The 57671-nt window shown below is 45.5% G+C and carries 56 protein-coding genes, 4 tRNA genes and 6 rRNA genes (2 of these 66 cut by a window edge); 12 read left to right on the top strand and 54 right to left on the bottom strand.

What is annotated here, in order from left to right; genetic code table 11:
• A protein-coding gene (locus AAFX28_RS10375; RefSeq protein WP_408687468.1) for a cation:proton antiporter crosses the window boundary here: on the top strand, window positions 1-1245 show its 3' portion. The gene continues 66 nt to the left of window position 1, outside the view; the window shows 1245 of its 1311 coding nt (coding positions 67-1311); the start codon falls outside the window, past its left edge; its stop codon occupies window positions 1243-1245.
• An 88-nt stretch (window positions 1246-1333) separates the two neighbouring features.
• On the opposite strand, the gene AAFX28_RS10370 is transcribed toward AAFX28_RS10375, so the two are convergent.
• The 18 genes from AAFX28_RS10370 to dusA all read right to left on the bottom strand — a co-directional run bounded on the left by AAFX28_RS10370 (window position 1334) and on the right by dusA (window position 20618).
• Window positions 1334-2017 carry a DedA family protein gene (locus AAFX28_RS10370; RefSeq protein WP_408687466.1) on the bottom strand — a complete coding sequence of 228 codons (684 nt, stop codon included), beginning with the start codon at window positions 2015-2017 and terminating at the stop codon, window positions 1334-1336.
• A gap of 337 nt (window positions 2018-2354) precedes the next feature.
• Window positions 2355-2431: transfer RNA gene (locus tag AAFX28_RS10365), tRNA-Asp, on the bottom strand.
• Window positions 2432-2462: 31 nt separating this feature from the next.
• Window positions 2463-2578: ribosomal RNA gene (gene rrf / locus AAFX28_RS10360) — 5S ribosomal RNA — on the bottom strand.
• A gap of 82 nt (window positions 2579-2660) precedes the next feature.
• Window positions 2661-5550 (bottom strand): 23S ribosomal RNA (locus tag AAFX28_RS10355).
• A 277-nt stretch (window positions 5551-5827) separates the two neighbouring features.
• Window positions 5828-5903: transfer RNA gene (locus tag AAFX28_RS10350), tRNA-Ala, on the bottom strand.
• Between the two features lie 39 nt (window positions 5904-5942).
• Window positions 5943-6019: transfer RNA gene (locus AAFX28_RS10345), tRNA-Ile, on the bottom strand.
• A 65-nt stretch (window positions 6020-6084) separates the two neighbouring features.
• A 16S ribosomal RNA gene (locus tag AAFX28_RS10340) occupies window positions 6085-7637 on the bottom strand.
• Between the two features lie 316 nt (window positions 7638-7953).
• A 5S ribosomal RNA gene (gene rrf / locus AAFX28_RS10335) occupies window positions 7954-8069 on the bottom strand.
• An 81-nt stretch (window positions 8070-8150) separates the two neighbouring features.
• Window positions 8151-11040, bottom strand: a 23S ribosomal RNA gene (locus tag AAFX28_RS10330).
• A gap of 279 nt (window positions 11041-11319) precedes the next feature.
• Window positions 11320-11395 (bottom strand) — tRNA-Glu (locus tag AAFX28_RS10325).
• 66 nt (window positions 11396-11461) lie between these two features.
• A 16S ribosomal RNA gene (locus AAFX28_RS10320) occupies window positions 11462-13014 on the bottom strand.
• Together the 16S, 23S and 5S rRNA genes with 4 tRNA genes alongside form the textbook arrangement of a ribosomal RNA operon.
• Window positions 13015-13579: 565 nt before the next feature.
• Window positions 13580-14356, bottom strand: a complete 777-nt coding sequence (locus tag AAFX28_RS10315; protein ID WP_408687465.1) for a phosphoadenylyl-sulfate reductase — start codon at window positions 14354-14356, stop codon at window positions 13580-13582.
• Window positions 14349-16085 (bottom strand): assimilatory sulfite reductase (NADPH) hemoprotein subunit, encoded by a 1737-nt coding sequence (gene cysI, locus AAFX28_RS10310; protein WP_408687463.1) that lies wholly within the window; start codon window positions 16083-16085, stop codon window positions 14349-14351. The genes AAFX28_RS10315 and cysI overlap by 8 nt, the downstream gene beginning before the upstream one ends.
• On the bottom strand, window positions 16085-17938 hold the full coding sequence (locus AAFX28_RS10305; RefSeq protein WP_408687462.1) for an assimilatory sulfite reductase (NADPH) flavoprotein subunit: 1854 nt from the start codon (window positions 17936-17938) through the stop codon (window positions 16085-16087). Before AAFX28_RS10305 ends, cysI begins: the two co-directional genes overlap by 1 nt.
• A 126-nt stretch (window positions 17939-18064) precedes the next feature.
• Window positions 18065-18295 carry a hypothetical protein gene (locus tag AAFX28_RS10300; RefSeq protein ID WP_408687460.1) on the bottom strand — a complete coding sequence of 77 codons (231 nt, stop codon included), beginning with the start codon at window positions 18293-18295 and terminating at the stop codon, window positions 18065-18067.
• A gap of 150 nt (window positions 18296-18445) precedes the next feature.
• Window positions 18446-19108 (bottom strand): TIGR04219 family outer membrane beta-barrel protein, encoded by a 663-nt coding sequence (locus tag AAFX28_RS10295; RefSeq protein ID WP_408687459.1) that lies wholly within the window; start codon window positions 19106-19108, stop codon window positions 18446-18448.
• A gap of 134 nt (window positions 19109-19242) precedes the next feature.
• Complete coding sequence (gene pspG / locus AAFX28_RS10290) at window positions 19243-19452, bottom strand: envelope stress response protein PspG (protein ID WP_408687457.1); 210 nt, start codon at window positions 19450-19452, stop codon at window positions 19243-19245.
• A gap of 161 nt (window positions 19453-19613) precedes the next feature.
• The gene (dusA, locus tag AAFX28_RS10285; RefSeq protein WP_408687456.1) at window positions 19614-20618 is read right to left on the bottom strand and encodes a tRNA dihydrouridine(20/20a) synthase DusA; all 1005 of its coding nucleotides are present in this window, start codon (window positions 20616-20618) and stop codon (window positions 19614-19616) included.
• 267 nt (window positions 20619-20885) lie between these two features.
• Between dusA and AAFX28_RS10280 the strand changes: the two genes are divergently transcribed.
• The 4 genes from AAFX28_RS10280 (at window position 20886) to AAFX28_RS10265 (ending at window position 26667) form a co-directional block, all read left to right on the top strand.
• Window positions 20886-21923, top strand: coding sequence for an HD domain-containing phosphohydrolase (locus tag AAFX28_RS10280; protein ID WP_408687455.1), 1038 nt, complete (start codon window positions 20886-20888; stop codon window positions 21921-21923).
• A gap of 20 nt (window positions 21924-21943) precedes the next feature.
• Window positions 21944-25543 (top strand): response regulator, encoded by a 3600-nt coding sequence (locus AAFX28_RS10275; RefSeq protein WP_408687453.1) that lies wholly within the window; start codon window positions 21944-21946, stop codon window positions 25541-25543.
• Window positions 25544-25723: 180 nt separating this feature from the next.
• Window positions 25724-26188, top strand: coding sequence for a zinc uptake transcriptional repressor Zur (gene zur, locus AAFX28_RS10270; protein ID WP_408687452.1), 465 nt, complete (start codon window positions 25724-25726; stop codon window positions 26186-26188).
• Between the two features lie 17 nt (window positions 26189-26205).
• Window positions 26206-26667 (top strand): chemotaxis protein CheX, encoded by a 462-nt coding sequence (locus AAFX28_RS10265; protein ID WP_008072490.1) that lies wholly within the window; start codon window positions 26206-26208, stop codon window positions 26665-26667.
• Between the two features lie 59 nt (window positions 26668-26726).
• Here AAFX28_RS10265 and cysC read toward each other — a convergent pair whose 3' ends face one another.
• The 5 genes from cysC to cobA are packed head-to-tail and all read right to left on the bottom strand — an operon-like array spanning window position 26727 to window position 32391.
• Window positions 26727-27344 carry an adenylyl-sulfate kinase gene (cysC, locus tag AAFX28_RS10260; protein WP_408687450.1) on the bottom strand — a complete coding sequence of 206 codons (618 nt, stop codon included), beginning with the start codon at window positions 27342-27344 and terminating at the stop codon, window positions 26727-26729.
• Between the two features lie 12 nt (window positions 27345-27356).
• The gene (locus tag AAFX28_RS10255; protein ID WP_408687449.1) at window positions 27357-29081 is read right to left on the bottom strand and encodes an SLC13 family permease; all 1725 of its coding nucleotides are present in this window, start codon (window positions 29079-29081) and stop codon (window positions 27357-27359) included.
• A 27-nt stretch (window positions 29082-29108) separates the two neighbouring features.
• Window positions 29109-30536 (bottom strand): sulfate adenylyltransferase subunit CysN, encoded by a 1428-nt coding sequence (cysN, locus tag AAFX28_RS10250; protein ID WP_408687448.1) that lies wholly within the window; start codon window positions 30534-30536, stop codon window positions 29109-29111.
• A 20-nt stretch (window positions 30537-30556) separates the two neighbouring features.
• Window positions 30557-31507: a sulfate adenylyltransferase subunit CysD gene (gene cysD, locus AAFX28_RS10245; RefSeq protein WP_408690855.1), complete on the bottom strand. Its 951-nt coding sequence runs from the start codon at window positions 31505-31507 to the stop codon at window positions 30557-30559.
• A gap of 14 nt (window positions 31508-31521) precedes the next feature.
• Window positions 31522-32391, bottom strand: coding sequence for a uroporphyrinogen-III C-methyltransferase (gene cobA / locus AAFX28_RS10240; protein ID WP_408687447.1), 870 nt, complete (start codon window positions 32389-32391; stop codon window positions 31522-31524).
• 272 nt (window positions 32392-32663) lie between these two features.
• Here cobA and cpdB point away from each other — a divergent pair, with 272 nt between their 5' ends.
• The 4 genes from cpdB to AAFX28_RS10220 all read left to right on the top strand — a co-directional run bounded on the left by cpdB (window position 32664) and on the right by AAFX28_RS10220 (window position 36773).
• Window positions 32664-34643: a 2',3'-cyclic-nucleotide 2'-phosphodiesterase gene (gene cpdB / locus AAFX28_RS10235; RefSeq protein WP_408687445.1), complete on the top strand. Its 1980-nt coding sequence runs from the start codon at window positions 32664-32666 to the stop codon at window positions 34641-34643.
• Between the two features lie 129 nt (window positions 34644-34772).
• On the top strand, window positions 34773-35336 hold the full coding sequence (locus tag AAFX28_RS10230; RefSeq protein WP_408687443.1) for a Crp/Fnr family transcriptional regulator: 564 nt from the start codon (window positions 34773-34775) through the stop codon (window positions 35334-35336).
• Window positions 35337-35404: 68 nt separating this feature from the next.
• A complete protein-coding gene (locus tag AAFX28_RS10225) occupies window positions 35405-35857 on the top strand; it encodes a GNAT family N-acetyltransferase (RefSeq protein WP_408687441.1) in 453 nt (150 codons plus the stop codon).
• Between the two features lies 1 nt (window position 35858).
• On the top strand, window positions 35859-36773 hold the full coding sequence (locus tag AAFX28_RS10220) for a DMT family transporter (protein ID WP_408687440.1): 915 nt from the start codon (window positions 35859-35861) through the stop codon (window positions 36771-36773).
• Here the strand turns inward: AAFX28_RS10220 and AAFX28_RS10215 are convergent.
• The gene (locus AAFX28_RS10215; RefSeq protein WP_408687438.1) at window positions 36719-37282 is read right to left on the bottom strand and encodes a LysM-like peptidoglycan-binding domain-containing protein; all 564 of its coding nucleotides are present in this window, start codon (window positions 37280-37282) and stop codon (window positions 36719-36721) included. The genes AAFX28_RS10220 and AAFX28_RS10215 overlap by 55 nt on opposite strands.
• Before the next feature lie 233 nt (window positions 37283-37515).
• Here AAFX28_RS10215 and AAFX28_RS10210 point away from each other — a divergent pair, with 233 nt between their 5' ends.
• Together AAFX28_RS10210 and AAFX28_RS10205 are read left to right on the top strand one after the other, a co-directional pair.
• The gene (locus AAFX28_RS10210) at window positions 37516-38136 is read left to right on the top strand and encodes an FKBP-type peptidyl-prolyl cis-trans isomerase (RefSeq protein ID WP_408687436.1); all 621 of its coding nucleotides are present in this window, start codon (window positions 37516-37518) and stop codon (window positions 38134-38136) included.
• Between the two features lie 140 nt (window positions 38137-38276).
• A complete protein-coding gene (locus AAFX28_RS10205; protein WP_408687435.1) occupies window positions 38277-38780 on the top strand; it encodes a DUF2780 domain-containing protein in 504 nt (167 codons plus the stop codon).
• A gap of 129 nt (window positions 38781-38909) precedes the next feature.
• Here the strand turns inward: AAFX28_RS10205 and rplQ are convergent, their stop codons facing one another.
• The 30 genes from rplQ to rnr form a co-directional block, all read right to left on the bottom strand.
• A complete protein-coding gene (rplQ, locus tag AAFX28_RS10200; RefSeq protein WP_408687433.1) occupies window positions 38910-39290 on the bottom strand; it encodes a 50S ribosomal protein L17 in 381 nt (126 codons plus the stop codon).
• A 25-nt stretch (window positions 39291-39315) separates the two neighbouring features.
• Window positions 39316-40308 carry a DNA-directed RNA polymerase subunit alpha gene (locus AAFX28_RS10195; RefSeq protein ID WP_004410407.1) on the bottom strand — a complete coding sequence of 331 codons (993 nt, stop codon included), beginning with the start codon at window positions 40306-40308 and terminating at the stop codon, window positions 39316-39318.
• A gap of 24 nt (window positions 40309-40332) precedes the next feature.
• Window positions 40333-40953 (bottom strand): 30S ribosomal protein S4, encoded by a 621-nt coding sequence (rpsD, locus tag AAFX28_RS10190; RefSeq protein ID WP_004410410.1) that lies wholly within the window; start codon window positions 40951-40953, stop codon window positions 40333-40335.
• A gap of 27 nt (window positions 40954-40980) precedes the next feature.
• Window positions 40981-41370 (bottom strand): 30S ribosomal protein S11, encoded by a 390-nt coding sequence (gene rpsK / locus AAFX28_RS10185; protein WP_126575281.1) that lies wholly within the window; start codon window positions 41368-41370, stop codon window positions 40981-40983.
• 18 nt (window positions 41371-41388) lie between these two features.
• Window positions 41389-41745 (bottom strand): 30S ribosomal protein S13, encoded by a 357-nt coding sequence (gene rpsM / locus AAFX28_RS10180; protein WP_004410414.1) that lies wholly within the window; start codon window positions 41743-41745, stop codon window positions 41389-41391.
• Window positions 41746-41892: 147 nt separating this feature from the next.
• Window positions 41893-42006, bottom strand: coding sequence for a 50S ribosomal protein L36 (gene rpmJ, locus AAFX28_RS10175; protein WP_000868186.1), 114 nt, complete (start codon window positions 42004-42006; stop codon window positions 41893-41895).
• A gap of 39 nt (window positions 42007-42045) precedes the next feature.
• Window positions 42046-43380 (bottom strand): preprotein translocase subunit SecY, encoded by a 1335-nt coding sequence (gene secY / locus AAFX28_RS10170; protein ID WP_004410423.1) that lies wholly within the window; start codon window positions 43378-43380, stop codon window positions 42046-42048.
• 20 nt (window positions 43381-43400) lie between these two features.
• Window positions 43401-43835, bottom strand: coding sequence for a 50S ribosomal protein L15 (gene rplO, locus AAFX28_RS10165; protein ID WP_004410426.1), 435 nt, complete (start codon window positions 43833-43835; stop codon window positions 43401-43403).
• Between the two features lie 5 nt (window positions 43836-43840).
• A complete protein-coding gene (rpmD, locus tag AAFX28_RS10160) occupies window positions 43841-44017 on the bottom strand; it encodes a 50S ribosomal protein L30 (RefSeq protein WP_004410429.1) in 177 nt (58 codons plus the stop codon).
• A gap of 7 nt (window positions 44018-44024) precedes the next feature.
• Window positions 44025-44528 carry a 30S ribosomal protein S5 gene (gene rpsE, locus AAFX28_RS10155; RefSeq protein ID WP_004745894.1) on the bottom strand — a complete coding sequence of 168 codons (504 nt, stop codon included), beginning with the start codon at window positions 44526-44528 and terminating at the stop codon, window positions 44025-44027.
• A gap of 14 nt (window positions 44529-44542) precedes the next feature.
• On the bottom strand, window positions 44543-44896 hold the full coding sequence (rplR, locus tag AAFX28_RS10150) for a 50S ribosomal protein L18 (RefSeq protein ID WP_408687429.1): 354 nt from the start codon (window positions 44894-44896) through the stop codon (window positions 44543-44545).
• Between the two features lie 9 nt (window positions 44897-44905).
• Window positions 44906-45439 carry a 50S ribosomal protein L6 gene (rplF, locus tag AAFX28_RS10145; protein WP_138972782.1) on the bottom strand — a complete coding sequence of 178 codons (534 nt, stop codon included), beginning with the start codon at window positions 45437-45439 and terminating at the stop codon, window positions 44906-44908.
• Between the two features lie 13 nt (window positions 45440-45452).
• The gene (gene rpsH, locus AAFX28_RS10140; RefSeq protein WP_053438824.1) at window positions 45453-45845 is read right to left on the bottom strand and encodes a 30S ribosomal protein S8; all 393 of its coding nucleotides are present in this window, start codon (window positions 45843-45845) and stop codon (window positions 45453-45455) included.
• Between the two features lie 29 nt (window positions 45846-45874).
• Complete coding sequence (gene rpsN, locus AAFX28_RS10135; RefSeq protein ID WP_004410442.1) at window positions 45875-46180, bottom strand: 30S ribosomal protein S14; 306 nt, start codon at window positions 46178-46180, stop codon at window positions 45875-45877.
• Between the two features lie 17 nt (window positions 46181-46197).
• Window positions 46198-46737 (bottom strand): 50S ribosomal protein L5, encoded by a 540-nt coding sequence (gene rplE / locus AAFX28_RS10130; protein WP_004410443.1) that lies wholly within the window; start codon window positions 46735-46737, stop codon window positions 46198-46200.
• Between the two features lie 23 nt (window positions 46738-46760).
• On the bottom strand, window positions 46761-47078 hold the full coding sequence (gene rplX / locus AAFX28_RS10125) for a 50S ribosomal protein L24 (protein ID WP_004745885.1): 318 nt from the start codon (window positions 47076-47078) through the stop codon (window positions 46761-46763).
• 13 nt (window positions 47079-47091) lie between these two features.
• Window positions 47092-47463 (bottom strand): 50S ribosomal protein L14, encoded by a 372-nt coding sequence (gene rplN / locus AAFX28_RS10120; protein ID WP_004410450.1) that lies wholly within the window; start codon window positions 47461-47463, stop codon window positions 47092-47094.
• 164 nt (window positions 47464-47627) lie between these two features.
• A complete protein-coding gene (rpsQ, locus tag AAFX28_RS10115; protein ID WP_008072333.1) occupies window positions 47628-47882 on the bottom strand; it encodes a 30S ribosomal protein S17 in 255 nt (84 codons plus the stop codon).
• Window positions 47882-48073 carry a 50S ribosomal protein L29 gene (gene rpmC, locus AAFX28_RS10110; protein WP_004410456.1) on the bottom strand — a complete coding sequence of 64 codons (192 nt, stop codon included), beginning with the start codon at window positions 48071-48073 and terminating at the stop codon, window positions 47882-47884. The genes rpsQ and rpmC overlap by 1 nt, the downstream gene beginning before the upstream one ends.
• A complete protein-coding gene (gene rplP, locus AAFX28_RS10105; RefSeq protein ID WP_004410459.1) occupies window positions 48073-48483 on the bottom strand; it encodes a 50S ribosomal protein L16 in 411 nt (136 codons plus the stop codon). The genes rpmC and rplP overlap by 1 nt, the downstream gene beginning before the upstream one ends.
• 11 nt (window positions 48484-48494) lie before the next feature.
• On the bottom strand, window positions 48495-49193 hold the full coding sequence (rpsC, locus tag AAFX28_RS10100) for a 30S ribosomal protein S3 (protein WP_004745879.1): 699 nt from the start codon (window positions 49191-49193) through the stop codon (window positions 48495-48497).
• Between the two features lie 19 nt (window positions 49194-49212).
• A complete protein-coding gene (gene rplV, locus AAFX28_RS10095; protein WP_004410462.1) occupies window positions 49213-49545 on the bottom strand; it encodes a 50S ribosomal protein L22 in 333 nt (110 codons plus the stop codon).
• Window positions 49546-49555: 10 nt separating this feature from the next.
• Window positions 49556-49834, bottom strand: a complete 279-nt coding sequence (gene rpsS, locus AAFX28_RS10090) for a 30S ribosomal protein S19 (RefSeq protein ID WP_004410465.1) — start codon at window positions 49832-49834, stop codon at window positions 49556-49558.
• Window positions 49835-49855: 21 nt separating this feature from the next.
• Complete coding sequence (gene rplB, locus AAFX28_RS10085; RefSeq protein WP_004410474.1) at window positions 49856-50680, bottom strand: 50S ribosomal protein L2; 825 nt, start codon at window positions 50678-50680, stop codon at window positions 49856-49858.
• A 15-nt stretch (window positions 50681-50695) separates the two neighbouring features.
• The gene (rplW, locus tag AAFX28_RS10080; protein WP_004398471.1) at window positions 50696-50998 is read right to left on the bottom strand and encodes a 50S ribosomal protein L23; all 303 of its coding nucleotides are present in this window, start codon (window positions 50996-50998) and stop codon (window positions 50696-50698) included.
• Window positions 50995-51597, bottom strand: coding sequence for a 50S ribosomal protein L4 (rplD, locus tag AAFX28_RS10075; protein ID WP_004410477.1), 603 nt, complete (start codon window positions 51595-51597; stop codon window positions 50995-50997). Before rplD ends, rplW begins: the two co-directional genes overlap by 4 nt.
• A 17-nt stretch (window positions 51598-51614) precedes the next feature.
• Complete coding sequence (gene rplC, locus AAFX28_RS10070) at window positions 51615-52244, bottom strand: 50S ribosomal protein L3 (RefSeq protein ID WP_004410480.1); 630 nt, start codon at window positions 52242-52244, stop codon at window positions 51615-51617.
• Window positions 52245-52258: 14 nt separating this feature from the next.
• Window positions 52259-52570 carry a 30S ribosomal protein S10 gene (rpsJ, locus tag AAFX28_RS10065; protein WP_004410492.1) on the bottom strand — a complete coding sequence of 104 codons (312 nt, stop codon included), beginning with the start codon at window positions 52568-52570 and terminating at the stop codon, window positions 52259-52261.
• A gap of 470 nt (window positions 52571-53040) precedes the next feature.
• The gene (gene rlmB / locus AAFX28_RS10060) at window positions 53041-53778 is read right to left on the bottom strand and encodes a 23S rRNA (guanosine(2251)-2'-O)-methyltransferase RlmB (protein WP_408687423.1); all 738 of its coding nucleotides are present in this window, start codon (window positions 53776-53778) and stop codon (window positions 53041-53043) included.
• Window positions 53779-53805: 27 nt separating this feature from the next.
• On the bottom strand, window positions 53806-56265 hold the full coding sequence (gene rnr / locus AAFX28_RS10055) for a ribonuclease R (protein WP_408687421.1): 2460 nt from the start codon (window positions 56263-56265) through the stop codon (window positions 53806-53808).
• A gap of 252 nt (window positions 56266-56517) precedes the next feature.
• Between rnr and AAFX28_RS10050 the strand changes: the two genes are divergently transcribed.
• Window positions 56518-57671: the 5' portion of an amidohydrolase gene (locus tag AAFX28_RS10050; protein ID WP_408687419.1), read on the top strand. Its footprint extends 256 nt past the window's final position; only the first 1154 of its 1410 coding nucleotides appear in the window; its start codon is at window positions 56518-56520; its stop codon lies off the right edge, out of view.

The following is a 57671-nucleotide window of genomic DNA, read 5'->3' as shown; positions in this document are numbered from 1 at the left end:
AAGATAGGTAAGATGCAAACCACAATTGCAATTACCGCCGGCTCGATGATGCTATCTCTTTTGATCTTAGTTGCAGGCCAGAATGACTGGTTCCAACTGACTGAGATTGCATCCAATACTGTCGCAAGTATCAACTTCGAAGACTTTTTGCTCAAAGGTATTTTAGGGTTTCTACTATTTGCCGGTGGTTTAGGCATCAAGCTACCAAACCTAAAAGATCAGAAATGGGAAATTACAGTCCTAGCATTAGCTGCAACATTATTTTCTACCTTCTTTATAGGTTTTGCTCTATACGGATTCTGTCAGCTTATCGGAATCCAGTTTGATTTAGTTTACTGCTTACTGTTTGGTGCTCTTATCTCACCAACTGACCCAATTGCTGTTCTTGCTATCGTTAAAAAGTTAGATGCTCCAAAACGAATCTCTACTCAGATAGAAGGAGAGTCACTCTTTAATGACGGCTTTGGTTTGGTTATCTTCGTAACACTATTCACCATCGCGTTTGGCACTGAAGCCCCAACAGTTGGCAGTGTGACTATGCTGTTCGCTCAGGAAGCTCTTGGTGGTATCGCTTACGGTTTTGTCCTAGGACTAGTATTCCACTACTTGATCAGTGCTACTGACGATCACTCAATGGAGCTACTGTTAACCATCGGCATCCCAACCGCTGGCTATGCATTTGCAGAAGTGCTTCATGTATCTGGTCCGTTAGCAATGGTTGTATCAGGTATTATGATCGGCAACTGGACTCGCTTTATCGGTTTCTCGAAAGAGAGTGAAGATCACTTAGACCATTTCTGGGAACTGGTTGATGAGTTCCTCAATGGCGTGCTGTTCTTACTTATCGGTATGTCGATGCTTCTGTTTGAGTTCCATAAAGAAGACTGGATTCTTATGGCTTTCTCAATCCCACTAGTTCTCACATCACGTTACCTTAGTGTCTTCTTATCTTACATAGGATTTAAGCGCTATCGTAAGTACAACCCATGGTCGGTTAAAATCCTAACTTGGGGTGGATTACGTGGCGGCTTGGCATTGGCAATGGCGCTCTCTATCCCATCAGGTATTTGGGTCATCCAAGATAAGCTCATCGATGTAAAAGAAATCATCTTGGTAATGACTTACTCTGTTGTTGTGTTTTCAATCTTGATCCAAGGCTCGACTATCACCCCTATGATAGAGAAAGCTAAGCAGGCGCAAAAAGAGATGGATTCAGCGAGCACTGATAATATCGAACAAGATTAGTCTTAACCCATTACATAAATAGATAAAGGCAGCCGAATAAGGCTGCCTTTTTCGTTTTATCAGCAATTAGATCATCGTAGACCAAAAGCTATTTTTGTATAACTTCAGCTTTAGTTACCTGCTTAGCATTCATTCGTCTAACTTTAATAACAATGATGCTAGATAGTGCGACACATAGGGTAATCACTGGAGCCGCCATCAACCCAGCCGTAATATATTTGCTCAGCGTTTCTGGTAGTAAAGGAAGTAACATTCCAAAAGAGCACAATAGTAGTGTCCACAAAATCGCACTCAACCAAGAAAAGTAGTGAAACTTGCTCACCTTGTTAGCTCGCATGCCCATCATTAGTGGCAATAGTGAACGTACTACAGGGATAAAACGAGCGCTAAAGAGCGCAACTAATCCATGCTTGCCTAGCAGAGTATCCACTTGTGCCATTCGATTAGCAGGTACGGCTTTCACCCAGCCTTGAACCTTAGGCAGCCTATTCAGCCAAGCGCCTTGTAAATAACCCGCCCAACTGCCTAGTGCTGCGCAAACGCAAATCAAGAGTAATATCGCAACGGGATCAAGTACACCGACAGCAGCTAGTGTTCCAGACAATACAACAACGCTATCACAAGGAAATGGAGCTGCCGGAATAAAGCCACTTTCTAAAAAAATCAAAGCGCCAACAACACAATAGATCATCATTGCACTTCCAGGACTTTGTAACACAGAAAAGTCTTGGTTCCACAGCGCCATGAACACAGAAAAAATTGCATCTAACATATCGTAATCCTTAGCTAGATATGGAGTAACTCCTTGTTGTATCTCTCAAGCAAGATAACTACAAATACGATAATCAATCGTGAAGATTAGACAGTAATAACCTAAGGTAATCTTTAAATGAATTGGGGTCAGAAAGAGAAATGCTAAAAGCCCGTTGCGTCAGCAACGGGCTTCTAAAACGACAAAACCCAGTCCGAAGACTGGGTTTCTAAATAAGTGGCGGGTGGTGGGGACGCCTAGTTCGGGCTTGCGCTCAAGCGGGACTCGTTGGTCGAAGACCAAAATAATAACGCATATACAAAAAGACCCCAGCATTTCTGCTGAGGTCTGGAATAAGTGGCGGAGCGGACGGGACTCGAACCCGCGACCCCCGGCGTGACAGGCCGGTATTCTAACCAACTGAACTACCGCTCCGCACTGGTTAGACCTAAAGTCTAAATTTAAAGCCTGGCGATGTCCTACTCTCACATGGGGAAGCCCCACACTACCATCGGCGCTAATTCGTTTCACTTCTGAGTTCGGCATGGAATCAGGTGGGTCCAAATCGCTATGGTCGCCAAGCAAATTCTTTAATCTGAAAAGCTGCAGTTCTTACACATTCAATGTTCTTTCTTTGAGTCCATCAAAACCCTTTGGGTGTTGTATGGTTAAGCCTCACGGGCAATTAGTACAGGTTAGCTCAACGCCTCACAACGCTTACACACCCTGCCTATCAACGTTCTAGTCTCGAACAACCCTTTAGGACCCTCAAGGGGCCAGGGAAGACTCATCTCAGGGCTCGCTTCCCGCTTAGATGCTTTCAGCGGTTATCGATTCCGAACTTAGCTACCGGGCAATGCGTCTGGCGACACAACCCGAACACCAGAGGTTCGTCCACTCCGGTCCTCTCGTACTAGGAGCAGCCCCCTTCAATCTTCCAACGCCCACGGCAGATAGGGACCGAACTGTCTCACGACGTTCTAAACCCAGCTCGCGTACCACTTTAAATGGCGAACAGCCATACCCTTGGGACCGACTTCAGCCCCAGGATGTGATGAGCCGACATCGAGGTGCCAAACACCGCCGTCGATATGAACTCTTGGGCGGTATCAGCCTGTTATCCCCGGAGTACCTTTTATCCGTTGAGCGATGGCCCTTCCATACAGAACCACCGGATCACTATGACCTGCTTTCGCACCTGCTCGAATTGTCATTCTCGCAGTCAAGCGGGCTTATGCCATTGCACTAACCTCACGATGTCCAACCGTGATTAGCCCACCTTCGTGCTCCTCCGTTACTCTTTGGGAGGAGACCGCCCCAGTCAAACTACCCACCAGGCACTGTCCGCAACCCCGATTCAGGGGTCAACGTTAGAACATCAACACTACAAGGGTGGTATTTCAAGGACGGCTCCAACGATACTGGCGTACCGTCTTCAAAGCCTCCCACCTATCCTACACATGTAGGGTCAATGTTCAGTGCCAAGCTGTAGTAAAGGTTCACGGGGTCTTTCCGTCTAGCCGCGGGTACACTGCATCTTCACAGCGATTTCAATTTCACTGAGTCTCGGGTGGAGACAGCGTGGCCATCATTACGCCATTCGTGCAGGTCGGAACTTACCCGACAAGGAATTTCGCTACCTTAGGACCGTTATAGTTACGGCCGCCGTTTACCGGGGCTTCGATCAAGAGCTTCGACCGAAGTCTAACCCCATCAATTAACCTTCCGGCACCGGGCAGGCGTCACACCGTATACGTCATCTTACGATTTTGCACAGTGCTGTGTTTTTAATAAACAGTTGCAGCCACCTGGTATCTGCGACTCTCAATAGCTCCATCCGCGAGGGACTTCACCGTCAAGAGCGTACCTTCTCCCGAAGTTACGGTACCATTTTGCCTAGTTCCTTCACCCGAGTTCTCTCAAGCGCCTTGGTATTCTCTACCCGACCACCTGTGTCGGTTTGGGGTACGATTCCTTACAATCTGAAGCTTAGAGGCTTTTCCTGGAAGCATGGCATCAATGACTTCACACCCGTAGGTGCTCGACATCGTGTCTCAGCCTTAGAAAGAGCCGGATTTACCTAACTCTTAAGCCTACGCACTTGAACCTGGACAACCGTCGCCAGGCCCACCTAGCCTTCTCCGTCCCCCCATCGCAATTGTAAGAAGTACGGGAATATTAACCCGTTTCCCATCGACTACGCCTTTCGGCCTCGCCTTAGGGGTCGACTTACCCTGCCCCGATTAACGTTGGACAGGAACCCTTGGTCTTCCGGCGAGGGGGTTTTTCACCCCCTTTATCGTTACTCATGTCAGCATTCGCACTTCTGATACCTCCAGCAGACTTTACAATCCACCTTCAACGGCTTACAGAACGCTCCCCTACCCAATGTGCAAAGCACATTGCCGCAGCTTCGGTTTATAGCTTAGCCCCGTTACATCTTCCGCGCAGGCCGACTCGACTAGTGAGCTATTACGCTTTCTTTAAATGATGGCTGCTTCTAAGCCAACATCCTAGCTGTCTAAGCCTTCCCACATCGTTTCCCACTTAGCTATAATTTGGGACCTTAGCTGGCGGTCTGGGTTGTTTCCCTCTCCACGACGGACGTTAGCACCCGCCGTGTGTCTCCCGGATAGTACTTACTGGTATTCGGAGTTTGCAAAGGGTTGGTAAGTCGGGATGACCCCCTAGCCTTAACAGTGCTCTACCCCCAGTAGTATTCGTCCGAGGCTCTACCTAAATAGATTTCGGGGAGAACCAGCTATCTCCAGGTTTGATTGGCCTTTCACCCCTAGCCACAAGTCATCCGCTAATTTTTCAACATTAGTCGGTTCGGTCCTCCAGTTGATGTTACTCAACCTTCAACCTGCCCATGGCTAGATCACCTGGTTTCGGGTCTATATCCAGCAACTCGACGCCCAGTTAAGACTCGATTTCTCTACGGCTCCCCTAGATGGTTAACCTTGCTACTGAATATAAGTCGCTGACCCATTATACAAAAGGTACGCAGTCACACCACGAAGGTGCTCCTACTGCTTGTACGTACACGGTTTCAGGTTCTATTTCACTCCCCTCACAGGGGTTCTTTTCGCCTTTCCCTCACGGTACTGGTTCACTATCGGTCAGTCAGTAGTATTTAGCCTTGGAGGATGGTCCCCCCATATTCAGACAGGATATCACGTGTCCCGCCCTACTCGATTTCACTGAATGTGCGTTGTCGACTACGGGGCTATCACCCTGTATCGCCGGACTTTCCAGACCGTTCGTCTAACGCATATAAAGCTTAAGGGCTAGTCCAATTTCGCTCGCCGCTACTTTCGGAATCTCGGTTGATTTCTTTTCCTCGGGGTACTTAGATGTTTCAGTTCCCCCGGTTCGCCTCATTAACCTATGTATTCAGTTAATGATACGTGCTTATGCACGTGGGTTTCCCCATTCGGAAATCCCAGACTCAAGTGGCTTTTACTGCCTAATCTGGGCTTATCGCAAGTTAATACGTCCTTCATCGCCTCTGACTGCCAAGGCATCCACCGTGTACGCTTAGTCACTTAACCATACAACCCCAAAGAGTTTCGCGAAGCGAATCTTGAGGATGTTGTTTAAACAACCAAAGTTGTCTGCAATTTTTATACATGATGCAGACTCGATTTTGCCGGACTCAAATTCCAAGAACACTTGAATGTGTTGTATTGGTGTTTGTCTATAAAGACAAACATTGAGAACTTTACAATCAACAATAAATTGTTGATTTGTCAGCTTTCCAAATTGTTAAAGAGCAGATTTTCTAATGAAAACCATGTTTAAAGATTCTTGTGAAAGAACACTTAAAGATGGTGGAGCTATGCGGGATCGAACCGCAGACCTCCTGCGTGCAAGGCAGGCGCTCTCCCAGCTGAGCTATAGCCCCATCAGGTGTTGATACTGTGTGCCAATGTCCAAAGGAAATTGGTGGGTCTGAGTGGACTTGAACCACCGACCTCTCGCTTATCAGGCGAACGCTCTAACCACCTGAGCTACAGACCCAGTATCGTCTCTTAAACTACATAAACCATCAATCTGTGTGAACACTCATCGCAATAATCATCGTATAAGGAGGTGATCCAGCCCCAGGTTCCCCTAGGGCTACCTTGTTACGACTTCACCCCAGTCATGAACCACAAAGTGGTGAGCGTCCCCCCGAAGGTTAAACTACCCACTTCTTTTGCAGCCCACTCCCATGGTGTGACGGGCGGTGTGTACAAGGCCCGGGAACGTATTCACCGTGGCATTCTGATCCACGATTACTAGCGATTCCGACTTCATGGAGTCGAGTTGCAGACTCCAATCCGGACTACGACGCACTTTTTGGGATTCGCTCACTATCGCTAGCTTGCTGCCCTCTGTATGCGCCATTGTAGCACGTGTGTAGCCCTACTCGTAAGGGCCATGATGACTTGACGTCGTCCCCACCTTCCTCCGGTTTATCACCGGCAGTCTCCCTGGAGTTCCCGACATTACTCGCTGGCAAACAAGGATAAGGGTTGCGCTCGTTGCGGGACTTAACCCAACATTTCACAACACGAGCTGACGACAGCCATGCAGCACCTGTCTCAGAGTTCCCGAAGGCACCAATCCATCTCTGGAAAGTTCTCTGGATGTCAAGAGTAGGTAAGGTTCTTCGCGTTGCATCGAATTAAACCACATGCTCCACCGCTTGTGCGGGCCCCCGTCAATTCATTTGAGTTTTAATCTTGCGACCGTACTCCCCAGGCGGTCTACTTAACGCGTTAGCTCCGAAAGCCACGGCTCAAGGCCACAACCTCCAAGTAGACATCGTTTACGGCGTGGACTACCAGGGTATCTAATCCTGTTTGCTCCCCACGCTTTCGCATCTGAGTGTCAGTATCTGTCCAGGGGGCCGCCTTCGCCACCGGTATTCCTTCAGATCTCTACGCATTTCACCGCTACACCTGAAATTCTACCCCCCTCTACAGTACTCTAGTCTGCCAGTTTCAAATGCAATTCCGAGGTTGAGCCCCGGGCTTTCACATCTGACTTAACAAACCACCTGCATGCGCTTTACGCCCAGTAATTCCGATTAACGCTCGCACCCTCCGTATTACCGCGGCTGCTGGCACGGAGTTAGCCGGTGCTTCTTCTGCAGCTAACGTCAAATGATGTAGCTATTAACTACACCACCTTCCTCACTGCTGAAAGTACTTTACAACCCGAAGGCCTTCTTCATACACGCGGCATGGCTGCATCAGGCTTGCGCCCATTGTGCAATATTCCCCACTGCTGCCTCCCGTAGGAGTCTGGACCGTGTCTCAGTTCCAGTGTGGCTGATCATCCTCTCAGACCAGCTAGGGATCGTCGCCTTGGTGAGCCCTTACCTCACCAACTAGCTAATCCCACCTGGGCATATCCTGACGCGAGAGGCCCGAAGGTCCCCCTCTTTGAGCCGAAGCTATTATGCGGTATTAGCCATCGTTTCCAATGGTTATCCCCCACATCAGGGCAATTTCCCAGGCATTACTCACCCGTCCGCCGCTCGACGCCGTTATCGTTCCCCGAAGGTTCAGATAACTCGTTTCCGCTCGACTTGCATGTGTTAGGCCTGCCGCCAGCGTTCAATCTGAGCCATGATCAAACTCTTCAATTTAAGATTTTGTCGGCTCAATGAATACTGAACATTACATAAAGTAATGTTTGAATTGACTGTGCTGAGTCTTTCGACTCGTTGGTCACTTCGTTTCATTGAAACCTAATTTGAAGCCGAAGCTTCTAATTGGATTATCATCAACGAGTGCCCACACAGATTGATAGGTTTATATTGTTAAAGAGCTTTGCTTTCAATGCTTTAGCACCGAAGCGGATGCGTATAATACGCTACTGACTCTATAAGTCAACATAAAATTCTAAAATAATTTAAAACTTTATGGTGACTTGCTTAAATCTTAAGCAAGTACAGATTTAAAGCCTGGCGATGTCCTACTCTCACATGGGGAAGCCCCACACTACCATCGGCGCTAATTCGTTTCACTTCTGAGTTCGGCATGGAATCAGGTGGGTCCAAATCGCTATGGTCGCCAAGCAAATTCTTTAATTTGAAAAGCTGAAGTTCTTACACATTCAATGTTCTTATTTGAGTCCATCAAAACCCTTTGGGTGTTGTATGGTTAAGCCTCACGGGCAATTAGTACAGGTTAGCTCAACGCCTCACAACGCTTACACACCCTGCCTATCAACGTTCTAGTCTCGAACAACCCTTTAGGACCCTCAAGGGGCCAGGGAAGACTCATCTCAGGGCTCGCTTCCCGCTTAGATGCTTTCAGCGGTTATCGATTCCGAACTTAGCTACCGGGCAATGCGTCTGGCGACACAACCCGAACACCAGAGGTTCGTCCACTCCGGTCCTCTCGTACTAGGAGCAGCCCCCTTCAATCTTCCAACGCCCACGGCAGATAGGGACCGAACTGTCTCACGACGTTCTAAACCCAGCTCGCGTACCACTTTAAATGGCGAACAGCCATACCCTTGGGACCGACTTCAGCCCCAGGATGTGATGAGCCGACATCGAGGTGCCAAACACCGCCGTCGATATGAACTCTTGGGCGGTATCAGCCTGTTATCCCCGGAGTACCTTTTATCCGTTGAGCGATGGCCCTTCCATACAGAACCACCGGATCACTATGACCTGCTTTCGCACCTGCTCGAATTGTCATTCTCGCAGTCAAGCGGGCTTATGCCATTGCACTAACCTCACGATGTCCAACCGTGATTAGCCCACCTTCGTGCTCCTCCGTTACTCTTTGGGAGGAGACCGCCCCAGTCAAACTACCCACCAGGCACTGTCCGCAACCCCGATTCAGGGGTCAACGTTAGAACATCAACACTACAAGGGTGGTATTTCAAGGACGGCTCCAACGATACTGGCGTACCGTCTTCAAAGCCTCCCACCTATCCTACACATGTAGGGTCAATGTTCAGTGCCAAGCTGTAGTAAAGGTTCACGGGGTCTTTCCGTCTAGCCGCGGGTACACTGCATCTTCACAGCGATTTCAATTTCACTGAGTCTCGGGTGGAGACAGCGTGGCCATCATTACGCCATTCGTGCAGGTCGGAACTTACCCGACAAGGAATTTCGCTACCTTAGGACCGTTATAGTTACGGCCGCCGTTTACCGGGGCTTCGATCAAGAGCTTCGACCGAAGTCTAACCCCATCAATTAACCTTCCGGCACCGGGCAGGCGTCACACCGTATACGTCATCTTACGATTTTGCACAGTGCTGTGTTTTTAATAAACAGTTGCAGCCACCTGGTATCTGCGACTCTCAATAGCTCCATCCGCAAGGGACTTCACCGTCAAGAGCGTACCTTCTCCCGAAGTTACGGTACCATTTTGCCTAGTTCCTTCACCCGAGTTCTCTCAAGCGCCTTGGTATTCTCTACCCGACCACCTGTGTCGGTTTGGGGTACGATTCCTTACAATCTGAAGCTTAGAGGCTTTTCCTGGAAGCATGGCATCAATGACTTCACACCCGTAGGTGCTCGACGTCGTGTCTCAGCCTTAAAAAGAGCCGGATTTACCTAACTCTTAAGCCTACGCACTTGAACCTGGACAACCGTCGCCAGGCCCACCTAGCCTTCTCCGTCCCCCCATCGCAATTGTAAGAAGTACGGGAATATTAACCCGTTTCCCATCGACTACGCCTTTCGGCCTCGCCTTAGGGGTCGACTTACCCTGCCCCGATTAACGTTGGACAGGAACCCTTGGTCTTCCGGCGAGGGGGTTTTTCACCCCCTTTATCGTTACTCATGTCAGCATTCGCACTTCTGATACCTCCAGCATGCTTTACAACACACCTTCAACGGCTTACAGAACGCTCCCCTACCCAATGACTAAAAGTCATTGCCGCAGCTTCGGTTTATAGCTTAGCCCCGTTACATCTTCCGCGCAGGCCGACTCGACTAGTGAGCTATTACGCTTTCTTTAAATGATGGCTGCTTCTAAGCCAACATCCTAGCTGTCTAAGCCTTCCCACATCGTTTCCCACTTAGCTATAATTTGGGACCTTAGCTGGCGGTCTGGGTTGTTTCCCTCTCCACGACGGACGTTAGCACCCGCCGTGTGTCTCCCGGATAGTACTTACTGGTATTCGGAGTTTGCAAAGGGTTGGTAAGTCGGGATGACCCCCTAGCCTTAACAGTGCTCTACCCCCAGTAGTATTCGTCCGAGGCTCTACCTAAATAGATTTCGGGGAGAACCAGCTATCTCCAGGTTTGATTGGCCTTTCACCCCTAGCCACAAGTCATCCGCTAATTTTTCAACATTAGTCGGTTCGGTCCTCCAGTTGATGTTACTCAACCTTCAACCTGCCCATGGCTAGATCACCTGGTTTCGGGTCTATATCCAGCAACTCGACGCCCAGTTAAGACTCGATTTCTCTACGGCTCCCCTAGATGGTTAACCTTGCTACTGAATATAAGTCGCTGACCCATTATACAAAAGGTACGCAGTCACACCACGAAGGTGCTCCTACTGCTTGTACGTACACGGTTTCAGGTTCTATTTCACTCCCCTCACAGGGGTTCTTTTCGCCTTTCCCTCACGGTACTGGTTCACTATCGGTCAGTCAGTAGTATTTAGCCTTGGAGGATGGTCCCCCCATATTCAGACAGGATATCACGTGTCCCGCCCTACTCGATTTCACTGAATGTGCGTTGTCGACTACGGGGCTATCACCCTGTATCGCCGGACTTTCCAGACCGTTCGTCTAACGCATATAAAGCTTAAGGGCTAGTCCAATTTCGCTCGCCGCTACTTTCGGAATCTCGGTTGATTTCTTTTCCTCGGGATACTTAGATGTTTCAGTTCCCCCGGTTCGCCTCATTAACCTATGTATTCAGTTAATGATACATGCTTATGCACGTGGGTTTCCCCATTCGGAAATCCCAGACTCAAGTGGCTTTTACTGCCTAATCTGGGCTTATCGCAAGTTAATACGTCCTTCATCGCCTCTGACTGCCAAGGCATCCACCGTGTACGCTTAGTCACTTAACCATACAACCCCAAAGAGTTTCGCGAAGCGAATCTTGAGGATGTTGTTTAAACAACCAAAGTTGTCTGCAATTTTTATACATGTGCAGACTCGATTTTGCCGGACTCAAATTCCAAGAACACTTGAATGTGTTGTATTGGTGTTTGTCATAAAGACAAACATTGAGAACTTTACAATCAACAATAAATTGTTGATTTGTCAGCTTTCCAAATTGTTAAAGAGCTAATCACTTCCAAAGAAGTAACCATTTTTAAAAGCACTTAATCAAGTACGCTTAAAGATGGTATCCCGTAGGGGAGTCGAACCCCTGTTACCGCCGTGAAAGGGCGGTGTCCTAGGCCTCTAGACGAACGGGACACTAATAAAGGGCTCTTAATAAGACATATCAATCTGTGTGGACACTCATCGTGAATAATCATCGTATAAGGAGGTGATCCAGCCCCAGGTTCCCCTAGGGCTACCTTGTTACGACTTCACCCCAGTCATGAACCACAAAGTGGTGAGCGTCCCCCCGAAGGTTAAACTACCCACTTCTTTTGCAGCCCACTCCCATGGTGTGACGGGCGGTGTGTACAAGGCCCGGGAACGTATTCACCGTGGCATTCTGATCCACGATTACTAGCGATTCCGACTTCATGGAGTCGAGTTGCAGACTCCAATCCGGACTACGACGCACTTTTTGGGATTCGCTCACTATCGCTAGCTTGCTGCCCTCTGTATGCGCCATTGTAGCACGTGTGTAGCCCTACTCGTAAGGGCCATGATGACTTGACGTCGTCCCCACCTTCCTCCGGTTTATCACCGGCAGTCTCCCTGGAGTTCCCGACATTACTCGCTGGCAAACAAGGATAAGGGTTGCGCTCGTTGCGGGACTTAACCCAACATTTCACAACACGAGCTGACGACAGCCATGCAGCACCTGTCTCAGAGTTCCCGAAGGCACCAATCCATCTCTGGAAAGTTCTCTGGATGTCAAGAGTAGGTAAGGTTCTTCGCGTTGCATCGAATTAAACCACATGCTCCACCGCTTGTGCGGGCCCCCGTCAATTCATTTGAGTTTTAATCTTGCGACCGTACTCCCCAGGCGGTCTACTTAACGCGTTAGCTCCGAAAGCCACGGCTCAAGGCCACAACCTCCAAGTAGACATCGTTTACGGCGTGGACTACCAGGGTATCTAATCCTGTTTGCTCCCCACGCTTTCGCATCTGAGTGTCAGTATCTGTCCAGGGGGCCGCCTTCGCCACCGGTATTCCTTCAGATCTCTACGCATTTCACCGCTACACCTGAAATTCTACCCCCCTCTACAGTACTCTAGTCTGCCAGTTTCAAATGCAATTCCGAGGTTGAGCCCCGGGCTTTCACATCTGACTTAACAAACCACCTGCATGCGCTTTACGCCCAGTAATTCCGATTAACGCTCGCACCCTCCGTATTACCGCGGCTGCTGGCACGGAGTTAGCCGGTGCTTCTTCTGCAGCTAACGTCAAATGAGGCCGCTATTAACGACTCCACCTTCCTCACTGCTGAAAGTACTTTACAACCCGAAGGCCTTCTTCATACACGCGGCATGGCTGCATCAGGCTTGCGCCCATTGTGCAATATTCCCCACTGCTGCCTCCCGTAGGAGTCTGGACCGTGTCTCAGTTCCAGTGTGGCTGATCATCCTCTCAGACCAGCTAGGGATCGTCGCCTTGGTGAGCCCTTACCTCACCAACTAGCTAATCCCACCTGGGCATATCCTGACGCGAGAGGCCCGAAGGTCCCCCTCTTTGAGCCGAAGCTATTATGCGGTATTAGCCATCGTTTCCAATGGTTATCCCCCACATCAGGGCAATTTCCCAGGCATTACTCACCCGTCCGCCGCTCGACGCCGTTATCGTTCCCCGAAGGTTCAGATAACTCGTTTCCGCTCGACTTGCATGTGTTAGGCCTGCCGCCAGCGTTCAATCTGAGCCATGATCAAACTCTTCAATTTAAGATTTTGTCGGCTCAATGAATACTGAACATTACATAAAGTAATGTTTGAATTGACTGTGCTGAGTCTTTCGACTCGTTGGTCACTTCGTTTCATTGAAACCTAATTTGAAGCCGAAGCTTCTAATTGGATTATCATCAACGAGTGCCCACACAGATTGATAGGTCTATATTTTTAAAGAGCTTCTCTTCTTTGTGATTCGCATCACTTCGGAAGAGGCGGCCATTCTAGCGACTTAATTTTCAGTGTCAAACACTTTTTTAAGTTTTTCATAAAGCGTTTCCGCTTAGCTAGTCAACCTTGCCAACCTTGCTGAACCCTTGTGAGCTCTTGCCCTGTCGACGAGGAGGCATTATAGAGATCGCGCTCACATTGGCAAGCGTTATTTTGAAAAAATTGCAAAAATAACGCTTAACAGGCTAACTTTCACCCAAAGCCTTATTTATCCAACTTTACCCCTAACAAGTAAACACATTACCCACAAAGTTATCCACATTTGTGTTTTAAAAGCATAAAAAAGACCGCTTACGCGGCCTTTCTTTATTAAGAGGAAACTAACTAGAAGTCAGATTCCTGAACCATCTTGCTCTCTATCATCTTCATGGAGACCGCATTCACGCTTTAAGCCAAAGAAACGGGTTTCTTCTTCTGCCATACCCGGCTCCCATTTCTTAGTCGTGTGCGTGTCACCAACCGAAAGATAACCTTCGTCCCAAAGCGGGTGATACGATAAGCCGTTCTCTTCTAAATAGTAGTGAACGTCTTTATTACTCCAATCGATCACTGGAAGAAACTTAAACACTCCGTTTTGTACCGACAATATTGGCAAGTTTGTTCTCGACTTCGATTGCTCACGGCGTAACCCGGAAAACCATGTACCTGCTTCTAGTTCATCTAGAGCACGACGCATAGGTTCAACTTTATTGATCTTGTTGTACTTCTCTATGCCCTCTATACCTTGTTCCCACAACTTGCCATAACGAGCTTCTTGCCAATGAGCACTTTGAGCTGAACGATAAACTTTTAAGTTTAACGTTAATTGCTCACTAAGCTGATCAATAAAGCGGTAGGTTTCAGGAAATAGGTAGCCCGTATCCGTCAATATTACTGGGATGTCAGGTTTCTGTTGAGTAACTAGATGAAGCATTACCGCTGCTTGGATACCAAAACTAGACGATACAACAAACTGACCTTCTAAGTTTTCGAGTGCCCAAGCAACTCTTTGCTTAGCTGTTAGCTGCTCTAACTCTGCATTAATTTCTGCAAGACGGAGGATTTGCTCCGTCTTAGTTAATGAGAGCAGTTCTGCTAACTTCGGTTTGGAAGCGACAGAATCAAGCATGTAAGTCCCTCTTTGAAACTTTGACTTCTTGAATGATGCCAGCTCGGATTGCGAAATCACCAAATCCTTCGCCAGTTTCACGCTCTTTCGCCCAACGGCCAACGAGCTGATCAATTTCTTCAAGTATCTGTGTATCTGTGATGTTCTCTTTATACATCTTCGGAATACGCGTTCCCGCTCTATTACCGCCTAAATGTAGGTTGTAACGACCTGGAGCTTTACCTACCAAACCGATTTCGGCCAACATTGCACGACCACAACCATTTGGACAACCAGTGACACGTAGAATGATATTCTCTTCTTTTGGTAAACCGTGCTTTTCAAGAATACCTTCTACGTCAGTAACAAACTGAGGTAAGAAACGCTCCGCCTCTGCCATCGCCAATGGACACGTTGGGAATGCCACACACGCCATTGAGCTCTTACGCTGCTCACTTACACTGTCATCAATCAGACCGTGCTCACGGGCAATTTTCTCAATCTTGGCTTTTTGGCTTTTTGCTACGCCAGCAACAATGAGGTTTTGGTTTGCCGTCATGCGGAAATCACCCTTATGGATCTTGGCAATTTCAGCGACACCAGTTTTAAGTGGCTTACCAGGGAAGTCCAACAAGCGACCGTTTTCAATAAATAGAGCTAAGTGATGTTTACCATCAATGCCTTCTACCCAACCGATGCGATCACCACGGTCAGTAAACTCATATGGTCGGCTTTCACCAAACTTCACGTCAGCACGCTTTTCTACTTCCGCTTTAAATACGTCAATCCCAACACGATCTAATGTGTATTTAGTTTTTGCATTCTTACGATTCGAGCGATTACCCCAATCACGCTGAGTGGTTACCACCGCGGCCGCAACTTCTAACGTTTTATCTAATGGAACAAAACCAAAGTCATCAGCACGACGAGCATAAGTAGATGTATCACCGTGAGTCATAGCAAGTCCGCCACCCACTAAAACATTAAAGCCCACCAGCTTACCGTTCTCACCAATCGCAACGAAGTTCAGATCATTAGCATGAACATCAACATCATTTTGAGGAGGGATCACAACCGTCGTTTTGAACTTACGAGGCAAATAGGTTTTACCCAAGATAGGTTCGTCATCATCCGTCGTTTCGACCTTTTCGCCATCCAACCAAATTTCTGCATACGCTTTGGTTTTAGGTAATAGATGCTCACTGATTTTCTTGGCCCATTCATAAGCTTCTTGGTGCAACTCCGACTCAACTGGGTTAGTCGTACACAGCACGTTTCGGTTTACATCACCGGCTGTAGCAATTGAATCAATACCAATACTATTGAGCGTTTGGTGCATCAGCTTAATGTTTGGCTTAAGAACACCGTGAAACTGAAACGTTTGACGTGTTGTCAGACGAATACTTCCATAAAGCGAATGCTCTGTCGCAAACTTGTCGATCGCTAACCACTGCTGCGGTTTGATGATGCCACCTGGCATACGAGCACGGAGCATAACGTTATGCAGTGGTTCCAGCTTTTGCTTAGCACGTTCATTTCGAATATCACGGTCATCTTGCTGATACATACCGTGAAAACGGATCAACTGAAAGTTATCTGCCGTAAATCCACCGGTGATTCTATCTTGTAAGTTCTCTTCAATCGTACCGCGAAGAAAATTACTTTGCGTTTTAAGGCGCTCGTTATCAGACAGTTTTCCTAACTCTTCGCCTAATACAACCTGCTTATTATTCTCAGTAGAAAAAGTCATTAGTACACATCCCTTTGATAACGTTTCGCTTTACGTAGTTCGTTAATAAATTCTTCTGCATCGTCGCGAGACATTTTGCCTTGTTGCTCTGCGACAATAACCAATGCTTCGTGGACATCTTTCGCCATACGAGTGGCATCACCACACACATAAATGTATGCGCCTTCTTGAATCCACTGCCATACCTGCTCTGCATTTTCTAGAATACGGTGCTGCACATAGACTTTTTCAGATTGATCACGACTAAACGCTACATCTAAACGATTTAATAAACCTGACTTGAGATACTTTTGCCACTCAACTTGATATAGGAAGTCCTGTGTAAAGGTACGGTCACCAAAGAACAACCAGTTTTTGCCTTCGGCATCTCGGTTATCACGTTCTTGAATAAAGCTGCGGAATGGCGCAATGCCTGTGCCCGGACCAACCATGATGACTGGCGTATTATCATCTTGTGGTAATTTAAAGTTATTATTGTTCTCAACGAACACCTTAACTTCACCACCCTCTTCTAAGCGATGGGAAAGGAAACTTGAAGCGCCACCAAAACGTTTTTCATCTCCTTTATCGTATTCAACCAACCCAACCGTTAAATGAACTTCTTCATCGACTTCTGTTTGACTTGAAGCAATCGAGTAGAGACGAGGAGTTAAACGACGCAGTAGAGAAACAAGCTGCTCTGCTGATAATTTGGTTTTCTTTTCAGAAAGGACATCAACGACCTGGGTATTCCCCGCGTATTCGCGAAGCTTATCTTTGTCTTCCACCAGCTTCTCTAGCTTTTTACTGCCAGATAACTCTGCGAACTTAGTCACCAACTGTGGGTTAGCCGCAGTAATTTCATATTTACTCACTAGAGCACTATGAATAGAAAGGCTTTCACCATCCACTTCAATACTTTCTACACCAGAAAGGCCGACTTTATTGAGAATCGCATTTGCAAGTTCCGAGCTGTTTTCAAACCAAACACCTAATGCATCGCCTGGTTGATATGTCAGACCTGATTCGTCTAAGTCAATTTCGACGTGGCGAACATCCTTACCTGAGTCTCGTCCAGTGATTTTTTGGCTAGTTAGCAAAGTCGCGGTATATGGGTTCTGCTTATTATAAGGAGAATGTCCAGGTGCAGCTTGGCCAACAGGCAATTGCACTACTTCAGCTTCAGCGCCTGAAGATAGTGCTTCTTTTACTTTATCTAGTGCTTTAGCACGCCACTCCGCTGCTGGCGCTTCATAGTCAACATCAAGATCAATACGATCAATAAATGGTGTAGCACCTTGTTTTGATAAGAAAGCATCAAAGTCTTTGCCCGTTTGACAGAAAAACTCATAGCTTGAATCACCTAAACCAATCACGGCATATTGCAGATTTGGTAGCTTAGGTGCTTTCTTTGATTGCAAGAACTCGTGTAACTCAATGGCATTATCCGGTGCTTCACCTTCACCATTGGTCGATGCAACAAAGATTACATGAGTCTCTTTCGCAAGGTTCTTACCTTTATAATCGCTCGCATCGAAAAGCTCGACAGCGATACCTTGTGCTTTCGCTTCTTGCTCTAGCGCTTCGGCAACACCTTTCGCGTTACCTGTTTGAGAAGCAAAGATGATAGATAATTTACCTGTAGGCTTAGCTGCTACAGCCGCTGCTGCTTGATTAATTGGCGCTGATGCCGCCGCTGGTTGAGCCTGAGCTAAACCCCAGAAGTATCCACTGACCCATGCCAACTGCTGAGACGACAGATCCGTAACGGTCTGCTGTAATGAATTCAGCTGCTGATCATTCAGAGGTGCTGCGATTGACGGTAGTTCTTGTGGTGTGTTTCCTTGAGAGGACACATTCTTGTTTAAAGACATGGTCTCGACATCCCTATTCATTGCGTGATGATAGATTAACCACTCTCTTTAATAACAAGAAAGAATAGAAGTGAATGTTTTATAACTTTTTGAATTAAAGAACGGAGAAAGTTTACTCAATAAAAGCTATTTCGCTTCGACGCGAACTTGCTTAAACCCTACCGCCATTGCTGATTTTGAAGCGAGGTCGAGATCACCATAATGACACTCTTCACCATGAGAATCCGTAAGTAATACAAACCCACCACGGGCATGACGAAATTCAACAATCCAACTGCCCTCCTGAGCAGAAGGTTCAATAATGGCTTCAATGAGTTGCTGCTCTCGATAAAGATTTCGAAGTTCATTAATCGTCATGAGATTCCTTTCTCTGAGGCTAAATACACTGTTCCTTACTAAGCATGGTCAATCAGAAAAAAAATGCTAAATGAAATGACGAGATATAATTAATAGGTATAAAAAAACGCCGCTTTAGAAAGCGACGTTTTAATGAAATTGATACGACAATTAAAATGCGAATTCAGCACCTAGGAAAAAACCATTGGCAAAGATAAACGGTTTACCTAATTCTGAACCTTCATCCGGAGTGAAGGTTTCTTTTGATTCTAAGTCGATAACACGGTAGCCACCACGAATAGCTAGAGTATTCGAACCAAGTGGTAGGCGGTACTGCATGCCTGCCATTAGGTCAGTACTTTTAATGCCGTTGCTGTTACCGAAGTTCATTTCACCAATAACATCAAAGTTAGTGTTTGGTACCGTCAACTCAGCGTAGCCATACCAAGCCCAAATAGTTTCATCAAATGTTCTTTCATCTCTAGAAACCGCTTCAACATATTTAGTATTACCTAAATCACTAAAAGTAACACCCGCATCAAAGTGCATTAAATCATGCTCTAGGATTCGGTAGTAAAGCGTCAGATCCAGCTTATCAAATGCCATGTAATCAGCATCTACAGAACCGTAACGAATGCGCGCGTCAGGCACATACTTAATATCGTGCTCAATCGCTGCATAAATTGTTGGTGTTGTAGTGTCATCACGCTTAACTTCATTAACTTCAGTGCTCGGCCACCACATCTCTGCCCCTAACTTAGTCGTTAGTGATGATTCAGCGAAGGCTGATGTAGAAATAACAGCAGCTAATGCAGCAATGGTTTTCAAACCCATGAGGTGAACTCTCCAAATATTTGCGTCAAGCAGCATGACTAGACAAGCTGTTGATGGCTAGAATAAATATGACATTGCTCAAATTCTATCATATTCAATCCACTAGCCTGCAAAAATTTATTTCACCAAATATTTTATCTCGGTTGAGCGACATGATTTTTGAAAAACCAGATACCAACAGCGATAACAATCAACCAAGGGATTAGTTTGATTACCGCACCAATCATTCCGAGCAGTAACATAACAACCAAAGAAAAAGCCACGCCGGCTAATACTGTCACCATTGTCACACCCGTAACCAACAGTGTTGCGACAAATACCATAATAAAGATCAGTTCAAACATATGATTCTCCTTAGTTTTCACTAAACTTACTTTCATGATGTGTGCCAACAACCAACATCCATATAAAACATTGATAAATAACAAATAAAAAAGAGCGCCAAATATTAGCGCTCTTTTTAAATGATTGAATTGGTAAAATTCACCAATCTACATGGTATTTTTTACACATCGAGTTCTTTAGGGATCTTCGCTAGTGCTGCTTCAACCACTTCAATACCTGAACCCGGCTTGTGGGCATTTTCACTAATGTAGCGACGCCATTGACGTGCTCCTGGCATATTTTGAAATAGTCCTAGCATGTGACGAGTAATATGACCTAGGTAAGCACCTTGAGATAACTGCTTCTCAATATACGGGTACATCTCTTCAACCACTTGGGTGCGCTTCTTAATCGGCTTATCTAGGCCGAAAATCTGTTGGTCTACTTCCGCAAGAATGTATGGGTTTTGATACGCTTCACGGCCAACCATAACTCCATCTAAATGCTGCAGATGCTCTTTAGTTTCAGCCAGTGTTTTTACTCCACCATTTACTGCAATCACCAAATGCGAGAAGTCTTTCTTTAGCTGGTAGGCACGAGGGTAGTCTAGAGGCGGGATTTCTCGGTTCTCTTTAGGGCTTAAGCCAGATAACCAAGCTTTGCGCGCATGGATAGTAAATTGCTCACACCCACCTTTTTCTGACACTGTTGATACAAAGTCAGTTAGAAATTCATACGAGTCTTGGTCATCAATACCAATACGGGTTTTGACCGTCACTGGAAGGTCGACAACATCCTTCATTGCAGCGACACAATCAGCCACAAGTTGAGGCTCAGCCATCAAGCACGCACCAAATCGACCATTTTGAACACGGTCAGATGGGCAGCCTACATTGAGGTTGATTTCATCGTAGCCTCGCTCAGCCGCCAACTTGGCACATGTTGCTAAGTCTTGCGGATTCGAACCACCTAATTGAAGTGCTACTGGATGTTCTTCTTGGTTGTACGCTAAGAAATCACCTTTACCGTGAATGATTGCCCCTGTCGTCACCATCTCGGTATACAGCAATGTTTCACTGGTCAGTAAGCGATGGAAGTATCGACAATGACGATCTGTCCAATCAAGCATAGGTGCGATCGAAAAGCGCTGCATTGGAAATTGTTGTTTAGTTTCAGTGTTAGACACGAAGCTACCTCTACACAGTCAGTACCGCTCTATATAAAACGTCCATATTCCCGTTAGCGGCATCAGAAAATAATCGCGCGATTATACACCGCCATAAAGAAAGATTCAGAATAATTGAAACGAATAGAGAAATTCGATTCTTCTACGCAATTCACGTTCCACAGGACTTATTGATAACTATAAGAATTATTCAGTGCTCAATTTATAAAAAATAACTATCCTAAGAAGACACGACGTTAGTGAATATGCTGTAAAGGAACTGCTGCAATGCTCAAGGAACAGAACGATAAACCCGTAGTGCTGGTCGTTGATGATATCCCAGACAACATTCATACCCTGTCTGGTGTCCTATCTGGTGATTATAGAATTAAAGCCGCTACCTCTGGTGCGAAAGCGATTCAAATAGCCAATAGCAAACCTCAACCTCATCTTATCCTACTCGATATCATGATGCCTGAGATGGATGGGTACGAGGTTTGTACGCGTTTGAAATCAAGCCCAATGACAGCTGATATCCCCATCATTTTTGTTACCGCTAAAGCTGAAGTTATTGATGAGCAACGAGGGTTTGAAGTTGGTGGCGTTGATTACATCACTAAACCGATAAGTCCACCGATAGTCCAAGCGCGAGTCAAAACGCATATTGCTCTCTATGACCAAAACCTTTCACTTGCAAACCAGGTCCGTGAACGCACCGCCCAACTAGAGAGCAGTCGACTTGAGGTTATTCAGCGTTTAGGTCGCGCCGCTGAATACAAAGATAATGAGACGGGTATGCATGTTATCCGTATGAGTCACTACTCAAAAATTCTTGCTGAGCAGTTAGATGTGAGTAAGCGTTGGATAGAGCTCGTCTTTCAAGCCTCGCCAATGCATGACATCGGTAAAATAGGCATTCCCGATGCAGTGTTACGAAAACCGGGCAAACTCGATAAAGACGAATGGGAAGTGATGCAAACACACGTCAAGATTGGCGCCGATATCATCGACAATGGCGACTCCCTTCTATTGCAAATGGCACAAGAGATTGCCCTCTATCACCATGAGAAATGGGATGGTAGTGGCTACCCACATGGTTTGAAAGGAGAGGAGATCCCACTGAGTGCCCGAATTGTTGCTATTGCTGATGTGTTTGATGCGCTAACCAGTGAACGTCCTTACAAAAAAGCATGGCCAATAGAAAAAGCGGTTGCGTTATTAGAAGAGGAAGCAGGAACACACTTTGATCCAAACTTAGTGCCTATCTTCATCGCCCAATTAGATCAGCTCCTTGAAATCAAAGAGTCTTTCAAAGACGAATTCTAACTTTCCTAACTGAGGTTCGAATGGACTCCGTAAAAAATTATTCGCTCGATTCTAAACGCATTCTGATTGGTTTTATCCTCGCATCTTTATTGCTTCTTGGTGCAGGAAGCATGGGCTGGATGAGTTTAAACAACCGTTTTGACACGATTGATCACTATGCAACCAACGCTCAGCTACTCTCTACTCTTGATCGAATAAAAGTCTTAGAGCAAAGCTATATCCGCCTTCCAGAACCTCAGCTCAATAAACAAATGGCTGATCAGGTCGAACAAGCACAACAGCTGGCAGAGGTCGCTGTAATAAATGGCATCAACGCATCGACTTCTAATTCAATTGTTCAATACCACCAGCTGTTTGAGCGATTTACCGAGCTAAGCCAGCAGACAAGCTCGACTCGAGTTTCTCTATCTGAGATAGGAAACAAAACCGAGATCCTAGTCCAGAAGCTGCAAATGAACCACGAGCTGTTCATTGAGTCTGGTATTTCTGAGATAGACCAACTGCGCGCTAAAGTCGACCATGAGTCAGCTAATGCTATCCAGGCTCATTGGCTTGTGAGTCAAATAGCCAACTCGCAAGCGCTGCAAAAAACCTACATGGTGACCAATAAGCAAGAGACTCTTAATGAAGCGCAATTGGAGCTAAAAAAAGCTGAGAAATTAATCCGACAGCTAGAACAACAAACCACAGACCAACAATCACAGTCGATATTAGTTCTGATTAATAATGCTAAAAATCGTTATAGTTCGGCGTTGGTCCAATTGCGGAGTTGGAGTAATCTGTCCGAAGCGTTACAAGCCAATATCTCATCACAAATAGAGCGCTCCACGGGTGAATTACTTAGAGTCTCCATCAAACTCAGATCGCACTTGCAAGACAGATTGAAGATCAGTCAACAAGCGGTATCCAATCTACAAGCCGCAATCAGTGACAAGCTATCGATAAGCTCGAACCTTCTGCAGCTCCATACCGAAATAAACAGTGCTCAGCAAAGTGATAAAGACTATGCCATCACACAGCATGAAGAGTCTTTAGAAGCTCTAAAACAAAAAGTTCAAGGCCACCTCTCTACGGCGCTCGTATTACTTGAAGCTCTATACGAACAAGTCACCTCCCAAGATGAGCAACTGCAAATCAGCGCATTACAGCAGGCAACTGAAGACTACCTCGCTCTGTTCAATCAAGTGACGACTCTGCGCAGTGAAAAAAATCAGTTAGTGTCTGAACTGCAGCAAAGCCATCAAATGATTATCGACGGAATTTTACCGAGCTTCGAAACTCAGCTGATCGCGGTTGAAGACTCAGGCAATATCGCGACTAATTTGGCAGTAGGCGGGGGAATTTTCTTATTTACGCTGCTACTCCTTGGTTTGCTGGCAAACAAATCTCATTCTGCTCTAGAACGTTTTGCAGAGAAGTTAGCGATAGCGCGTGACGAAGCTAATTCAGCCAATAGCGCAAAATCAGACTTCTTAGCCAATATGAGTCACGAGATTCGCACACCAATGAACGCCATTATTGGTATGAGTTATCTTGCTCTTAAAACCGATCTGACCAAAGCGCAGCGCAACTATATTCACAAAGTCAAACTGTCTGCAGACTCTCTACTTGGCCTGATTAACGACATTCTCGATTTTTCTAAGATTGAGGCCGGTAAATTGGACATCGAAAATGTCGATTTTCACTTAGAAAATGTTCTCGACAATATTACCAACCTCGTAGGCCTTCGAGCATCAGAAAGAGGCTTGGAATTGCTGATTCATATTGAACGTGGCGTCCCTACCGCGTTGGTCGGTGACCCACTGCGTCTTGGTCAAGTTCTGATTAATCTCGCGAATAATGCTGTTAAGTTCACAGAGAAAGGCGAGATAAAAATCTCCGTCCGCGTTGCTGAAAGAGATGGTGATAATGTTGTGCTTGAGTTCAGTGTCGAAGACAGCGGTATCGGTATGACTGAAGAACAAACCGCTAAGCTCTTTAGCAAGTTTACCCAAGCTGATAGCTCAACAACCCGAAAATACGGTGGTACAGGGCTAGGGTTAGCCATTAGTAAAGAACTCAGCCAATTAATGGGCGGAGATATTCGAGTTGAGAGTGAGTTTGGCAAAGGATCGCGCTTCTCTTTCTCTATTACGACTCAAGTCAGCCATGCTCTCAAACAAGATGACATCTCCATGCCGGTCGAACTCGACAAATTAAACGTACTAGTCGTTGACGACAATGCCAGCGCAAGAATCATCGTTGAAGATATTTTGCAATCTCTTCAATTTGAAGCGAAGAGCGTCAGTAATGTCGATGACGCAATCGCAGAACTGGACCTTGCTATCCAAAAACAAAAACCGTATGACTTACTGATCTCTGATTGGCAGATGCCAGGTAAAGACGGGATTGACTTGGTCGAGCTAGTCTCAAGCAAGCTCAGTGATAACCACCAGCCAAAAGTTCTTATGTTAACCGCTTACGGGCGAGAAGAGCTTAATGACGCGTTTATTCATCGAGGCCTCCCTACTCCAAGTATCCTTGATAAACCTATCACCGCATCTCATTTATTTGATGCCATCATCGCTTTATATGGTGTCACCAATACGCGAGTCAGTCGTAGTGAAGCACAAGAGCAGCATCAATTGGCCAATGTTCAGCAGCTTGCAGGCGCACATTTACTGTTAGTAGAGGATAATGAAATAAACCAAGAGCTGGCAGTAGAACTATTAGAAGGTCAACAGATAAAAGTTACCGTCGCTGAGAATGGTCAAATTGCCGTAGACCTATACAAACGTCATGACTTTGATGGCATTTTGATGGATTGCCAAATGCCGGTTATGGACGGTTATGAAGCAACCCAGTTCATCAGACAAACACTTGATGACCCGATGATACCGATTATCGCCATGACAGCGAACGTCATGGAGCGCGACAAGCTCAAAGCACAAAATGCTGGAATGAATGACATTATTGCCAAACCTATCGACGTGGGCAGTATGTTTAGTACTTTGGCAAAATGGGTGACGCCTAAGGCGCCTCTAGCACCAACTAGTCAAACCTCATCATTACAAGAAACGATTCCAGAGATAGAAGGGATTGATATTAAATCTGGTCTTGCCCGTACTAGCGGTAATAGCCATCTGTATAAAAAACTACTCATGCGCTTTGCTGATACTTATTCCGATCGTACTGCCGTAAATAATACACTGACTAGCGATGACATAGAGACTCGTAAGAGAAATGCTCATTCACTAAAAGGGGTGGCCGGAAACATAGGCGCAGAAGCTGTCCACAAACTGAGTGCGCAACTAGAACAAGACCTCGACAATGATGCTGTTAGACAAGAGTTATTGAGCACGTTAGAGCAGTTAGTAGAGCGTATCGAAAATGAGTTACTGACTGTTCAAACTGCACCTCAAACTCAAGCATCACAAGAACACAACTATGAGCCAGATACTTACCAAAACCTCTTTAATGCGATTGAACAGAGTGACACATTTGCCGTCGAGCTCATTAATAATCTTGAATCAGGCATGCAGATTGGTTTGTCGAGTGGGGAGCTGTCGGCGCTGAGTAAAGCGTTGGAAGAATTTGATTTTGAGCGAGGATTAGAGATCTTAGCCACTGGCCAAAAGTGAGTTAACAGCAATTTGCACCAAGTAGGTATCGTTTTTTCTGTAGATAAGGTAACTTATACACCTTAAGTTACCCTTAGTTCTATTCACTACATTAATGAGTAACTTACTGACAAAGCTATTAGATATTACCAAATGAGGAACGATAAACCTCAATAAATGGTATATTATTAAAAATGTCCATTGGTAATGGTGAGAAGTTTGGACCTCCAGTTAGTAAAACAAATAGAAGAAATCTGCACTGCCCGTGGCGTAAGGCTCACCACTCAGCGAAAACGCGTGTTTGAACTGATTTGTGCCAGCCCGAAAGCGTTCAGTGCTTATGAGCTTTTAGAAGAATTAAAGCTGAGTGAACCTCAAGCAAAGCCACCCACAGTTTATCGTGCATTGGACTTTTTGCTCGAGCAAGGATTCATCCATCGCGTTGAATCGACCAATAGCTACATACAATGCTGTTCTTGTAATGCTCATAAACACTTTTCGCATCTATTGATCTGTGATAAATGCGGTAATGTTATTGAACTACAAGATGATAGTTTGGTAGCCTTGTTGGCAAATAATGCAGAAAAGCATGGCTTTACCATTAACAACCATGTGATTGAATCACACGGTATTTGTCAGTCATGTTCCTCTGACAAAGCGAACTAAAGATATAGAAGAAGATTATGCGCGCTGAATTTGTAAACCCGTTTTTAGCATCATTGATGAATGTTTTAAAAACGATGGCTTCACTGGAATTGAAGCCACAGAAACCTCGTGTAAAGAAAGATGAAATTGCACGTGGGGATGTTTCAGGTTTGATAGGGATGGTTGGCCCGCAAAGCCGTGGCTCTATGTCTATTACTTTTGATGAGAGTCTCGCTCTAGAAATCATGCAAAACATGCTAGGCGAACGCCCTAACGGTTTAAACGACGAAGTGACCGATATGGTTGGTGAAATTACCAACATGGTAACTGGTGGCGCTAAGCGTATCCTAGCTGAAAGTGGCTTTGATTTTGATATGGCAACACCTGTCGTTGTATCAGGTAAAGGTCATACCATTCGCCACAAATGTGAAGGTTCGATCATTATCATGCCGTTTTCATCTCAATGGGGTAACGCATTCATTGAGATTTGTTTCGAATAATCGAACACTGAGTTGAATCAGATATAAAAAACGCTTCCTAAGGAAGCGTTTTTTGTTTGTTAGCCAATGATGCCACGTTCTTTCAATACTGAAAGGCAATCGTCCACCAGCGCATCAATGTTCTTTTCACCCGCCAACAAGTCAATTTCTGGATTCAATGGGGTTTGATACTCAGAATCAATTCCTGTGAAGTTGGCAATTTCACCTGCACGTGCTTTTTTATACAACCCTTTAGGATCGCGCTGCTCGCACACATCCAACGAGGTATTCACAAACACTTCTAAAAACTCACCTTCTGGAAGCATTTCTCTCACCAGCTGTCTTTCTGCTCGGTGTGGCGAAATAAACGCAGACAGCACAATCAACCCTGCATCAGCCATCAACTTCGCAAGTTCACCAATACGGCGAATATTTTCACGGCGATCTTGTTCGGAAAACCCAAGGTCACTGCATAAGCCATGGCGAACGTTATCACCGTCTAAAAGATAGGTATGATAGCCTGACTCAGCAAGGCGCGTTTCAAGAGCACCAGCCACCGTAGATTTACCTGCGCCCGACAGCCCTGTAAACCAAAGCACTACAGGCTTCTGTTTTTTCAGTTGGGAACGAAAGGCTTTATCGATGGCATGTTGATGCCAAACCACATTGTCATCTTTTGCCGGTGTTTCCGTAGTCATAATTGCGTCCTTTTAAAACGGAAAGAAGAGAGGGATAAGTGTTAGCACCAATACGGAGTAAACAATAGAAAGAGGAATCCCTACTCGAACATAATCAGTTAATTTGTAATTCCCTACGCTATAAACCAGCAAGTTGGTTTGATAACCGTAAGGAGAAATAAAACTCGCGCTTGCACCAAATAGCACAGCCATAATAAATGGCATAGGATCCACCCCATAGCCAACCGCCATGCTGTAGCCAATTGGGAAAGCTAATGCGGCCGCCGCATTATTTGTCACAAGCTCAGTTAAAATCAGCGTTAACAAATACGTTGCAACCAATGCTCCAAACACACCCCAGCCGTTAAAGCCTTCAATGAACATTTGACCTAAGCTGACCGATAGACCGCTCGAAAGCATAAGCTGGGCAATAGAAAGAGCAGAGCCCACTATCACCACTATATCAACTGGGAAGCGGCGGCGAAGTTCACCAAGCTGAATAACTCCAGTAAATAATGACGCCAGCAAAAAGACTGAAAGCCCTTTAATGAGTGGCACCATATCTAACAGCGCAAGTGCGATGACACCGGCAAAGCCGACTAACACCATTGCGGATTTGTTCGCATCTAGTCGAGCACTCGAATCTAGGTCGTTAATTAGAACGAACTCTTTTCGGTGCGCTTGTCGCTCTTGTTCAAAGCGTTTACCCGGAACAAGGACCAAGGTATCACCTGCATTCAACGTGATATTACCTAGCCCACCTTCAAGACGTTCATGACCACGACGAATTGCCACCACAACGGCATCAAAGCGGTCACGAAATCGGCTCGATTTTAAGGTTTTATTGCAAAAGCTTGCCGATGAACTCACTACAACTTCAACAAACCCTTGTCCATTCAAGTGATGTTGACCAAACAGCGTCAAACCTTGAATTTCTTGAAGCGTTGCAACACTCTCGATATCACCACAGAACAACAGTCGATCGCGAGCTTGCAAGATAAAGTCGGGCTCTACCGATGGCATTGTTTCACCATCACGCACGACTTCCGCTAAGAACAACTTACGTAATGCTCGAAGATTATTTTCGCTGATACTACGCCCAACAAGAGGAGAGCCTGGCTCTACCCTTGCTTCTAAGAAATACGGTAGCTCATCTTGGCTTTGATCTTCATAGTTAGGCAATAGATAACTCAGCGGGATCAAGATCAATAGACCACCGACTAAAACAGACAAGCCGATCATTGTCGGAGCAAAAAAGCCCAAACTCGGTAGTCCGGCATCTTCCACAAAACTATTAATGATCAAGTTAGTGGACGTACCGATCAAAGTTAATGTTCCACCAAGGATCGCGGCGTATGAAAGCGGGATCAATAATTTCGAAGGAGCGTGCTGTTGATTGCGCTTAATGGCACTAATCAACGACACGACTACTGCAGTGTTATTGGTAAATGAGGATAGTAATGCGGTCGAAACACCGAGCTTTGCGACTACAGTGCCTAAACGACCGTTTGATAGTGAACGGCTCACCCAGCTAATTAGGCGAGTTTTTTCTAGTGCTGCGGATGCCAAGATCAGCAGCACTAGGGTTAACAAAGAAGAGTTAGTAAAGTTAGTCGCAACCTCGCCCAGCTCTATCATCCCTGCTAAAAACGCGATAAACGCTGCTCCAGCAAAGAGATAACTCGGCTTAATTCGCGTTGTCAGTAGGCAAGTCACTATGCCTAGTAAAATTGCCAACACAAATCCTTGTTGCCACATAACGCTTCCTTGTGAGTTTAGGAGTGACTATTTCAACAACTGGCTGATATCTTTCGCTTCCCAATGTGGGAAGTGCTTACGAACTAAAGCATTCAGCTCAAGTTCAAACGCTGAGATATCTGACACTTGTGTTTCAACATTCGATAGACTTTCTCGAACTAGGCCAGCACCAACAGTGACATTGGTTAGACGGTCAATGATGATGAAACCACCGGTATCTTGAGTTGTTAGGTACGTATCTAACGCGACTGATTCAGTTAGCGTCAGTTCACACAGACCAATGCCATTGAGAGGCAGTTCGACAGCGCTATGTGTCGACAAATTGTTGATGTCGTACTGGTGACGAATCGACTCAACACGACCTACTGTCTTTTTACCTGCAATCTTGACGTCATACTCACGACCAGTCTGCAAAGGCTGCTCCGTCATCCAAACCACGTCAGCAAGTAAATGGTTACTTGATTCAACCTGTGCATTCTCAAGTACAATCAAATCGCCACGGCTGATATCAATCTCATCTTCTAGCGTCAGTGTCACAGCAAGACCAGCTTGTGCCTGCTCAAGGTCACCATCAAACGTAACGATACGCGCGACTTTAGATGTCTTGCCTGAAGGTAGTGCTTTCACTTCATCACCAACTTTCACAGTGCCTGAAGCAATCGTGCCAGCAAAACCACGGAAATCGAGGTTTGGTCGATTAACGTACTGAACAGGGAAACGGAACTCGCCCACTTCTTTGTCTTGGTCCACATCAACTGTCTCTAAAATATCGAGTAGCGATGGACCATCGAACCAGCTCATCTTAGGGCTAGCCTCGACTACGTTATCCCCTTCTAGCGCCGATAGCGGTAGGATCTGGATATTAGTTTCACCTTGTAGATTTTCAGAAAACTCCAAATACTCATCACGGATCTGTTCAAAACGTTCTTGTGAGTAATCAACAAGATCCATTTTGTTTACTGCGACAACAAAGTGTTTTAAGCCTAATAGGTTTGAAATGAACGAGTGACGACGAGTCTGATCAAGTACACCTTTACGGGCATCAATCAAGATCACCGCAAGATCACAAGTCGATGCACCTGTCGCCATGTTACGAGTGTACTGCTCATGTCCTGGAGTATCCGCAATGATGAACTTACGTTTTTGGGTTGAGAAGTAACGGTAAGCCACGTCAATGGTAATACCCTGTTCACGCTCCGCTTGTAAGCCATCAACCAGCAAGGCTAGGTCTGGACGCTCACCCGTTGTACCAACACGTTGGCTGTCGTTGTGAACCGCTGCTAACTGATCTTCATAAATTTGCTTTGAGTCATGCAGTAAGCGACCGATAAGTGTACTTTTACCATCATCTACCGAACCACAAGTTAGGAATCTAAGTAGTGATTTGTATTGGTGTTGTTTTAGGTATCCTTCAATACCAAGCTCTTCGAGTTGAGCTTCAACTGCGCTATTCATGTTCTGTCCTTAGATCCTAATTAGAAATAACCTTGGCGTTTCTTGAGCTCCATCGATCCAGACTGATCGTGGTCGATCGCTCGCCCTTGTCTTTCACTTGAAGTCGCAACTAGCATTTCTTCAATAATGCCCGTGAGCGTATCTGCTTCTGACTCAATCGCACCAGTAAGTGGATAGCAACCAAGAGTACGGAAACGCACACTTTTCTCTTCAATCTTTTCACCCGGCTGCAATTCCATACGGTCATCATCCACCATGATCAGCATGCCATCGCGCTCCACTACTGGACGCTTGTCTGCAAGGTACAGAGGGACGATTTCAATATTCTCTAGATAGATGTATTGCCAGATATCGAGCTCTGTCCAGTTCGACAATGGGAACACACGGATGCTTTCACCTTTGTTGATCTGTCCGTTGTATGTCTTCCATAACTCAGGACGCTGATTCTTAGGGTCCCAGGTATGGTTCTTGTCACGGAAAGAGTACACACGTTCTTTTGCGCGCGACTTTTCTTCGTCACGGCGAGCACCACCAAATGCAGCGTCAAAGCCGTACTTGTTCAGAGCTTGCTTTAGGCCTTGTGTTTTCATGATGTCAGTATGTTTAGACGAGCCGTGAACAAACGGGCTACACCCCATCGCTAGACCTTCTGGGTTCTTATGAACCAAAAGCTCAAAGCCATACTTTTCCGCTGTGCGATCGCGGAACTCTATCATCTCTTTAAACTTCCAATCCGTATCGACGTGAAGAAGTGGAAATGGAATCTTGCCAGGGTAAAAAGCTTTACGCGCAAGATGCAGCATGACAGATGAGTCTTTACCGATTGAGTACATCATCACTGGGTTATCAAACTCAGCGGCGACTTCACGAATAATGTGAATACTCTCCGCTTCTAGCTGTTTGAGGTGGGTTAAACGTTCTTGATCCATGTTAGTTGCTTCCTTTACAGCTCTATCTGAGCGTTTGGCTATTCTAAATAATGGCGTTAGGCTGATTGACGCTGAGCGACAGGTTCTTCTGCATGTGGGTTAAACCACGCGAGTTTCTCTGACAAGTTAACCACTTCACCAATCACAATAAGTGACGGCGACTGAGCGTCTTTAGCAAGGTCAGCAAGTTCGGCAAGCTGACCCTTGAAAACTTTTTGTTGCTTGTGAGTACCACGTTCAATAATGGCAATAGGTGTGTCAGGTTGACGGCCATGCTCAATCAGTTGGCTTTGAATGTACTCTGACTTCATTAAGCCCATGTAGATCACTAAGGTCTGATTGCCACGAGCAAGCGTTGACCAATCCATCTGATCGCTTTCCGCTTTCAAATGGCCGGTAATAAACATTGCAGATTGTGCGTAGTCACGATGAGTAAGAGGTATGCCAGCATAAGCCGTTGCTCCTGCTGCAGCGGTAATACCAGGGACAACGTGGAACGACACCCCAGCGTCTGCAAGCACTTCCAGTTCTTCACCACCACGGCCAAAAATAAATGGATCGCCACCTTTGATGCGAGCGACACGATGGCCTTGCTGTGCAAAATCGAGAAGAAGTTGATTGGTTTTTTCTTGCGGAACACTATGGTGACCAGCCCGTTTGCCGACACAAACTAAAATGGTGTCGCTTGGTACTAGCGCCATGATTTCGTCCGAAACAAGGTAGTCATAGAGAACAACATCAGCTTGTTGCAGAAAACGAATCGCTTTAAGTGTTAAAAGTTCAACATCACCAGGGCCTGCGCCAATCAGTGCAACTTCACCTTGCCCCAATAGACTTTGCCCAAGGGCATTGAGATCCTTTTGATTGCTGCGCTGTGCGTGCTGATTGCTCAATGGGAATTGAGAGATCGTATCCTTGCTCGCCATAATGTCACCCTTTCCGTATCTATGTTTGGCATTATGGCGTTCAAGTTATATTACCGGAAATTCTAAAATTTCATTTTTTATTACTTAAAATGATAAGTGTATTTATAAACAGTATGTCGTTTGATTGATTAATTTTAAATTCTTATACTTAGCGCCAAGTTTCGGCCTATAAAGCCGAAAGGGTTCACACTTTCGTGTTCCGAATTAATTCGTTTGCATAGTAATTTGTTACATTACGCAACAAATCTCTTCTACCCTAATTGGAGCTTTCCATGAAATCGGCAATGAAACCTTTATCAATCGCAGTAATCGCAGGTCTTGGCCTAGCGACGCTATCTGGTTGTACGACTACTCCAGATACTGACGAAGTAATCAAACTACGTGTTGTTGAAACAACAGATATTCATACAAACCTAATGGATTACGATTACTACAAAGACAAGCCAAGCCAAAAGATCGGTCTTGCTCGTACTGCAACACTCGTTAAAGAAGCTCGTGCTGAAGTAACAAACAGTGTTCTTGTTGATAATGGTGACTTGCTGCAAGGTAGCCCAATGGGTGACTACATGGCAGACAAAGGCATAGAAGCTGGCGAAGTTCACCCAGCGTACAAAGCGATGAACCAGCTAAACTACGATGCTGGTAACATTGGTAACCACGAATTCAACTACGGCCTAGAATTCCTAGCTGAATCTATCAATGATGCAGAGTTCCCTTACATCAGTGCAAACGTATTTGATGCTGAAACAGGTGAGCACTACTTCAAGCCATACATCATCAAAACGCACACATTTAAAGATACTGCGGGCGTAGAGCATGAAGTAAAAGTGGGTTACATCGGCTTTGTTCCACCACAAATCATGATTTGGGATAAGAAGAACCTTGAGGGTAAAGTTACCGCTCGTGACATTAAAGAAACAGCAGAAGAACTGATTCCTCAAATGAAGGAAGAAGGCGCGGAAGTGATTGTTGCTATCCCGCACTCTGGTGTCTCAATGGACCCGTACAAGCAAGGTGAAGAGAATTCAACTTACTACCTATCAGAAGTTGAAGGTATCGATGCTATTGCATTTGGTCACTCGCATGCGGTATTCCCTGGTAAGGGCTTTGACAACATGCAAGGTATCGACAACGAAAACGGTACAATCAATGGCGTAGCTGCTGTAATGCCAGGCCGTTGGGGTAGTCACGTTGGTATCATGGATCTAACTCTGGTTCAAAAAGACGGTAAGTGGGAAGTAGAAAAAGGCCAATCTGAAGCTCGTCCTATCTACAGCAAAACAGAGAAGAAATCTCTGGCAGACGCGGATGCTGGTATCGTTAAAGCACTAGAAGCTGACCACAAAGGTACACGTGACTTCGTTAACCAACCAATTGGTAAAGCAAACGATGTGATGTACAGCTTCCTAGCACTTGTTCAAGACGATCCAACAGTACAAATCGTCAACCTAGCTCAAAAAGATTACGTTGAGCGTTTCATCCAAGGTGACCCTGATCTAGCTGATATCCCTGTTCTTTCTGCTGCTGCACCATTTAAAGCGGGCGGCCGTAAGAATGACCCTGCAAACTTTACTGAAGTTGAGTCTGGTCAGCTAACGTTCCGTAACGCCGCTGACCTTTACTTGTACCCGAATACGCTAGTAGCGATGAAAGTAACAGGTAAAGAAGTAAAAGAGTGGCTAGAGTGTACTGCAGGCCAGTTCAAGCAAATTGACGTGAACAGCACGGCTCCTCAACAGCTTATTGATTGGGATGGTTTCCGTACTTACAACTTCGATGTTATCGATGGCGTGAACTACCAGATCGATGTTACTCAGCCAGCAAAATACGATGGTAACTGTAAAGTTATTAACGAAGGTTCTGAGCGTATCGTAGGCCTAACTTACCAAGGTAAGCCTATCGAAATGAATCAAGACTTCATTATTGCAACTAACAACTACCGTGCATACAGCAACAAGTTCCCTGGCACTGGTTCTGAGTTCGTTGCGTTCGATTCTCCAGATGAAAACCGTTCAGTTATCGCTGCATACATTTCTCGCGTAAGCCAAGAGAAAGGTGAAGTAACACCAAGCGCAGATAACAACTGGACATTCGCACCAATCAAATCGGACAAGAAGCTAGACATCCGTTTTGAAACTTCACCAAGTGAAAAAGCTGCGAAGTTCATCGAAGAGAAAGGTCAGTACCCAATGAAACGTGTCGCGACAGATGATGTTGGCTTTGGTGTTTACCAAATCGACCTTCAGAAATAATCTGACTCGCTAAACGATTTAAAGCCGCAGTTTCGATTGCGGCTTTTTTATACCCAACTTTTCAAACTCGCACCCTACCATTGATTTAAGCTACACTCTGGCTATCACTTTTATCGGTTAATGAACTCCATGCTCGACGCATTTCAACACCAATTGGCTAACAATGGTTTTACTCCGCAGGAAATTAAACAACTCTCCGATACAGCAAAGTTTATCGAACTGCCCACTCGTCATATTTTGCTTCATCAAGGGGAAATCGCATCTGAGATACACTTTTTGACAGAGGGAATTTGCCATTCAGCCTATTTAACCGATAAAGGTAAAGAGTTCAGTAAAGAGTTCTACTGGGAAAATGATTGGATCATAGGTTTCGAAAGCCTCATTAAGCAGCAACCCTCACCGTATTTACTCGAATCTCTGACTCCTTGCTCAATTCTATCTCTGCCAATTGAAACTTTACGTCAATGGCGCAAGGAAAAGCACAGTATCTACCTAAAGCTATTAGAAACTCAGCTGATGTATAAAGAGAACAAAGAGCGCTTTATGTTGCTTTATAGTCCAGAAGAACGATACGAGCTATTTTGCCAACACTACCCTGAGTTACTAGAACGCCTGAATGACTACCAAGTCGCTGCTTACTTAGGGATTACTCCTATTAGTTTAAGTCGGATCAAAAACCGTCAGCAAAGTTAACAATTGTTAATGCAGCTCTGGTAGTGACTTGCTAGATTCGCTTTATCAATCACTTAAGACGAAATAGTATGATCACTTGGCAACTTGTTCCTTTTTCAGAACTCAACACAAATCAGCTCTATCAACTTATCAAGCTAAGAGTCGACGTATTTGTTGTTGAACAAACCTGTCCATACCCTGAGCTTGATGACAAAGATCACCAACAAGGGGTTCACCATTTACTTGGCTACCAAGGTGAAGAACTGGTCGCTTGCGCTCGATTACTTCCTGTCGGACTAAGCTACCCGTCGGTCAGTATTGGCAGAGTTGCGACATTAGAGAGTAAACGTGGTGGAGGATTAGGGCACAAGCTTTTAAAGCAAGCGCTACTTGGATGTGAATCTCTATGGCCCGGAGAAAACATTGAAATTGGTGCTCAAGAGCATTTAGCTCAGTTCTACAGTAAGCATGGCTTCGTACAGACTTCAGAGATGTATCTTGAAGACGATATTCCCCATATCGACATGATACTGGAAAAGTAGCGTGATCCGTTCGGCTACCTACTCTGCAATCCTTCTTTTAGTGATTGGTAATTTGGCTGCTTCGTTGTCAGATGTTGCAGTAAAATTACTCAACGGAGAGGTGTCGACATTTCAGTATATTTTTATTCGCCAGTTACTTTCTACTATCGTCATTGCGCCATTTTGGTTACGACAAAGTAAAGATAAAAGGTCATTAATAAGCCCTAAACTCAATCTGTTGCGTGCGCACCTGATAATCATAGGCAGCGGCTGCATGGTGGTTGCTATCACTCACCTAACTTTAGCCACAGCCAATGCCGTATTTTATGCCGCACCGTTAGTCATGCTGCCACTGTCTGCGCTATTACTAAAAGAAAAGCCAAATACCAGAAGAGTCGCAGCAACGCTGTTTGGTTTTGTTGGGGTGATGGTGGTTTTAAGACCATCAGAGTTTCATTGGGCCGCGATTTTTGCACTTGGAACAACACTGACTCTGGCGTTGTTTAATATTACCGCTCGGAAGCTGCCAGCAAAGCAGAGCGTCATTAGCACACTGTTTTGGACATCACTTCTATCATTACCAGTATCCGCCTTGCTAGCGGCTCTTCACTGGTCACCAATATCACTGAATAAGGTAATGCTTATCTTAGGCAGCGCAGGATTAATTTTGGCTTATAACGGGCTTGCGGTAATGGCTTATCAACGCGCGCCTGCAAACAATATTGCGATTGCAGAGAACTCTGGCTTAGTCTTTGTTGCACTATTTGGAGTTGTTTGGTTTAACGAGGTGCCTGATTGGCTAACAGCATTAGGGATAGCTATGATTGTTCTGCCCCTAATGCCGTGGAAGGTGCTTATCGACGGGATGAAAAGAAATAGTAGTTACTTACTTCGGCCAAAACCACCATCGGACAGCCGGAAAAACATCACAGACTGATTGTTTTTCTCAAGTTGAAGAATGTCGAGTTGACCATTATCTTCCAGTTTAAAGCGCACAAGTTGGCCTTGCTTGATTCGACTCAATGGCTTATCTGAACCCTCTACTTTTACTAAGGCATTTAAGTCTGACATCGCTAAACCATTATTTCGGAAGACTTGTGCCAATGTATCGCCACTTTTGACCTCGTACTCTTTCCAAGTATTGGATGTTAGCGATTTCTGCTGAGCACTCTTCTGTTCACTTAAGCTACGGGTGTTAATGTTTACTTCTACACGTTGAGAAGAAACCACAGCTTCCTGTTCAGCCTTAGGCTCTGGAAGGGGAATCACAAGCAATATGAACAACAAGGGCACCAATACCATCAACGCTCGCTGATGCAATTTCGGCAGCATGTTCCACTTGGCAAGTACGCGCTCTTTCAGCTCTTGCCAATTAACCGAGTGAACCTTCTGTTTCGCTAATTCAACGTAGTCCACTTGCTGTTTCTTTTTCTTTCTGCGATTCATCGCACCTTCTCTCTAAACGGGCTGCTCTACCAGTATAAAAAATCAATACCTTATGAGTATAGAAATTTTCGTGCATGGCGGTCATTACTCGCCAAAATTTGACAAATCGCTGTCTGAAAGTCGATCTAAATCTCACATTGCAGCTAGCCCCAGACTATCGAAGCACTGGCGTTTCATCAAGCGGCCATTACTGGTATCCTTTACCCTTTATACACCATACAAAGAGAGACACCATGTCTGAAGTTAAATTTGAGACTGTAGAGCAGAAAGCAAGCTACGGTATCGGTCTACAAATGGGTCAGCAACTTGCTGGTTCTGGTCTTGAAGGTCTAAATGTTGACGCTATCGCTGCAGGTATCGCAACTGCACTAGTTGGTGAACAGCCTGCTATCGAAATCGACGAGATCAACAACGCACTACAAGAGCTACACACTCGCGTTGAAGCAGCACGTCAAGAAGCAGCTAAAGCAGCAGCAGCAGACGGCGAAGCGTTCCTAACTGACAACGCTCTACGTCCAGAAGTTACTGTTCTTGAGTCTGGCCTACAGTACGAAATTATCACTGAAGGTACTGGTGAAATCCCAACTTCTGACAAGCAAGTACGTGTTCACTACCACGGTGAGCTAACTGACGGTACTGTATTTGACAGCTCTGTTTCTCGCGGTCAACCTGCTGAGTTCCCAGTAACTGGCGTAATCAAAGGTTGGGTTGAAGCACTTCAACTAATGCCTGTAGGTTCTAAGTGGAAACTATACATCCCACAAAACCTAGCATACGGTGAGCGTGGCGCAGGTGCAGCTATCCCTCCATTTGCTGCTCTAGTGTTCGAAGTAGAACTACTAGACATTCTTTAATCCTTAAGGATTATCTGAACTCAAAACGGCGATACTTAGGTATCGCCGTTTTTATTTGTAAAAGAGATAAGCCGATAGCATTTATCGAGCAATTAGGTATATGATACGGAATGACGTTAGACAAATTATAAGGAAATGATATGAAAAAACGCGTCGTTCTCACTGCTGCACTGAGTGTTGCTCTCTTCGGCTGCCAGTCTACAAGCGAACAGCCACAATCCGAGACAACTTCAACCAACTCAACTTATAACACGTTAGCAACCGCTGCTCTGACAGGAGCGATCAATGCGTGGAGCAAACAAGGTGCTGCTGAAACAGACTTAGCAGGCCAAATTCAAGAAGCAACAAATGTCACGTCAGATCAAGCAATGGGCGGTGTGGGTTCTTTACTAGCGTTGGCGCAAAGCTCATTAGGCTCAACACAGAACGAAGAACTTGGTGCTCTCATCCCTGGCTATGATGTGCTGCAAAGCTCAGGTTTATCACAGATGATTACCAACAGTGGCGCTGTAGATAGCGCTTTCTCGGCATTAGGTATGGACCCATCACTAGTAAGTACATTTGCACCTTTGATTATTAACGCATTACAATCTCAGGGTGCAAGCAACGGTCTAACTCAAGCTTTAGCGAATATTTGGCAGTAACTAAAAGCCTAGAAGTGAAAGATTGAAGTGAAGAGGTCGATAGAAATATCGGCCTTTTTAATGGAATCAGAAACACCAGATACAAAAAAGCCGAGCTAATGCTCGGCTTTCTCGTTCTTACGAACCTGATTACTCAGCAGCTTCTTCAGCAGCTGGGCGATCTACAAGCTCAATGTAAGCCATTGGAGCTTTATCACCAGTACGGAAACCAGCTTTTAGGATACGAGTGTAACCGCCCTGACGAGCAGAAAAACGTGGACCTAGTTCGTTAAATAGTTTTGCAACTACTTCGTTGTCACGAGTACGTGCAAATGCTAGACGACGGTTAGCAACGCTGTCAGTCTTAGCTAGTGTAATCAAAGGCTCAACTACGCGACGTAGCTCTTTTGCTTTTGGCAGTGTAGTCTTGATAACTTCATGACGTACTAGAGAGCTAGCCATGTTGCTAAACATCGCTTTACGATGTGAGCTGTTGCGGTTGAGTTGACGACCACTCTTACGATGGCGCATGACCTAATCCTTCTAACTTTATCGATTAATCTTCAGCGATAGACGCTGGTGGCCAGTTTTCTAGGCGCATGCCCAGAGACAGACCACGTGATGCAAGTACGTCTTTAATCTCAGTAAGAGATTTTTTACCAAGGTTAGGCGTTTTAAGTAGCTCAACCTCAGTACGCTGTACAAGATCACCGATGTAGTGAATCGCTTCTGCTTTCAGACAGTTAGCAGAGCGAACTGTTAGTTCAAGATCGTCTACAGGACGCAGTAGGATCGGATCGAATTCTGGCTTCTCTTCCTTCTCCTCAGGTACACGTACATCACGAAGATCTACGAACGCATCCAATTGTTCAGCTAGGATAGTAGCTGCACGACGGATAGCTTCCTCAGGGTCTAGAGTACCGTTCGTTTCCATGTCGATAACAAGCTTGTCTAAGTCTGTACGCTGCTCTACACGAGCTGCTTCAACAGAGTAAGCAATCTTGTCTACTGGGCTGTACGTAGCGTCAACCAGTAGGCGACCAATTGGACGCTCATCTTCTTCAGTATGGATACGAGCCGAAGCTGGAACATAACCACGACCACGTTCAACTTTGATACGCATAGCGATCTCAGCGTTGTCATCCGTTAGGTGACAAATAACGTGTTCAGGGTTAGCGATCTCTACATCACCATCATGGGTGATGTCACCTGCAACCACAGGGCCCGAGCCTGATTTGTTCAAAGTAATGAACACTTCATCTTTGCCTTCGGCAACGCGTACAGCCAAACCTTTTAGGTTTAGTAGGATTTCAAGAATATCTTCTTGAACGCCTTCTTTAGTACTGTACTCATGAAGTACGCCTTCGATTTCTACTTCTGTTACAGCACAACCTGGCATAGAAGATAGAAGAATACGGCGAAGTGCATTACCAAGAGTATGGCCAAAACCACGCTCTAATGGCTCAAGAGTTACTTTTGCGTGAGTCGTGCTAACTTGTTCGATGTCAACAAGACGTGGCTTAAGAAATTCTGTTACAGAACCCTGCATTGTGTCCTCTCTTTAGTTTAAACCTTACTTAGAGTAAAGCTCGACGATCAATTGTTCGTTGATGTCAGCAGATAGATCTGAACGCTCAGGCATACGCTTGAACGTAGCTTCCATCTTACCAGCATCTACTTCAATCCAAGTTGGTTTTTCACGTTGTTCAGCAACTTCTAGAGCCGCTTTGATACGAGATTGCTGTTTAGCTTTCTCGCGGATAGAAACAACGTCATTAGCCGCAACTTTGAAAGAAGGAATGTTTACAACTTTACCGTTAACTAGGATAGCTTTGTGGCTAACTAGCTGACGTGCTTCTGCGCGAGTTGCGCCAAAGCCCATGCGGTAAACTACGTTATCAAGACGACCTTCAAGAAGCTGAAGTAGGTTTTCACCTGTGTTGCCTTTAAGACGTGCAGCTTCTTTGTAGTAGTTACGGAATTGTTTTTCTAGAACGCCGTACATACGACGAACTTTTTGCTTCTCACGAAGCTGAACGCCATACTCAGATAGACGACCGCGACGAGCGCCGTGTACACCTGGTGCGTTATCAATTTTACACTTGGTATCGATCGCGCGTACACCAGACTTAAGGAATAAGTCAGTACCTTCGCGACGGCTAAGCTTCAGCTTAGGACCCAAATATCTTGCCATGATCTTTCTCCAGTAATCTAAAAAACGTTATACGCGACGTTTCTTAGGTGGACGACAACCGTTATGAGGGATTGGTGTAGCATCAACGATGTTTGTGATGCGGAAACCAGCAGCGTTCAGTGCGCGAACAGTAGATTCACGACCTGGACCTGGACCCTTAACCATAACTTCCAAGTTCTTTAGACCGTACTCTTTAGCCATTTCTGCACAACGCTCAGCTGCAACCTGTGCTGCGAACGGAGTAGACTTACGAGAGCCACGGAAACCTGAACCACCTGCAGTAGCCCAAGCTAGTGCGTTACCTTGACGGTCAGTGATGGTTACGATTGTGTTGTTGAAAGAAGCATGGATGTGCGCAACACCGTCTGCAACTTGTTTGCGAGCGCGTTTACGCGCGCGAGTTGGTTGTTTAGCCATTGTACTCTACCTTCCCGATTATTTCTTGATCGGCTTACGCGGACCCTTACGGGTGCGAGCATTGGTTTTAGTACGCTGTCCACGTAGTGGTAGACTGCGACGATGACGAAGACCACGGTAACAGCCAAGGTCCATAAGACGCTTGATGTTCATTGATACTTCACGACGTAGATCACCCTCTACAGTGTATTTAGCTACACCATCACGCAGTTGATCGATCTGCTCTTCAGATAGTTCACTGATCTTAACATCTTCAGCAATACCCACTTCAGCTAGGATAGCTTGAGAGCGAGTTTTACCGATGCCGTAGATTGACGTAAGTGCAATCACAGCATGTTTTTGATCAGGAATGTTAATGCCTGCTATACGGGCCATTATTCACTCCTAGTGTTTCATAAAAGAATTAGCCGCAGCAAAGCCCGTTATGGATACGCTGCGGGGTACTACTTCTTTTGCACGCAAAAGGTAGGCCGAGGAATATACTCGACACTACCTTATATTTCAAGTAAAAATTTCTGCTAATTAGCCTTGGCGCTGCTTGTGCTTTGGCTCACTGCAAATCACGCGAACGACACCGTTACGCTTGATAACTTTACAGTTACGGCAGATTTTTTTAACGGAAGCACGAACTTTCATTGCTAAACTCCGTAAATGAAATCTGAGTCTACCGCCGAATTAACGGCCATAGCCTTTCAGATTTGCTTTCTTCAACACAGAATCATACTGTTGAGACATCAGATGAGTCTGTACCTGTGCCATAAAGTCCATGATAACAACTACTACGATTAGTAGAGATGTACCGCCGAAGTAGAAACGTACGTTCCACGCGACCATCATAAACTCTGGAATCAGACAGATAAAGGTAATGTAAAGCGCACCAGCAAGGGTTAAACGCGTCATTACTTTATCAATGTACTTAGCTGTCTGTTCACCTGGGCGGATGCCGGGTACGAATGCACCGGACTTCTTCAAGTTATCTGCTGTTTCACGCGGGTTGAAAACCAACGCCGTGTAGAAGAAACAGAAGAAAATAATCGCTGCTGCATAAAGCATTACATACAGAGGTTGACCTGGGCTAAGAGCCAAAGACACGTCAGTTAACCAACCGAACGCGCTGCTCTCACCGTTCTGACCAAACCACTGAGCCAGTGTTCCTGGGAACAGGATAATGCTTGAAGCAAAGATTGCTGGAATAACACCTGCCATATTAATTTTAAGTGGCAAGTGAGTGCTTTGCGCAGCAAATACCTTACGACCTTGTTGACGCTTCGCGTAGTTTACAACGATTCGACGCTGACCACGCTCCATGAAAACAACGAAGTAGATAACTGCGAAAGCTAGTACAGCAATCAACAGCAGAAGAAGTACATGCAATTCACCTTGACGCGCTTGCTCGATTGTTTGACCGATTGCAGAAGGCAATCCAGCAACAATACCTGCAAAGATTAGTAACGAAATACCGTTACCAATTCCACGCTCTGTAATTTGTTCACCTAACCACATTAGGAACATGGTGCCGGTTACTAAACTTACGGTCGCAATTAGCGTAAACATGGTTTGGTTGATAACAACCAGATTATCGACCATGTTTGGTAGGCCTGTTGCGATACCAATAGCCTGGAATGTTGCAAGTACAAGCGTGCCGTAGCGTGTATATTGGCTGATCTTACGACGGCCTGCTTCACCCTCTTTTTTGAGTTCAGCTAACGCTGGATGAACTACAGTTAGCAGTTGGACAACAATAGATGCCGAAATATACGGCATGATGCCCAACGCTAATATAGATGCACGCTCAAGAGCACCACCGGAGAACATGTTAAACATTTCAACGATGGTACCTTTTTGCTGTTCGAACAAATCGGCAAGTACAGCAGCGTCAATACCAGGGATCGGCACAAAAGAGCCTGCTCGGAATACTAAAAGTGCACCAATTACGAATAATAAGCGCGACTTTAGCTCACTTAAGCCGCTCTGAGCACTACGAAAATCTTGACCTGGTTTCTTAGCCATCTGTACCTCGTTCCTCGAGATTATTCCTCGATTTTACCGCCTGCAGCTTCGATTGCAGCTTTAGCGCCTTTAGTCACACGTAGACCTTTAACAGTCACTGCTTTGTTGATTTCACCAGATAGAACAACTTTTACGAATTCGATGTTCTTAGTGATAACGTTAGCAGCTTTAAGGCTGTTTAGATCTACTACGTCACCAGTTACTTTCGCTAGCTCAGCTAGACGAACTTCAGCAGACACTAGGCTCTTACGAGAAGTGAAACCGAATTTTGGTAGACGTTGTTTTAGAGGCATCTGACCGCCTTCAAAACCTGGACGAACTGAACCGCCAGAACGTGACTTTTGACCTTTGTGGCCACGGCCACCAGTCTTACCTAGGCCAGAACCAATACCGCGACCTACGCGCTTAGCAGTAGTCTTAGCACCAGCAGCTGGTGATAGAGTATTCAAACGCATTCTGATTACTCCTCAACTTTAACCATGTAGTAAACCTTGTTGATCATACCGCGAACGCACGGAGTATCTTCAAGTTCTACTGTGTGGTTGATTTTACGAAGGCCTAGACCTTTAAGACACGCTTTGTGCTTAGGTAGACGACCAATTGAGCTTTTAGTTTGAGTTACTTTAATAGTTGCCATGGTGTTCTTACTCCGAAATAGATTCAACAGTTAGACCACGTTTAGCAGCAACCATTTCTGGTGACTTCATGCTACCTAGTGCATCGATCGTTGCACGAACGATGTTGATAGGGTTCGTAGAACCGTATGCTTTAGATAGTACGTTGTGTACACCAGCAACTTCTAGTACTGCACGCATCGCACCACCTGCGATAACACCAGTACCTTCAGCAGCAGGCTGCATGTAAACTTTAGAGCCCGAATGGCGACCTTTCACCGGGTGGTGAAGAGTACCTTCGTTAAGCGCGATCGTAGTCATGTTACGACGTGCTTTTTCCATTGCTTTTTGAATCGCTGCAGGTACTTCACGAGCTTTGCCGTAACCGAAACCTACACGACCGTTACCGTCACCAACTACTGTTAGTGCAGTGAAGCTCATGATTCGACCACCTTTAACCGTCTTAGAAACACGGTTAACTGCGATTAGCTTTTCTTGCAAATCATTCGCTTGAACTTGTTGTTCTTTAGCCATCTTCCAACCCTACCTTAGAATTTCAGACCAGCTTCGCGAGCAGATTCTGCTAGCGCTGCTACTCGACCGTGGTATTGGAAACCAGAACGATCAAATGCAACTGATTCTACGCCTTTTTCAAGAGCGCGCTCAGCAACAGCTTTACCTACTGCTTTAGCTGCATCGATGTTACCAGTGTTCTTAACTTGCTCACGGATCGCTTTTTCTACAGTAGAAGCTGATGCGATAACCTCAGAGCCGTTAGCTGCAATCACCTGTGCGTACACGTGACGAGGAGTACGGTGTACTACTAGGCGAGTTGCACCCAGTTCTGCAATCTTACGACGTGCACGTGTAGCACGACGGATGCGAGATGCTTTCTTATCCATAGTGTTACCTTACTTCTTCTTAGCTTCTTTAGTACGCACATTTTCATCTGCGTAACGAACACCTTTACCTTTGTAAGGCTCAGGCTCACGGTAAGAACGAATGTCAGCCGCAACCTGACCAACAAGTTGTTTGTCACAACCAGTGATCACGATTTCAGTTTGGCTTGGACACTCAGCTTTAATACCCGCTGGCAGCTCGTGCTCAACTGGGTGTGAGAAGCCTAGTGTTAGACCTACAGCGTTGCCTTTGATAGCAGCACGGTAACCAACACCTTTAAGAGTTAGCTTCTTAGTAAAGCCTTCAGTAACACCAACAACCATGTTGTTAACTAGAGCGCGAGCAGTACCTGCTTGTGCCCATGCGTTAACAACACCTTCGCGTGGACCGAAAGTAAGATTGTTTTCTTCCTGAGCTACAACTACAGCGTTGTTAAGAACGCGTGATAGTTCGCCTTTAGCACCTTTTACAGTGATTTCTTGGCCGTTTAGTTTCACCTCTACGCCAGCTGGAATAGCGACAGGTGCTTTAGCAACACGAGACATAGTCTACTCCTTATTAAGCTACGTAAGCGATGATTTCACCACCAAGACCTGCTTTACGTGCAGCGCGGTCTGACATAAGACCCTTGGAAGTTGAAACGATAGCAACACCAAGACCACCCATTACAGAAGGAAGTTCATCTTTCTTCTTGTAAACACGTAGACCTGGACGAGAAACACGTTTAAGTTGCTCGATTACTGGTTTAGCTTGGAAGTACTTAAGAGTAACTTCAAGCTCAGGTTTAACTTCGCCTTCAACAGCGAAATCAACGATGTAACCTTCAGCTTTTAGTAGTGCAGCAATTGCAACTTTAAGCTTTGAAGAAGGCATTTTAACAGCAACTTTGTTTGCTGCCTGACCGTTACGAACGCGGGTCAGCATATCCGAAATCGGATCTTGCATGCTCATATGATTTACTCCAAATGATTAAGTGGCAATTACCAGCTAGCCTTACGAAGTCCAGGAATCTCGCCTTTCATGCAAGCTTCGCGAACTTTGATACGGCTTAGACCGAACTTACGTAGGTAACCGTGTGGACGACCAGTTTGGTTACAACGGTTGCGCTGACGTGATGCACTTGAATCACGTGGAAGAGATTGCAGTGTAAGAACCGCGTTCCAACGATCTTCTTCAGATGCGTTTACATCGCTGATGATAGCTTTAAGCGCAGCACGCTTTTCAGCGAACTTAGCTACTAGCTTCGCACGTTTTGCTTCACGTGCTTTCATTGAATTTTTAGCCATAACAGTAACCCTTCACCTTACTTACGGAATGGGAAGTTAAAGGCAGCCAGCAGAGCTCGGCCTTCCTCATCAGTACCAGCAGACGTCGTAATAGTGATGTCTAGACCGCGTACTTTATCAACTTTATCAAAGTCGATTTCCGGGAAGATGATTTGCTCGCGAACGCCCATGCTGTAGTTACCGCGTCCGTCAAAAGACTTAGCGCTAACGCCACGGAAGTCACGTACACGTGGAAGAGCGATGTTAATTAAACGCTCAAGAAAATCCCACATACGTTCGCCACGCAAGGTTACTTTACAACCGATAGGGTAGCCTTCGCGGATTTTGAAACCTGCAACAGATTTACGAGCTTTAGTGATAAGTGGCTTTTGACCAGAGATCGTTGCCATATCAGCAGCTGCGTTTTCTAGCAGTTTCTTATCGTTGATTGCTTCACCAACACCCATGTTTAGGGTGATTTTCTCGATTCTAGGGACTTGCATGACGCTTGTGTAGCTAAACTGTTTGGTCAGTTCAGCGACTACAGACGACTTGTAGTAATCATGCAGTTTCGCCATAGTAGAACTCCAAATTACTTCTATTAGTTAGAAACGATTTCGTTGTTAGATTTAAAGAAACGTACTTTCTTACCATCTTCAAAACGGAAACCGATACGGTCAGCTTTACCAGTAGCTGCGTTAAAGATTGCAACGTTAGAAGCATCAATTGCTGCTTCTTGTTCAACGATGCCACCTTGTTGACCTAGAGCCGGAACCGGCTTTTGGTGCTTCTTAACAAGGTTGATACCTTCAACGATAACTTTACCGGTTGCTAGAACCTTAGTTACTTTACCTTTCTTGCCTTTGTCTTTACCAGCAAGAACGATTACTTCGTCATTACGACGGATTTTAGCTGCCATTTCTACGTGCTCCTTACAGAACTTCTGGAGCCAGTGAAACGATCTTCATGAACTTATCGCCACGAAGTTCGCGTGTCACAGGACCAAAGATACGTGTACCGATTGGTTGCTCAGTGTTGTCGTTCAACAATACGCAAGCGTTTCGGTCGAAGCGAATGACAGAACCGTCAGGACGACGTACGCCTTTACGGGTGCGCACTACCACCGCCTTCAGAACGTCACCTTTCTTAACTTTACCGCGAGGAATTGCTTCCTTAACAGTAACTTTGATAACGTCACCGATATGTGCATAACGGCGGTGAGAGCCACCCAGAACCTTAATACACATTACGCTGCGTGCGCCTGAGTTATCAGCTGCGTCCAGCATACTTTGCATTTGGATCATGTTAGTGCTCCGCTAAATATAAAAAAAACTAGACCCTCTCGGGTCGGGCTGCCTCTTTAAAAGGGACGCGAATTGTACCACCCTTTTTTAAGATTGGGTAGTCAAAAAATAAACGGCTCCAAAAATAATTTTGGAGCCGTTTAATTTCATAGAATTAGCTAAGATTAACCTTTAGCTTTTTCTAGAACTTTTACCAAAGTCCAAGACTTAGTCTTAGACATTGGACGACACTCTGCGATTTCAACGCTGTCGCCTAGGCCACATTCGTTGTTCTCGTCATGTGCGTGTACTTTAGTCGTGCGCTTTACGTATTTACCGTAAATTGGGTGTTTAACCATGCGCTCGATAGCAACTACGATAGACTTGTCCATCTTGTCGCTAACAACACGACCTTGTTGAGTACGTTTTACTTCGCTCATTATGCGCCTGCCTTCTCAGTCAAAACAGTTTTCACACGTGCGATATCACGGCGTACAGCTTTCAGAGTATGAGTTTGCTGTAGTTGACCAGTCGCAGCCTGCATGCGCAGGTTGAACTGTTCGCGTAGCAAATTCAATAGCTCAGCGTTAAGCTCTTCAACGCTTTTCTCGCGTAGATCTTGTGCTTTCATCACATCACCTGCTTAGTTACAAATGTAGTTTTGAATGGCAGTTTACGAGCCGCTAGGCGGAACGCTTCACGTGCCAATTCTTCAGGTACACCACCCATTTCGTACATAACCTTACCAGGTTGGATTTGGGCTACCCAGTACTCAACGTTACCTTTACCCTTACCCTGACGAACTTCAAGTGGTTTTTCTGTGATAGGCTTGTCTGGGAACACACGGATCCAGATTTTACCTTGACGCTTAACGTGACGTGTCATTGCACGACGTGCCGCTTCGATTTGACGAGCAGTTAGACGACCACGGCCAGTAGCTTTAAGACCGAATTCGCCGAAGCTTACATCAGTACCTTTAGCTAGACCACGGTTACGACCAGTCTGAACCTTACGGAACTTAGTACGTTTAGGTTGTAGCATCTGTCGACTCCTTACTTACGGCCTTTGCGCTGCTTCTTAGGCTTGTCGCCTTTAGGCTCTACAGCGTTAGCTGCTGGCATACCGCCTAGAATCTCACCTTTGAAGATCCAAACTTTAATGCCGATCACACCGTATTGAGTGTGAGCCGAAGAAGTTGCGTAATCAATGTCAGCACGTAGAGTGTGTAGAGGTACACGACCTTCACGGTACCACTCTGAACGTGCAATTTCAGCGCCGCCTAGACGACCGCTTACTTCTACTTTGATGCCTTTAGCGCCTAGACGCATAGCGTTTTGTACCGCGCGCTTCATAGCACGACGGAACATAACACGACGCTCTAGCTGAGACGCGATGCTATCACCAACAAGCTGTGCATCTAGCTCAGGCTTACGTACTTCAGCGATGTTAATCTGCGCTGGTACACCTGCGATTTTAGCTACAGCTGTGCGTAGTTTTTCTACGTCTTCACCTTTCTTACCGATTACTACGCCTGGACGAGCAGTGTGAATAGTCACACGGATGCTCTTAGCAGGACGCTCGATAACGATGCGTGAAAGTGATGCTTTTTTCAGTTCACTTGTAAGGAACTGACGTACCTTGAAGTCGCCGTCTAGGTTGTCAGCGAAATCTTTGGTGTTAGCAAACCATGTAGCATTCCAAGGCTTAACGATGCCTAGACGAATACCATTTGGATGTACTTTTTGACCCATTGCTTACTCTCCTAGTCTCTTAGCGATCTGCAACAACAACAGTGATGTGGCTAGAACGCTTCAAGATACGATCCGCACGACCTTTAGCACGAGGCATAATACGCTTCATGATCGGGCCTTCATCTACGAAGATTTTTGCGACATTTAGATCGTCGATATCTGCGCCTTCGTTGTGCTCCGCGTTAGCGATAGCTGACTCAAGAACTTTCTTGATCAGTTCAGCAGCTTTTTTGTTGCTGAAAGTCAGGATTTCTAGAGCCTGGTCTACAGATTTACCACGAATTTGATCCGCAACTAAGCGAGCTTTCTGAGGCGAAATGCGAGCAAAGTTATGTTTAGCTAGTGCTTCCATTATCTACTCCTTAACGCTTCTTCGCTTTCTTATCCACGACATGGCCGCGGTAAGTACGAGTTGGTGCGAATTCACCCAGTTTGTGACCGATCATTTCTTCGGTAACGAAAACTGGTACGTGCTGACGACCATTATGGACAGCGATGGTCAAACCAATCATTGATGGGATGATCATTGAACGACGGGACCAAGTCTTAATAGGCTTTTTGTCTCCGCTTTCCACCGCTTTCTCTACCTTCTTCAGCAAGTGTAGGTCAATAAATGGACCTTTCTTGAGAGAACGTGGCATGGCGATTCCTCTTTATATAGATTACTTGTTACGACGACGTACGATGTACTTGTCAGTGCGTTTGTTCTTACGAGTCTTGAAGCCTTTAGTTGGCTGACCCCATGGTGAAACTGGGTGACGACCACCAGAAGTACGGCCTTCACCACCACCGTGTGGGTGGTCTACTGGGTTCATTACCACACCGCGAACGGTTGGACGAACACCGCGCCAGCGGTTAGCACCAGCTTTACCAAGTTCACGTAGCATGTGCTCAGAGTTACCAACTTCACCGATTGTTGCACGGCCTTCAGAAAGTACTTTGCGCATTTCGCCAGAACGTAGACGGATAGTTACGTATGCACCGTCGCGAGCAACGATTTGAGCATATGCACCAGCCGAACGAGCTAGCTGACCACCTTTACCAGGCTTAAGTTCAACGTTGTGTACAGTTGAACCTACTGGGATGTTACGCATTGGTAGAGTGTTACCAGCTTTGATTGGTGCATCAACACCTGACTGGATTGCATCACCTGCGTTAACACCTTTAGGTGCTAGGATGTAACGACGCTCACCGTCTGCGTACAGAACTAGAGCGATGTTAGCGCTACGGTTTGGATCGTATTCAAGACGCTCAACTTTCGCTGGGATACCGTCTTTAGTACGTTTGAAGTCAATTACACGGTAGTGGTGCTTGTGACCACCGCCGATGTGACGTACTGTGATACGACCGTTGTTGTTACGACCACCGTTCTTAGAGTTTTTCTCTAGAAGAGGTGCGTATGGCTTGCCCTTGTGTAGGTCAGCGTTAACAACTTTAACAACGTGACGACGACCAGGGGAAGTCGGCTTACATTTAACAATAGCCATTCTTAACTACTCCTGTTATTCCGCGCCGCCAACGAAGTCAAGATCTTGACCTTCTTTCAGAGTAACGTACGCTTTCTTAACGTCGCTGCGGCGACCTTGGCGTAGACCCTGACGTTTGGTCTTACCCTTAGTGATAAGAGTATTTACAGACTTAACTTCAACTTCAAATAGCTTTTCTACAGCTGCTTTGATCTCTTTTTTAGTTGCATCTTTAGCTACTTTGAAAACGATAGTGTTCGCTTTCTCAGCTGCCATAGTTGCTTTTTCAGAGATGTGCGGTGCACGTAGAACTTTTAGGATACGCTCTTCAGTGATCATGCTAGCATCTCCTCTACTTGTTTAACTGCATCAGCAGTAATTACAACTTTGTCAAACGCGATTAGAGAAACTGGGTCAATACCAGCAACGTCACGAGCGTCAACTTTGTATAGGTTACGAGCAGCTAAGAATAGGTTCTCATCTACTTCGCTAGTCACGATTAAAGCGTCAGTTAGCTCAAGCTCTTTAAGCTTAGCAACTAGTTCTTTAGTCTTTGGTGCTTCTACTGAGAAGTTATCAACAACGATTAGACGCTCTTGACGAACTAGCTCAGAAAGAATGCTCTTCATAGCACCACGGTACATTTTTTTGTTTACTTTTTGGCTGTGATCTTGTGGTTTCGCAGCAAAAGTAACACCACCTGTACGCCAGATTGGGCTACGGATTGTACCAGCACGTGCACGGCCAGTACCTTTTTGACGCCATGGCTTAGCGCCACCGCCAGAAACTTCTGAACGTGTTTTCTGAGCACGAGTACCTTGACGAGCACCTGCTGCAAACGCAACAACTACTTGGTGTACAAGAGCTTCGTTAAACTCACGTCCGAAAGTAGTTTCGGAAACAGTTAGTGCATCAGCACCTTTAACCATTAGTTCCATTACTTACTCCTGAGACGTTATGCTTTAACAGCTGGTTTAACGATCACGTTACCGCCAGTTGCGCCTGGGACTGCACCTTTAATAAGAAGCAGATTGCGCTCAGCGTCAACACGTACGATCTCTAGGTTTTGAGTCGTTACACGCTCAGCACCCATGTGACCTGCCATTTTCTTGCCTTTAAATACGCGACCTGGAGTTTGACATTGGCCAATAGAACCAGGAGCACGGTGAGACAATGAGTTACCGTGAGTCATATCTTGAGTACGGAAGTTCCAACGCTTAACAGCGCCTTGGAAACCTTTACCCTTAGATGTACCAGTAACGTCTACTTTCTTAGTATCGTTGAATAGTTCAACTGTTAGCTCAGCGCCAACTGCGAACTCTTCACCGTTTTCCAAACGGAATTCCCAAAGACCACGACCTGCTTCAACACCAGCTTTAGCAAAGTGACCTGCTTCTGGCTTAGATACGCGGTTAGCTTTCTTAGCACCAGTAGTTACCTGGATTGCTGCGTAGCCGTCTGTATCAAGTGTTTTAACTTGAGAAACACGGTTAGCTTCAACCTCAACAACTGTTACTGGGATAGAAACGCCTTCTTCAGTAAATACGCGGGTCATGCCCACTTTACGACCGATTAGACCAATCATTCTTCTAATCTCCCTTAACCTAGGCTAATTTGAACGTCAACGCCCGCAGCAAGGTCTAGACGCATTAGAGCATCAACAGTTTTGTCTGTTGGCTCAACGATGTCGATTAGACGCTTGTGAGTACGAATTTCGTACTGGTCACGTGCTTTCTTGTTAACGTGTGGAGAGATAAGAACTGTGAAACGCTCTTTACGAGTAGGTAGTGGGATTGGACCACGAACCTGTGCGCCAGTGCGCTTAGCTGTTTCAACGATTTCCGCTGTAGAAGCATCGATTAGTTTGTAATCGAAAGCTTTTAGGCGGATACGGATACGTTGGTTCTGCATGAGACAGAGCTCCAATATTAAAAATTACACAAACAATATCGCCACTCAGACTCGTTAAGACGAGAGAATGTACGATTGATTTATGTGAAACCGTAACTTCCAAGATTAGGAAGTATTGTCAGTTAATTTTCGATTAACTACCCCTATGTACCAGAATCACGTCTGGGGATAGTTATTCCGAAGAATAAGTAGCTAATTGTATTAACCGCGAACATAAGCTGAGTCTACATTACCTAATAAACCCTTAGATTTATTAGCTCCTCTTCGCTCATTGGTTCACAACTGGCTTAACCAGTGCGACGCATTATACAGATCACAGTTTTACATGCAAGTGCTGTTTGAAAAATAAACGAAGGAAAAAGGCGACGCTGATTCATTAATCTTTCGTCAGTCTAAAGAGACAACGAAGCTATACAAAAAAGCGCAGACTGAACCAACAGTCTGCGCTTTTTAAATAGAGTTGTAGCTACTTATGCTAAACGCTGGCGTACTGCTTCAAACAGACACACACCTGAAGCAACGGATACATTCAAGCTTGATACACTACCTGCCATAGGGATCTTGATTAGGTCATCACAGGTTTCACGAGTTAGGCGGCGCATACCGTCACCTTCCGCACCCATTACAATCGCAAGCGAACCCGTTAACTTAGCTTGGTAAATATCGTGCGTTGCTTCACCTGCTGTACCAACAAACCACACGCCCTGCTCTTGCAGTGCACGCATGGTACGAGCTAGGTTAGTTACACGCACTAGAGGCACTGTTTCAGCTGCGCCACATGCTACTTTGCTTACTGTTGCTGTAATATTCGCTGACTTATCTTTTGGTACGATAACCGCTGCAACCCCTGCCGCATCTGCGTTACGTAGACAAGCACCCAAGTTATGTGGGTCCGTCACGCCATCAAGCACTAGCAGAAGTGGAGACTCATGCTGCGCAAGAATGTCATCTAAGTCATTTTCGTTTAGCTGCTTTGCCGGCTTCACTCGAGCCATAATGCCTTGGTGGTTTGCACCACGTGCTTTGTCATCCAGTGTCTTACGTGTCATCTGTTGAATCGATACGCCACACACTTGCAGTTCATTGAGGATCGGCATTAAGCGGTCATCTTGACGACCTTTTAGTACAAATGCTTCGATAAAGCGTTCTGGTTCACGCTCTAGTACCGCTTTTACTGCGTGAATACCGTAGATAAATTCGTTACTCATTTAAAAACCTGTTGGGTTAAATTCTTTTTACTGCGCTGCTTTATTAGAGCGCTTGGTTTTCTTTGGCTTGCTGCCTGGCTTCTTTTTACGAGCCTTAGTCACTTTAGGCTTCTTAGCCGGACCTTTTGACTCTGGCTTATCAGGTCGTTTAGTTGGTTCTACCGACGGGCTTGCTTTAGCACCTTTACCCTTAGTTGCCGCGCGCTTCTTCTCTTTGGCTTTTCTCTTCGCCTCTGCCGCTCGTTTCTTGGCGGTCTTCCCTTCGCCGCGTAGCTTACGACTAGTTTCGACTAATTCAAAGTCAATTTGTCGATCATCTAAGTTCACAGACAGTACTTTAACTTTCACCGCATCACCTAAGCGGTAGATAGCACCAAAGCTTTCACCGATAAGTCGTTGACCAATTGGGTCAAATTGGTAGTAGTCATTCGCTAGTGCAGAAATATGTACTAGGCCATCGATATGCAGATCACTCAATCGAACAAAGAAGCCAAAGCCAGTTACGTTGGCAATCACACCATCTAGTTCTTCACCAACATGGTCTTGCATGTATTCACACTTCAGCCAGTCAGAGACTTCACGAGTTGCATCATCCGCACGACGCTCTGTCATTGAACATTGCTCACCGTAGAAATCCATATCATCGAATGAGTAATGGTAACCACCCGTTGGCGTCCAACGATCTTTCAGTGTGCCATTCTCTTTCGCGATAAGGTACTTAATCGCACGGTGAAGCAGCAAGTCTGGGTAACGACGGATTGGCGACGTAAAGTGTGCATAGCGTTTTAGAGCCAAACCAAAGTGGCCACAGTTGTCAGCGTTGTACACGGCTTGCTTCATAGAGCGCAGCAACATAGTTTGAATAAGTTCTTTGTCTTGGCGTTCAGCAATCAACTTAACCAGATCAGCATAATCTGTCGGAGATGGTTCTAACCCACCATTAAGATGCAGACCAAGCTCACCTAAGAAATCACGGAAGCCTTGTAAGCGTAATTCCCCTGGAGATTCGTGGATACGATAAAGTGCCGGTTCTTTTGCTTTCTCGACCAATGAAGCAGAAGCTATGTTCGCCAGAATCATACATTCTTCGATGATCTTATGCGCATCGTTACGGATTACTGGTTCAATACTGTCAATCTTACGCTCAGCATTGAAAATGAACTTAGTCTCTACGGTTTCAAATTCAATCGCACCACGATTATCACGAGCATGTTTAAGCACTTTATACATCTTGTGCAGCTCTTCCAGGTGTGGGACAACAGGTTCATAACGAGTACGTAGCTCTTCATCCCCTTCTAGAATGTCATGTACCTTGTTGTAGGTCAGGCGAGCATGCGAGTTCATTACCGCTTCATAATGTTTATAGCCTGATAACTTACCCGTTTCCGAGATAGTCATCTCACACACCATACATAGTCGGTCAACTTGTGGGTTCAATGAACAAAGGCCATTGGACAGCACTTCCGGCAGCATTGGGACAACTTGAGATGGGAAATAAACCGAGTTACCACGGTTAATCGCTTCTTTATCTAATGCAGAGTCTGGACGAACATAGTAGCTCACATCTGCAATCGCTACCCATAAACGCCAGCCACCGCTTTTCTTCTTCTCACAGTAGACAGCATCATCAAAGTCACGCGCATCTTCACCATCAATCGTCACTAGAGGCAATTCACGAAGGTCAACACGACCTACTTTTGCTTCTTCTGGCACTTCTTCACCTAAGCCTTCGATCTGTTTGTCGACAGCTTCTGGCCACTCATGCGGGATCTGGTGTGTACGAATCGCAATTTGCGTTTCCATACCCGGTGCCATATTTTCACCAAGTACTTCCACTACTTTACCCATCATGCCACGAGAGCGTGAACCACGGTCGGTAATCTCAATCACCACAACGTTCCCCATACGAGCACCGGCACGAAGATCATTGGGGATTAGGATGTCTTGGCTAATACGAGAATCATCAGGCACAACGTAAGAGTAACCGTACTCTAAGAAGAAACGACCAACAATTTGAGTTTGGCGCTCTTCCAAAACGCGAACCAATCGTCCTTCCTTACGGCCACGCTTTGAATTTTCTGTTGGCTGAACCAACACATAGTCACCATGAATGATGTTTTTCATTTGGTGGTGTGGCAGGACAATATCTTTATCTTTGCCAACACTTCCTTCTGGGCGCACCCATCCATGGCCATCTTTATGACCAATAACATAGCCTTTAACCATTTCGAGTTTTTCTGGCAACGCATAACATTGACGACGAGTAAACACGAGTTGACCATCACGCTCCATCGCTCTCAATCTGCGACGTAGCCCTTCGTAGTGATCCTCTCCTGACAGCTTCAATGCATCAAACAGATCATTACGGTTCATCGGAACCCCTGCTTGACTTAAAAACTCAAGGATAAACTCTCGGCTTGGAATCGGGTTTTCATAATTTTCCGATTCACGAGCTGCAAATGGGTCATTATGGGTATTGTCTGACATAGGCGCGCCTAATTAAGAAGGAAGGGAATTAAAACTAGTATATCCGAGTCCCCGTTCAAGGCACAGGTAAGTCGACTTAAATTCCTCTTTTTTCCGCACCTTTTTCATAACTTAGCATCTCCTTTAATATCTCTTTACGCCATACGATAAAGATCACACTTCTATGCAAGTGACAAGGCAAACGATTGCAACAAGTAAAGAAAGGGGTATGATTCAGGCAAATTTTACTCCCTTTTTACTACAGGTGTTTTTATGAGTATGAAACGTACATTGCTAGCAACGGCAATTGCAGGTCTAGGTCTGTTTTCTGCGGCAGCGTCTGCGGCTGAAAAAGTCGATCTGATGATCACTGATGCAATGGTTCTTACTATGAACCAAGATAAAACTGTTTATGAAAATGGCACCGTAGTCGTTAAAGGTAATAAGATTATTGCTGTTGGCGACGAATCACTGGAAAAACAATACGACGCTAAAAAGGTGTTAGATGTTGATGGTGATATTGTAATGCCAGGTCTTATCAACACACATACTCACGTATCAATGACCGTGTTCCGTTCACTGGCTGATGATGTGCCAGATCGCCTACACCGCTACATCTTCCCGCTTGAAGCAAAACTTGTATCACGTGATATGGTTCGAATTGGTGCGAACCTCGGTAACGTTGAGATGGTTAAAGGCGGTGTCACGACTTACGCAGACATGTACTACTTTGAAGATGAAGTAGCAAAGACGGTTGATGAAATCGGTATGCGTGCAGTACTAGGTGAAACGGTAATCAAATTCCCGGTAGCAGATGCAGCTAACGCAGAAGAAGGAATCAAATACGCTCTGAACTTTATCGAAGAGTACAAAGATCACCCGCGTATTACTCCAGCTTTCGCACCGCATGCACCTTACACAAACACCACTGAGATTCTGCAAAAAGTTGCTAAGCTATCTCTAGAACACGATGTGCCGGTAATGATTCACCTTGCTGAATCTCATCGTGAAGAAGAGAAGATTGCAAAACGTGCTGACGGTATGTCTCCAGTTCAATACATGCATAGTATCGGCGCTCTAAACAAAAACCTTGTTGGCGCACATATGATCTTGGTTGATGATGAAGACATCAAACTTGTGAAAGAGTCAGACATGGGTGTTGCTCATAATATGAGTGCTAACATCAAGTCGGCAAAAGGCGTATCACCAGCACTTAAGATGTACGATGAAGATGTACGTATTGGTCTTGGTACAGACGGCCCAATGTCTGGTAACACACTAAGCACAATTGATGAGTTCAACCAAGTAGCCAAAGTTCACAAGCTAGTCAATAAAGACCGTGCTGCAATGCCACCAATTAAAGTAATTGATATGGCAACAATGGGCGCTGCGAAAGCACTGCACATGGAAGACAAAATTGGCTCACT

This window comes from Vibrio sp. TBV020, assembly GCF_046056895.1.
Taxonomy (GTDB): Bacteria; Pseudomonadota; Gammaproteobacteria; order Enterobacterales; family Vibrionaceae; genus Vibrio.
The sequence above is the reverse complement of the archived record's forward strand: the minus strand, read 5'-3'. Positions and strand labels throughout refer to the sequence as shown.

Excerpts from the sequence above, each read along its gene's own strand:
- rpsQ (WP_008072333.1), bottom strand. The coding sequence starts at position 47,882 with ATGAGCGAAGTAAAACGTACTCAACAAGGTCGTGTTGTTAGCGACAAG.
- AAFX28_RS10280 (WP_408687455.1), top strand. The coding sequence starts at position 20,886 with ATGCTCAAGGAACAGAACGATAAACCCGTAGTGCTGGTCGTTGATGAT.
- AAFX28_RS10275 (WP_408687453.1), top strand. The coding sequence starts at position 21,944 with ATGGACTCCGTAAAAAATTATTCGCTCGATTCTAAACGCATTCTGATT.
- AAFX28_RS10230 (WP_408687443.1), top strand. The coding sequence starts at position 34,773 with ATGCTCGACGCATTTCAACACCAATTGGCTAACAATGGTTTTACTCCG.
- rplV (WP_004410462.1), bottom strand. The coding sequence starts at position 49,545 with ATGGAAGCACTAGCTAAACATAACTTTGCTCGCATTTCGCCTCAGAAA.
- rnr (WP_408687421.1), bottom strand. The coding sequence starts at position 56,265 with ATGTCAGACAATACCCATAATGACCCATTTGCAGCTCGTGAATCGGAA.
- pspG (WP_408687457.1), bottom strand. The coding sequence starts at position 19,452 with ATGTTTGAACTGATCTTTATTATGGTATTTGTCGCAACACTGTTGGTT.
- rplC (WP_004410480.1), bottom strand. The coding sequence starts at position 52,244 with ATGATTGGTCTAATCGGTCGTAAAGTGGGCATGACCCGCGTATTTACT.
- cysC (WP_408687450.1), bottom strand. The coding sequence starts at position 27,344 with ATGACTACGGAAACACCGGCAAAAGATGACAATGTGGTTTGGCATCAA.
- AAFX28_RS10370 (WP_408687466.1), bottom strand. The coding sequence starts at position 2,017 with ATGTTAGATGCAATTTTTTCTGTGTTCATGGCGCTGTGGAACCAAGAC.
- rpsJ (WP_004410492.1), bottom strand. The coding sequence starts at position 52,570 with ATGCAGAACCAACGTATCCGTATCCGCCTAAAAGCTTTCGATTACAAA.
- rplR (WP_408687429.1), bottom strand. The coding sequence starts at position 44,896 with ATGGATAAGAAAGCATCTCGCATCCGTCGTGCTACACGTGCACGTCGT.
- rpsH (WP_053438824.1), bottom strand. The coding sequence starts at position 45,845 with ATGAGCATGCAAGATCCGATTTCGGATATGCTGACCCGCGTTCGTAAC.
- rpsS (WP_004410465.1), bottom strand. The coding sequence starts at position 49,834 with ATGCCACGTTCTCTCAAGAAAGGTCCATTTATTGACCTACACTTGCTG.
- AAFX28_RS10215 (WP_408687438.1), bottom strand. The coding sequence starts at position 37,282 with ATGAATCGCAGAAAGAAAAAGAAACAGCAAGTGGACTACGTTGAATTA.
- rplQ (WP_408687433.1), bottom strand. The coding sequence starts at position 39,290 with ATGCGCCATCGTAAGAGTGGTCGTCAACTCAACCGCAACAGCTCACAT.
- AAFX28_RS10295 (WP_408687459.1), bottom strand. The coding sequence starts at position 19,108 with ATGGGTTTGAAAACCATTGCTGCATTAGCTGCTGTTATTTCTACATCA.
- AAFX28_RS10225 (WP_408687441.1), top strand. The coding sequence starts at position 35,405 with ATGATCACTTGGCAACTTGTTCCTTTTTCAGAACTCAACACAAATCAG.
- rplO (WP_004410426.1), bottom strand. The coding sequence starts at position 43,835 with ATGCGTTTGAATACTCTATCACCAGCTGCTGGTGCTAAGACTACTGCT.
- rplX (WP_004745885.1), bottom strand. The coding sequence starts at position 47,078 with ATGGCAGCTAAAATCCGTCGTAATGACGAAGTAATCGTTCTTGCTGGT.
- rplN (WP_004410450.1), bottom strand. The coding sequence starts at position 47,463 with ATGATCCAAATGCAAAGTATGCTGGACGCAGCTGATAACTCAGGCGCA.
- AAFX28_RS10210 (WP_408687436.1), top strand. The coding sequence starts at position 37,516 with ATGTCTGAAGTTAAATTTGAGACTGTAGAGCAGAAAGCAAGCTACGGT.
- AAFX28_RS10255 (WP_408687449.1), bottom strand. The coding sequence starts at position 29,081 with ATGTGGCAACAAGGATTTGTGTTGGCAATTTTACTAGGCATAGTGACT.
- cysN (WP_408687448.1), bottom strand. The coding sequence starts at position 30,536 with ATGAATAGCGCAGTTGAAGCTCAACTCGAAGAGCTTGGTATTGAAGGA.
- rplW (WP_004398471.1), bottom strand. The coding sequence starts at position 50,998 with ATGATCACTGAAGAGCGTATCCTAAAAGTTCTACGTGCACCGCACATC.
- rlmB (WP_408687423.1), bottom strand. The coding sequence starts at position 53,778 with ATGAGTAACGAATTTATCTACGGTATTCACGCAGTAAAAGCGGTACTA.
- rplP (WP_004410459.1), bottom strand. The coding sequence starts at position 48,483 with ATGCTACAACCTAAACGTACTAAGTTCCGTAAGGTTCAGACTGGTCGT.
- rpsM (WP_004410414.1), bottom strand. The coding sequence starts at position 41,745 with ATGGCCCGTATAGCAGGCATTAACATTCCTGATCAAAAACATGCTGTG.
- rplE (WP_004410443.1), bottom strand. The coding sequence starts at position 46,737 with ATGGCGAAACTGCATGATTACTACAAGTCGTCTGTAGTCGCTGAACTG.
- rplD (WP_004410477.1), bottom strand. The coding sequence starts at position 51,597 with ATGGAACTAATGGTTAAAGGTGCTGATGCACTAACTGTTTCCGAAACT.
- AAFX28_RS10205 (WP_408687435.1), top strand. The coding sequence starts at position 38,277 with ATGAAAAAACGCGTCGTTCTCACTGCTGCACTGAGTGTTGCTCTCTTC.
- rpmC (WP_004410456.1), bottom strand. The coding sequence starts at position 48,073 with ATGAAAGCACAAGATCTACGCGAGAAAAGCGTTGAAGAGCTTAACGCT.
- AAFX28_RS10265 (WP_008072490.1), top strand. The coding sequence starts at position 26,206 with ATGCGCGCTGAATTTGTAAACCCGTTTTTAGCATCATTGATGAATGTT.
- rpsC (WP_004745879.1), bottom strand. The coding sequence starts at position 49,193 with ATGGGTCAAAAAGTACATCCAAATGGTATTCGTCTAGGCATCGTTAAG.
- rplB (WP_004410474.1), bottom strand. The coding sequence starts at position 50,680 with ATGGCTATTGTTAAATGTAAGCCGACTTCCCCTGGTCGTCGTCACGTT.
- rpmJ (WP_000868186.1), bottom strand. The coding sequence starts at position 42,006 with ATGAAAGTTCGTGCTTCCGTTAAAAAAATCTGCCGTAACTGTAAAGTT.
- cpdB (WP_408687445.1), top strand. The coding sequence starts at position 32,664 with ATGAAATCGGCAATGAAACCTTTATCAATCGCAGTAATCGCAGGTCTT.
- rpmD (WP_004410429.1), bottom strand. The coding sequence starts at position 44,017 with ATGGCAACTATTAAAGTAACTCAAACTAAAAGCTCAATTGGTCGTCTA.
- rpsE (WP_004745894.1), bottom strand. The coding sequence starts at position 44,528 with ATGGCTAAAGAACAACAAGTTCAAGCGAATGATTTGCAAGAAAAGCTA.
- AAFX28_RS10315 (WP_408687465.1), bottom strand. The coding sequence starts at position 14,356 with ATGCTTGATTCTGTCGCTTCCAAACCGAAGTTAGCAGAACTGCTCTCA.
- AAFX28_RS10300 (WP_408687460.1), bottom strand. The coding sequence starts at position 18,295 with ATGACGATTAATGAACTTCGAAATCTTTATCGAGAGCAGCAACTCATT.
- cobA (WP_408687447.1), bottom strand. The coding sequence starts at position 32,391 with ATGGCGAGCAAGGATACGATCTCTCAATTCCCATTGAGCAATCAGCAC.
- AAFX28_RS10195 (WP_004410407.1), bottom strand. The coding sequence starts at position 40,308 with ATGCAGGGTTCTGTAACAGAATTTCTTAAGCCACGTCTTGTTGACATC.
- cysI (WP_408687463.1), bottom strand. The coding sequence starts at position 16,085 with ATGACTTTTTCTACTGAGAATAATAAGCAGGTTGTATTAGGCGAAGAG.
- rpsN (WP_004410442.1), bottom strand. The coding sequence starts at position 46,180 with ATGGCTAAAAATTCAATGAAAGCACGTGAAGCAAAACGTGCGAAGCTA.
- rpsD (WP_004410410.1), bottom strand. The coding sequence starts at position 40,953 with ATGGCAAGATATTTGGGTCCTAAGCTGAAGCTTAGCCGTCGCGAAGGT.
- secY (WP_004410423.1), bottom strand. The coding sequence starts at position 43,380 with ATGGCTAAGAAACCAGGTCAAGATTTTCGTAGTGCTCAGAGCGGCTTA.
- AAFX28_RS10305 (WP_408687462.1), bottom strand. The coding sequence starts at position 17,938 with ATGTCTTTAAACAAGAATGTGTCCTCTCAAGGAAACACACCACAAGAA.
- rpsK (WP_126575281.1), bottom strand. The coding sequence starts at position 41,370 with ATGGCTAAACAACCAACTCGCGCGCGTAAACGCGCTCGCAAACAAGTT.
- rplF (WP_138972782.1), bottom strand. The coding sequence starts at position 45,439 with ATGTCTCGTGTTGCTAAAGCACCTGTCGCTATTCCAGCTGGCGTAGAG.